This is a genomic window from Deinococcus cellulosilyticus NBRC 106333 = KACC 11606 (genome assembly GCF_007990775.1).
In the GTDB taxonomy this organism is placed as follows: domain Bacteria; phylum Deinococcota; class Deinococci; order Deinococcales; family Deinococcaceae; genus Deinococcus_C; species Deinococcus_C cellulosilyticus.
Genome location: NZ_BJXB01000032.1, coordinates 1 through 56,614, shown reverse-complemented (window position 1 = coordinate 56,614; position 56,614 = coordinate 1). Strand labels below are relative to the sequence as shown.

50 protein-coding genes are annotated in these 56,614 nt (G+C 56.1%); 22 read left to right on the top strand and 28 right to left on the bottom strand.

Annotation, left to right across the window (positions count from 1 at the left end; translation table 11 throughout):
- From DC3_RS24480 to DC3_RS24440, 9 genes are all read left to right on the top strand, one after another.
- Positions 1-624, top strand: a 624-nt coding sequence (locus DC3_RS24480) for an LLM class flavin-dependent oxidoreductase (RefSeq protein ID WP_146889744.1), incomplete at its 5' end; no start/stop codon positions are given.
- A gap of 193 nt (positions 625-817) precedes the next feature.
- Positions 818-1,789, top strand: a complete 972-nt coding sequence (locus DC3_RS24475) for an aliphatic sulfonate ABC transporter substrate-binding protein (RefSeq protein WP_186816239.1) — start codon at positions 818-820, stop codon at positions 1,787-1,789.
- On the top strand, positions 1,786-2,598 hold the full coding sequence (locus DC3_RS24470) for an ABC transporter permease subunit (protein WP_146889739.1): 813 nt from the start codon (positions 1,786-1,788) through the stop codon (positions 2,596-2,598). The genes DC3_RS24475 and DC3_RS24470 overlap by 4 nt, the downstream gene beginning before the upstream one ends.
- Entirely contained in the window at positions 2,577-3,329 is a 753-nt protein-coding gene (locus tag DC3_RS24465; protein WP_186816238.1) for an ABC transporter ATP-binding protein, read from the top strand. Before DC3_RS24470 ends, DC3_RS24465 begins: the two co-directional genes overlap by 22 nt.
- 103 nt (positions 3,330-3,432) lie before the next feature.
- Complete coding sequence (locus DC3_RS24460; RefSeq protein ID WP_146889732.1) at positions 3,433-5,031, top strand: MDR family MFS transporter; 1,599 nt, start codon at positions 3,433-3,435, stop codon at positions 5,029-5,031.
- 328 nt (positions 5,032-5,359) lie between these two features.
- Complete coding sequence (locus DC3_RS24455) at positions 5,360-8,191, top strand: PD40 domain-containing protein (protein WP_186816237.1); 2,832 nt, start codon at positions 5,360-5,362, stop codon at positions 8,189-8,191.
- A gap of 395 nt (positions 8,192-8,586) precedes the next feature.
- Positions 8,587-8,943 carry a hypothetical protein gene (locus DC3_RS24450; protein WP_146889726.1) on the top strand — a complete coding sequence of 119 codons (357 nt, stop codon included), beginning with the start codon at positions 8,587-8,589 and terminating at the stop codon, positions 8,941-8,943.
- A 21-nt stretch (positions 8,944-8,964) separates the two neighbouring features.
- Positions 8,965-9,297, top strand: coding sequence for a hypothetical protein (locus DC3_RS24445; protein WP_146889723.1), 333 nt, complete (start codon positions 8,965-8,967; stop codon positions 9,295-9,297).
- A 76-nt stretch (positions 9,298-9,373) separates the two neighbouring features.
- Positions 9,374-10,075, top strand: coding sequence for a phosphatase PAP2 family protein (locus DC3_RS24440; RefSeq protein WP_146889719.1), 702 nt, complete (start codon positions 9,374-9,376; stop codon positions 10,073-10,075).
- 16 nt (positions 10,076-10,091) lie between these two features.
- Here the strand turns inward: DC3_RS24440 and DC3_RS24435 are convergent, their stop codons facing one another.
- On the bottom strand, positions 10,092-10,913 hold the full coding sequence (locus tag DC3_RS24435; RefSeq protein WP_186816236.1) for a GNAT family N-acetyltransferase: 822 nt from the start codon (positions 10,911-10,913) through the stop codon (positions 10,092-10,094).
- 488 nt (positions 10,914-11,401) lie between these two features.
- On the opposite strand from DC3_RS24435, the gene DC3_RS24430 reads away from it, so the two are divergent.
- The 3 genes from DC3_RS24430 to DC3_RS29365 all read left to right on the top strand — a co-directional run bounded on the left by DC3_RS24430 (position 11,402) and on the right by DC3_RS29365 (position 15,002).
- On the top strand, positions 11,402-13,384 hold the full coding sequence (locus tag DC3_RS24430; RefSeq protein WP_146889713.1) for a carbohydrate binding domain-containing protein: 1,983 nt from the start codon (positions 11,402-11,404) through the stop codon (positions 13,382-13,384).
- Positions 13,385-13,689: 305 nt separating this feature from the next.
- Positions 13,690-14,715, top strand: coding sequence for a LacI family DNA-binding transcriptional regulator (locus DC3_RS24425; RefSeq protein ID WP_146889710.1), 1,026 nt, complete (start codon positions 13,690-13,692; stop codon positions 14,713-14,715).
- A gap of 119 nt (positions 14,716-14,834) precedes the next feature.
- Positions 14,835-15,002, top strand: a complete 168-nt coding sequence (locus tag DC3_RS29365) for a hypothetical protein (RefSeq protein ID WP_186816235.1) — start codon at positions 14,835-14,837, stop codon at positions 15,000-15,002.
- A gap of 45 nt (positions 15,003-15,047) precedes the next feature.
- Here DC3_RS29365 and DC3_RS24420 read toward each other — a convergent pair whose 3' ends face one another.
- The gene (locus DC3_RS24420) at positions 15,048-16,679 is read right to left on the bottom strand and encodes a GGDEF domain-containing protein (protein ID WP_146889706.1); all 1,632 of its coding nucleotides are present in this window, start codon (positions 16,677-16,679) and stop codon (positions 15,048-15,050) included.
- A 34-nt stretch (positions 16,680-16,713) separates the two neighbouring features.
- Complete coding sequence (locus tag DC3_RS29360; RefSeq protein WP_186816234.1) at positions 16,714-17,082, bottom strand: hypothetical protein; 369 nt, start codon at positions 17,080-17,082, stop codon at positions 16,714-16,716.
- On the opposite strand from DC3_RS29360, the gene DC3_RS24415 reads away from it, so the two are divergent.
- Positions 17,074-18,072, top strand: a complete 999-nt coding sequence (locus tag DC3_RS24415) for an endo-1,4-beta-xylanase (protein WP_186816233.1) — start codon at positions 17,074-17,076, stop codon at positions 18,070-18,072. The genes DC3_RS29360 and DC3_RS24415 overlap by 9 nt on opposite strands.
- 4 nt (positions 18,073-18,076) lie before the next feature.
- Here the strand turns inward: DC3_RS24415 and DC3_RS24410 are convergent, their stop codons facing one another.
- Positions 18,077-18,946: an alpha/beta fold hydrolase gene (locus tag DC3_RS24410; protein ID WP_146889700.1), complete on the bottom strand. Its 870-nt coding sequence runs from the start codon at positions 18,944-18,946 to the stop codon at positions 18,077-18,079.
- 325 nt (positions 18,947-19,271) lie between these two features.
- On the opposite strand from DC3_RS24410, the gene DC3_RS24405 reads away from it, so the two are divergent.
- Positions 19,272-19,532 carry a cold-shock protein gene (locus DC3_RS24405; protein ID WP_146889697.1) on the top strand — a complete coding sequence of 87 codons (261 nt, stop codon included), beginning with the start codon at positions 19,272-19,274 and terminating at the stop codon, positions 19,530-19,532.
- A gap of 57 nt (positions 19,533-19,589) precedes the next feature.
- On the opposite strand, the gene DC3_RS24400 is transcribed toward DC3_RS24405, so the two are convergent.
- Positions 19,590-21,173 carry a sensor histidine kinase gene (locus tag DC3_RS24400; protein ID WP_186816232.1) on the bottom strand — a complete coding sequence of 528 codons (1,584 nt, stop codon included), beginning with the start codon at positions 21,171-21,173 and terminating at the stop codon, positions 19,590-19,592.
- A 65-nt stretch (positions 21,174-21,238) separates the two neighbouring features.
- Here DC3_RS24400 and DC3_RS24395 point away from each other — a divergent pair, with 65 nt between their 5' ends.
- Positions 21,239-22,468: an alpha/beta hydrolase family protein gene (locus DC3_RS24395; RefSeq protein WP_146889690.1), complete on the top strand. Its 1,230-nt coding sequence runs from the start codon at positions 21,239-21,241 to the stop codon at positions 22,466-22,468.
- A 37-nt stretch (positions 22,469-22,505) separates the two neighbouring features.
- Here the strand turns inward: DC3_RS24395 and DC3_RS24390 are convergent, their stop codons facing one another.
- From DC3_RS24390 to DC3_RS24375, 4 genes are read right to left on the bottom strand one after another with little or no spacing between them, the layout of a single operon-like run.
- A complete protein-coding gene (locus DC3_RS24390; protein ID WP_146889687.1) occupies positions 22,506-24,014 on the bottom strand; it encodes an ATP-binding cassette domain-containing protein in 1,509 nt (502 codons plus the stop codon).
- A complete protein-coding gene (cydD, locus tag DC3_RS24385) occupies positions 24,007-25,623 on the bottom strand; it encodes a thiol reductant ABC exporter subunit CydD (RefSeq protein ID WP_146889684.1) in 1,617 nt (538 codons plus the stop codon). Before cydD ends, DC3_RS24390 begins: the two co-directional genes overlap by 8 nt.
- A gap of 3 nt (positions 25,624-25,626) precedes the next feature.
- Positions 25,627-26,646, bottom strand: coding sequence for a cytochrome d ubiquinol oxidase subunit II (cydB, locus tag DC3_RS24380; RefSeq protein WP_222594828.1), 1,020 nt, complete (start codon positions 26,644-26,646; stop codon positions 25,627-25,629).
- Positions 26,643-28,040 carry a cytochrome ubiquinol oxidase subunit I gene (locus DC3_RS24375; protein WP_146889681.1) on the bottom strand — a complete coding sequence of 466 codons (1,398 nt, stop codon included), beginning with the start codon at positions 28,038-28,040 and terminating at the stop codon, positions 26,643-26,645. Before DC3_RS24375 ends, cydB begins: the two co-directional genes overlap by 4 nt.
- Before the next feature lie 686 nt (positions 28,041-28,726).
- On the opposite strand from DC3_RS24375, the gene cphA reads away from it, so the two are divergent.
- Positions 28,727-31,546, top strand: coding sequence for a cyanophycin synthetase (gene cphA / locus DC3_RS24370; protein WP_146889678.1), 2,820 nt, complete (start codon positions 28,727-28,729; stop codon positions 31,544-31,546).
- Between the two features lie 89 nt (positions 31,547-31,635).
- Positions 31,636-31,875: a hypothetical protein gene (locus tag DC3_RS24365; protein ID WP_146889675.1), complete on the top strand. Its 240-nt coding sequence runs from the start codon at positions 31,636-31,638 to the stop codon at positions 31,873-31,875.
- A gap of 59 nt (positions 31,876-31,934) precedes the next feature.
- Here the strand turns inward: DC3_RS24365 and DC3_RS24360 are convergent, their stop codons facing one another.
- From DC3_RS24360 to DC3_RS24345, 4 genes are all read right to left on the bottom strand, one after another.
- Positions 31,935-32,402 carry an HPP family protein gene (locus tag DC3_RS24360; protein WP_146889672.1) on the bottom strand — a complete coding sequence of 156 codons (468 nt, stop codon included), beginning with the start codon at positions 32,400-32,402 and terminating at the stop codon, positions 31,935-31,937.
- A 108-nt stretch (positions 32,403-32,510) separates the two neighbouring features.
- Positions 32,511-32,825 (bottom strand): YbbN family protein, encoded by a 315-nt coding sequence (locus DC3_RS24355; RefSeq protein ID WP_146889670.1) that lies wholly within the window; start codon positions 32,823-32,825, stop codon positions 32,511-32,513.
- Positions 32,818-33,366, bottom strand: coding sequence for a CGNR zinc finger domain-containing protein (locus tag DC3_RS24350; protein WP_146889667.1), 549 nt, complete (start codon positions 33,364-33,366; stop codon positions 32,818-32,820). Before DC3_RS24350 ends, DC3_RS24355 begins: the two co-directional genes overlap by 8 nt.
- A 45-nt stretch (positions 33,367-33,411) precedes the next feature.
- Positions 33,412-33,885, bottom strand: coding sequence for an HPP family protein (locus tag DC3_RS24345; RefSeq protein WP_146889664.1), 474 nt, complete (start codon positions 33,883-33,885; stop codon positions 33,412-33,414).
- 175 nt (positions 33,886-34,060) lie between these two features.
- On the opposite strand from DC3_RS24345, the gene DC3_RS24340 reads away from it, so the two are divergent.
- From DC3_RS24340 to DC3_RS24330, 3 genes are all read left to right on the top strand, one after another.
- Positions 34,061-34,936 carry a pyridoxamine 5'-phosphate oxidase family protein gene (locus DC3_RS24340; RefSeq protein ID WP_146889661.1) on the top strand — a complete coding sequence of 292 codons (876 nt, stop codon included), beginning with the start codon at positions 34,061-34,063 and terminating at the stop codon, positions 34,934-34,936.
- Positions 34,933-35,367, top strand: a complete 435-nt coding sequence (locus tag DC3_RS24335) for a VOC family protein (RefSeq protein ID WP_146889659.1) — start codon at positions 34,933-34,935, stop codon at positions 35,365-35,367. Before DC3_RS24340 ends, DC3_RS24335 begins: the two co-directional genes overlap by 4 nt.
- 609 nt (positions 35,368-35,976) lie before the next feature.
- Entirely contained in the window at positions 35,977-36,315 is a 339-nt protein-coding gene (locus DC3_RS24330; RefSeq protein ID WP_146889656.1) for a L5-gp82 domain-containing phage-derived protein, read from the top strand.
- Positions 36,316-36,342: 27 nt separating this feature from the next.
- On the opposite strand, the gene DC3_RS24325 is transcribed toward DC3_RS24330, so the two are convergent.
- From DC3_RS24325 to DC3_RS24310, 4 genes are all read right to left on the bottom strand, one after another.
- On the bottom strand, positions 36,343-36,642 hold the full coding sequence (locus DC3_RS24325; RefSeq protein WP_146889653.1) for a hypothetical protein: 300 nt from the start codon (positions 36,640-36,642) through the stop codon (positions 36,343-36,345).
- A gap of 83 nt (positions 36,643-36,725) precedes the next feature.
- Positions 36,726-37,781: an endo alpha-1,4 polygalactosaminidase gene (locus DC3_RS24320; protein WP_146889650.1), complete on the bottom strand. Its 1,056-nt coding sequence runs from the start codon at positions 37,779-37,781 to the stop codon at positions 36,726-36,728.
- Between the two features lie 380 nt (positions 37,782-38,161).
- Positions 38,162-40,597, bottom strand: coding sequence for an NHL repeat-containing protein (locus tag DC3_RS24315; RefSeq protein WP_146889647.1), 2,436 nt, complete (start codon positions 40,595-40,597; stop codon positions 38,162-38,164).
- Positions 40,598-40,908: 311 nt separating this feature from the next.
- A complete protein-coding gene (locus DC3_RS24310; protein WP_146889644.1) occupies positions 40,909-41,484 on the bottom strand; it encodes a TetR/AcrR family transcriptional regulator in 576 nt (191 codons plus the stop codon).
- A gap of 182 nt (positions 41,485-41,666) precedes the next feature.
- Here DC3_RS24310 and DC3_RS24305 point away from each other — a divergent pair, with 182 nt between their 5' ends.
- Positions 41,667-42,023 carry a nuclear transport factor 2 family protein gene (locus tag DC3_RS24305; RefSeq protein ID WP_146889641.1) on the top strand — a complete coding sequence of 119 codons (357 nt, stop codon included), beginning with the start codon at positions 41,667-41,669 and terminating at the stop codon, positions 42,021-42,023.
- A 173-nt stretch (positions 42,024-42,196) separates the two neighbouring features.
- Here DC3_RS24305 and DC3_RS24300 read toward each other — a convergent pair whose 3' ends face one another.
- The 11 genes from DC3_RS24300 to thrS all read right to left on the bottom strand — a co-directional run bounded on the left by DC3_RS24300 (position 42,197) and on the right by thrS (position 55,648).
- Complete coding sequence (locus tag DC3_RS24300; RefSeq protein ID WP_146889637.1) at positions 42,197-43,492, bottom strand: Gfo/Idh/MocA family protein; 1,296 nt, start codon at positions 43,490-43,492, stop codon at positions 42,197-42,199.
- A 156-nt stretch (positions 43,493-43,648) separates the two neighbouring features.
- A complete protein-coding gene (gene melA, locus DC3_RS24295) occupies positions 43,649-44,986 on the bottom strand; it encodes an alpha-galactosidase (RefSeq protein WP_146889634.1) in 1,338 nt (445 codons plus the stop codon).
- A gap of 97 nt (positions 44,987-45,083) precedes the next feature.
- A complete protein-coding gene (locus DC3_RS24290) occupies positions 45,084-45,989 on the bottom strand; it encodes a 1-phosphofructokinase family hexose kinase (protein WP_146889631.1) in 906 nt (301 codons plus the stop codon).
- Positions 45,986-46,840, bottom strand: a complete 855-nt coding sequence (locus tag DC3_RS24285; RefSeq protein WP_146889628.1) for a class II fructose-bisphosphate aldolase — start codon at positions 46,838-46,840, stop codon at positions 45,986-45,988. The genes DC3_RS24290 and DC3_RS24285 overlap by 4 nt, the downstream gene beginning before the upstream one ends.
- Positions 46,837-47,790 (bottom strand): SIS domain-containing protein, encoded by a 954-nt coding sequence (locus DC3_RS24280; protein WP_146889625.1) that lies wholly within the window; start codon positions 47,788-47,790, stop codon positions 46,837-46,839. The genes DC3_RS24285 and DC3_RS24280 overlap by 4 nt, the downstream gene beginning before the upstream one ends.
- A gap of 84 nt (positions 47,791-47,874) precedes the next feature.
- Complete coding sequence (locus tag DC3_RS24275; protein ID WP_146889622.1) at positions 47,875-48,822, bottom strand: N-acetylglucosamine kinase; 948 nt, start codon at positions 48,820-48,822, stop codon at positions 47,875-47,877.
- Positions 48,822-50,087, bottom strand: a complete 1,266-nt coding sequence (locus DC3_RS24270) for an ABC transporter substrate-binding protein (protein ID WP_146889619.1) — start codon at positions 50,085-50,087, stop codon at positions 48,822-48,824. The genes DC3_RS24275 and DC3_RS24270 overlap by 1 nt, the downstream gene beginning before the upstream one ends.
- A gap of 117 nt (positions 50,088-50,204) precedes the next feature.
- Positions 50,205-51,083 (bottom strand): carbohydrate ABC transporter permease, encoded by an 879-nt coding sequence (locus DC3_RS24265; RefSeq protein ID WP_146889617.1) that lies wholly within the window; start codon positions 51,081-51,083, stop codon positions 50,205-50,207.
- Positions 51,070-52,014, bottom strand: coding sequence for a carbohydrate ABC transporter permease (locus DC3_RS24260; protein WP_146889614.1), 945 nt, complete (start codon positions 52,012-52,014; stop codon positions 51,070-51,072). Before DC3_RS24260 ends, DC3_RS24265 begins: the two co-directional genes overlap by 14 nt.
- A 28-nt stretch (positions 52,015-52,042) precedes the next feature.
- On the bottom strand, positions 52,043-53,494 hold the full coding sequence (locus tag DC3_RS24255; protein WP_146889611.1) for an endo alpha-1,4 polygalactosaminidase: 1,452 nt from the start codon (positions 53,492-53,494) through the stop codon (positions 52,043-52,045).
- A gap of 264 nt (positions 53,495-53,758) precedes the next feature.
- Complete coding sequence (gene thrS, locus DC3_RS24250; protein ID WP_146889608.1) at positions 53,759-55,648, bottom strand: threonine--tRNA ligase; 1,890 nt, start codon at positions 55,646-55,648, stop codon at positions 53,759-53,761.
- Between the two features lie 549 nt (positions 55,649-56,197).
- On the opposite strand from thrS, the gene DC3_RS24245 reads away from it, so the two are divergent.
- Positions 56,198-56,614 (top strand): LacI family DNA-binding transcriptional regulator (locus tag DC3_RS24245; protein ID WP_146889605.1); only part of this gene is annotated, 417 nt, incomplete at its 3' end.

Here is a 56,614-nt window from a genome sequence, read left to right as displayed (position 1 = left end):
TTTGGCCCAGTGCAACAACCCCTCCCTCCGGTGTACTTCGGGGGCAGCAGTGAACCCGCCATTCAGGTGGCGGCAGATTACACCGACGTGTACCTGACCTGGGGAGAGCCTCCGCACATTGCCAGAGAGAAGATCGAGCGGGTGGCCGAACAGGCGGCACTGGCGGGCAGAAAAGTCCGTTTCGGGGTCCGGGCACACATCATCGTCCGCGAAACCGAAGAGGAAGCCTGGAAAGAAGCAGACCGCCTGATTGAAAGGCTGGACGATGAAACCATCCGCAAAGCCCAGGCGCAGCTTTCTGCCAACGGTTCCACCGGACAGCAGAGAATGATTGCCCTGCACGGTGGCAACAAAGACAACCTCAAAGTCTACAAGAACCTCTGGGCGGGCGTGGGCCTCACCCGTGCGGGTGCAGGAACCGCCTTCGTGGGCAACCCCGAAAACATCGCAGCCCTGATTGAAGAATACAAACAGATCGGAGTGGACACCTTCATCCTCTCTGGCTACCCCCACCTCGAAGAGGCCTACCGCACCGCAGAACTGCTGTTTCCTGCCATTGGCAAGACCCAGACCGGCGTTCTGCAGGTCAAAGAAAACGAACGCAGACTCGCCGTTTCGTTTTGAACAACACCCAGACCCTCACAAATCATCGTTCTCCTTCCACGTCAGAAATCGTCGGACCAATCACGGAAACCCAGCAAAAAACCGGGGTTTGCGTGGGGAGGTGTGATCTGTCACAGGCATCGCCTCTGGGCCTGCGCCCTCGTCAAGTGCAGGCCTCTTTTTCAAGACCACCATGACGAAAGGAACCCCTCACATGAAGAAAAGATTCCTCACTGCAATTGCACTGCTGTCCATCGGAAACCTCGCCCAGGCCGAAGACATTGTGTTCCGAATTGGTTACCAGAAGGGGGGCATTTTCACCGCCCTCAAGTCCCTCGGATGGCTGGATGAAGCCGCCAAATACGGCATCAAGTACGAGTGGTACCTGTTCCCCGCAGGCCCCCAGCTGCTCGAAGCCCAGCGGGCCAACGCTGTGGACTTCGGTTCCACCGGAGATACCCCCAGCATCTTTGCCCTCGCAGCAGGGACCCCACTCAAGTACGTGGGCATCACCAAAAATCCCAACCCCCGCACCAGTGCCATTCTGGTCACCAGAGATTCTCCCATCAAGAGCGTCAAGGAGTTGAAAGGCAAGAAAGTGGCCCTGCAGCGTGGATCAAGTGCACACTACTTCACGCAACTGGCGTTGCAGGAGGTGGGCCTGGACCTCAATGACATTGAAATCATCAACCTGCCTCCGGCAGAGGCCCGTGGTGCGCTGGAAAGTGGTGCCGTGCAGGCCTGGGTGATCTGGGACCCCTTCTACGCCATTGCGCAGGCCGGAAACAACGTCAAGGTCATCCGGGACAACAAGGGTCTGACCGATGGGGTGGGGTACTGGATCACTGTGGATCGGGTGCTCAAAGATCCCGGCAAGAAGAAAGCCCTCTCCTACCTGCTCGCTGAACTCAAGCGCACTGCCGACTGGGCCAACAACAACCCCGACAAACTGGTGGACCTCTGGAACGAAGAGCTCGGCATTCCCAAGGACATCCTGAAGGTGGTGGTGAAGCGTGCCCTGCCTTACCGCATCCAGCCCTTCCCGGAAAAACAGCTGGCGTACCTGCAAAAAGAATCTGATGCGTTTTTTGAACTGGGTGTGATTCCCGTCAAAACCAAATTCGTCACGGATTTCATCGGCAAAGTGCCCTTTTCCAAAGCAGGCTTACAGGTGGTGAAGAAATGACCATTACCCGCAGCATTCCCCAGACAGCGACCCGCAAAAAGCGTTCCTTTCGTTTCAATGCCACTGAACTGTGGCGCTGGGTGCTCCCTGCAGCACTGCTGATCATCTGGCAGATCAGTGCCCAGACGGGCCTTCTGAGCAAGCAAATCCTTCCTGCACCCACTGCCGTTTTTGGCGCTCTGGCTGAACTCATTCAGAACGGCAAACTCTGGGAGCACTTTGCCATCAGCATCCAGCGTGCCCTGACAGGGGTCGCCCTGGGCTTCGCCACCGGATTCACCCTGGGCTTGCTGGTCGGTGTGAACCGCTTCCTGTCGGTGCTGCTGGACAGCACCCTGCAGATGGTTCGCAACATTCCCCACCTTGCGCTGGTTCCGCTGGTGATCCTGTGGTTCGGGATTGGCGAAACCGGCAAGATCTTCCTGATCGCCCTGGGCACCTTCTTCCCGATCTACCTGAACACCGTCCACGGCATCCGTGGCATTGATCCCAGGCTGCTGGAGATGGCCAAAGTGTACGGCCTGACCGGACAGCAGACCTTCTGGCGCGTGATTCTCCCTGGTGCACTCCCAGGCATTCTGGTGGGCTTGCGCTACTCCCTCGGGATTGCCTGGCTTTCCCTGGTGGTCAGTGAGTCCATCGCTGCGAACGCTGGAATTGGACACCTTGCGATGGACGCCCGTGAATTCATGCGCACCGACATTGTGGTGCTGGTGATCCTGATCTACGCCGGACTGGGCAAATGGGCCGACAGCACCGTGCGCCTGCTCGAAAGGAGGCTCCTGCCATGGCATCCGAATCTCAAGTGACCCTGACTTTGGAGCACATCGGCAAGCGTTTCGGCACCCGTGAAGTCCTCAGGAACATCAACCTGACCGTGAAACCCGGTGAACTCGTCGCCCTGATCGGGGCAAGTGGAGGAGGGAAGACCACCCTGCTGAGAGTGGTGGCCGGACTCGAAGAGATCACCAGTGGCAAACTGACCCTGAGCACCGAAAACGGTCAGCCCTCCAGAACCCGCGTGGTGTTTCAGGAAGACCGCCTGCTCCCCTGGCTGAACGTGATCAACAACGTGACCCTCGGTCTCCCAAAGAACACCCACCCTTATGCCTACCACATCCTGGAAAGCGTGGGACTCGCAGAGAGAACAGGCGACTGGCCCAGCCAGCTTTCCGGAGGACAGAGACAGCGGGTTTCGCTGGCAAGGGCCCTCACCCACAAGCCCCACCTGCTGCTGCTGGACGAACCTTTCGGGGCCCTGGACGCCCTGACGAGGGGGGAGATGCAGAAATTGCTGGAAAACCTGTGGAACACCCACAAATTCACAGCGATCCTGGTCACCCACGACATCGAAGAGGCCCTGCAACTCGCAGACCGCGTGATTGTCCTCAGAGACGGTGAAATTGCCCGCGAAGTGGTCGTGGACCTGCCCCGCCCCAGAAAGCGCAGCGACGCCCACCTCTGGGAACTCGCAGAAAGCCTGGAAAAGGATCTACACCAGCCCGAGCTGAACCTCTCCGGCGAAGTTGCCGCAAGTTAAAAACCATCCACTCCGTGGCGAAGACTCTGTTCTTCGCCCTTTTTTTGCCTCTGCGGGACTTTGCTGGCAACAAAAGGCCTCTGGTCCCCCATTGAAAGGCCCCATGACTGATCGAATTTCCTCTTCACCTGAACCTGCCCTGTCCCGTGCTGCCTCCCTGAGCCTCTCCCAGAAACGCTGGTCTTTTGCTGGAGTGCTGATGGCGCTTTTCCTGGCCTCGCTGAACCTCACTGTGGTCGGGACTGCTCTTCCAAGGGTGGTTTCTGAGCTCGGGGGCATTCACCTGTATTCCTGGGCGTTCACCGGATATTTTCTGACCAGCACCCTGGTGATTGCCATCAGTGGAAAGATCAGTGACATTTATGGCCGCAAGCCCCTGATGTTGCTGGGAATCATCATTTTCTCGGCAGGAAGCACCCTGCTGTCTCTCTCTCCAGACATCCTCACCCTCATCGTGTTGCGCGGCGTGCAGGGCATTGGAGGAGGGCTGCTGATCTCGATGTCCTTTGCCACCATCGCGGACATCTTCACCCCTCAGGAAAGGGGGAGGTACCAGGGTTTCACCACCTCTGCTTTCGGGTTTTCCAGCATTGTGGGTCCCCTGATTGGAGGCCTGATCACCGACCATTTTGGCTGGAGGTGTGTGTTCCTGATCAATCTGCCGTTTGGCCTGCTGGCGTTCCTGTTCATTCAAAAGCACCTGCAGGGGGTCCAGGTGCGCCAGAAAGCGGTCATTGATTACGTGGGGATTTTGCTGCTGGGAAGCACCACCATCAGTTTGCTGCTGGGCCTGACATTTGCAGGTTTGCGCGGATCATGGCTGCATGCTCAGGTTCTGACCTGCCTGAGCATCACCGTGCTGTCTGTGGGCTCGTTTCTGGTCTGGGAAAGGCGTTTCCCCAGTCCGGTGATGGACCTCAAACTGTTCAGGAACCGCACCATCACCCTGTCCAATCTGGCGGGATTTCTCACCATTGCTGCCATGCATGCCTGCATCAACTACCTTCCTTTGTACCTTCAGGGCGTGAAAAGCACAGGCGCGACCCTCTCAGGACTCCTCCTCACTCCGCTGATGCTGGGTCAGGTGAGCACCAGTGCCATTTCAGGAATTCTGGCTTCCAGAACAGGAAAATATAAACCCTTTGTGGTGGTGGGTGGCTGCCTGATCGCGGTTGCTCTGGCCTTCACTGCGACCCTCGGGCAGGACACTCCTGTGTGGTACACCCTCTTTTTCATGGTGCTTCTTGGCATGGGGATGGGACCTGTGATGTCTCTTTTGACCCTGGCGGTGCAGAATGCGGCTCCGAAAGAGCAGATCGGCATGGCGACCAGCCTGAACCAGTTCTTCCGACAACTTGGAGGAACCATTTTTGTGACCATTCTTGGGATTTTCCTGAACCAGTACCTTGCTTTGCATGTGTCAGAGCACCTGCCTGCGGTGGTGCAGACCCTGCCCCCTGATCTGGTGGCATCCATTCACAATCCCAATGCCCTGAGCAATCCCGTGATGATGGGGGAGATCCGGCAGGACCTTCTGCAGTTTGGAGGGTCAGAACTGGCTCACAGGGTGCTGGATGGTTTGCGGGCGATGCTGTCTGGAGCGATTCAGAACATTTTTCTGACCACCTGTGGGGTGGGCTTTCTGGTGGTTCTGGTGCTGCTGGGATTGCCTTCTGATGGTCGAAAGCAGCAGAGAAATTAAAAAGAGGGTCTGTCAACAGAGATGTTGTGGTCACCCACAACAGGGTGAGCTGATTCCAGAATGCTCTGGACTTCATCTCTGGCTTCAGATGCCTGAATTGTCCGTAAGACACAGTAAAGAGGGTGTCCATTTGTGATTCGGTGACTCATCTGTAAATCGCACCAGATCCTTATAATGGTGATTTGTGAAACATCATACGATTTTGATCCGCAATGGAATGGTTTTGCTGTTGAGTTCAGCTTTGTGGGTTTCCTGCAATCAGACACCCCCTCCCAGCAACACAACACAGATCCCCAGTGGGTGGGAGGTTCAGTTCAAGGTGGGCAATGTGGTTTTTGGACAGACCACCACCTTTGACCCACAGGGCAAAAGCCGGGTGTCTGAAACCCCCAGCTTTCTCAAACAGCTTGTTCTGAATGCCCAGCCTCAGGCCCAGAACAGCAATGCACTGAATTATTTCATTCAAATGAAAATCAATGGACAGCCCGTCCAGAAGGAGTTGAAATTTCAACCTTCTGGTCCCGCAGGAAAAGGAACAGCCTTCAACCTGCTTCCCAGCGCAGACAAAAAACGCATTTTCTGGCTGGTGTCCTACCAGGATTTTCTTGGGACAGGAAAATACACAGCAGAATTGACTTATGAAGGCAAAACGGCCCGTGTGTCTGCTGATTTGCAACCCGTCCAGGATCTGACTCCACCAAAAATCAATGTGCTGACGCTCACTGAGCATCAACTCAAGATCAACTGGTCTCCAGTGAAAGGTGCAAAAAGCTACACCATCTATCTGCTTGCTGCCAACCAGCCGTTCATTGGAAAGGGCACAGTCATCAAGGCTTTTGTGGCCACTCCAGATGAAACCACCCTGGATCACAAAGATTCAGAGCTTCTGGGTTCCCTGAACCAGAATCATTATGTGGCGGTGATTGCCAACGGCTGGGATGAGACAGCTTCTGACCATGTTCCTCCGAGTGCAGACAGCAATTTTGATGCTGCTGTGGGCTTTGCGGTGGTCAAAACCCGTCATGACCCGGAAGTGAACCGTCAGATTCTGCCCTCCCAGCTTTACCTCACTTCAGTGGCAAATGGGTCAGGCACCACGGTCCTTCCCCTCAGGCAGACGAGCACGGATGCGCCTGACCTGCTCTACACCGCAAAAATTGAAGGGAATGCCCAGGTGACCCTGACCGATCCAGGACAGGGCCGCCTGAAATCTTCTGCCGGGCACAACCTGAGCCTGACCGTGAACTGTGCGGAAGAAAGCCAGGGAGAGGTGACGCTGGTGCTGGATTACCTCAACGATCGGAATCAGGGTGGCACCCGCATTCCTGTGAAGTACCACTGCACACGGAATTTCTCGTTCCAGGAAAAATTTCGTGGTCTGGGGGTGGACGAGAAGATTTCCACCGTGAAGGCTTCTGCGCAAAAAGGACGCCTGATGGTGGCCCGTCAAGATGCCCTGTATGTGTATGACCAGAACGATGTCCTGTTGAAAAAAATTCAGTACCCGGTGGCAGGCAAGGGGGCCACCGGACTGAGCTTCAATGCAGACGAAAGCCAGTTGCTGATGCTCCACAACGGAGATGTGTACACCTTTGATGTGACCACAGAGCAATTCACCCGTCGGTTTGCCCTCTCCAATGTGGTGACCGGAACTGTGGTGGATCATGGTTTCACTGCAGATCAGAAACTGTGGACCATCATGCGTGATGCTGCCCTGGGAGAGCTTGCTCCATACCGCATTCGGGTGACCACCCTTGCGGGTCAGGTGACCTTCGAGGATGCTGGATTCTACTATGTTGGGCGTGAGAACAGCTCACAGGCCTACCGCATCAAGGTGGGGGGCACCCCCCAGTTCATAGAGGCTCTTGAAATCCAGACCCTGGATCTGAAGACCGGCAATGTGGGCACTCCCATTGCCATGCCTGCAAGTTATTTGCCTGTTCGACCCAATGTGGGCAATCTGGAGATCAGCCCTTCTGGAAGATGGATTGTCTGGGCCAGAGATGACCTTGGAACGGAAGTCAACTTTTATGATGTTGAAAAGAACACCATCAAACAACTGAACTTGCCTGCTCCAGAAATCACCTACAACCAGGACCTGGAGTTCTTTTCAGACAACGTGGTGCTGGATCAGCTGGGAAATGGATCCATCTACCGTCTCGATGCCAGCACGGGTCAGGTGCTGGGCAGTTCCGTTTATGTGGAGGGGCCAGGAGCCACTGGCCTGGAAGTGCTGAACGGTCAGGTTTATGTGTTTGGCAAAGGGCTGTACCGACTGTCCAGTGACCTGCAACATGTGGAGACCCAGGAATGGATCACCCAGCCTTACATTGGACTGAAAAAATCAGGGGCAGACCTGCAAATTGCTCAGGGTGGAGCCTTTGCCTGGATGAATGCCCAGGGCAAAGTGCAGGAATATCTGCACACCTCCACCTTTCTTCCACCTGTGATTCAGGACGGATACATCATGGATTTCTCAGCGGATCGCAGCAAAATCCTGCACACCAACATCAGCATGGGGATCACCGGTGTGTTGAACCGCACACCAGGAGGCACCCCTGATGATTTGCCCCAGATGCTGCTGGACTGGGAAATGCATCCCTCCAGAAACCTGCTGGCTTATGCGGCATGGGAACCCGGCAATCCGGAAAACTCTTTGCTGGTGGTGCGAGATCTGGACAGCCACACTGATGTTCTCAAAGTGAAGATTCCGGGTTCTGGTGGAGACACCATGCTCGCCTGGAGCCCCAATGGGCAGCAACTGGCTTATTACTCCACCACACCCACACACAGCCTGCAGGTGTATGACCTGGACCTCAAAAAAGTGGTCCAGACGGTTCCTCTGACCGAGATGCTGCTCAGCAAATTGTTGTGGGGTGGGAATGAGAAGTTGTATTTCAGCAGCCATGATGTCCCTCCCACCGTTCTGGATCTGAAGTCTGGAAAAACCAGTCGTGTGGCTGGAGCAGATCAACTGATCGCACTGGATTCCACAGGGGCTTATGGCCTCCTGAGGAACCACAGCCTGATTTCGGTGATCACTGGAGCGGTGCTGGGCTCCCCAGTTCAGGGCTGTCCCAATGACTCAGCAAGTGTGTGGTCTGGCGATGTGATTTCCACCACCTGCAATCTGAATGTGGTGCAGGTCCATGTGAAGTGATTTCCATCCAAAGTGGCAAAAAAGGATCGACTTGTTCGGTCCTTTTTACATGTGATCCATTGGTTTGTTGTTCAGGCTCTGATTTGACCCATCCAGAAGTTGTCTGACTTCTGGATGCAGTTTGTTCTGACTCCAACAAAAGATGTCTAAAAAAACAAAGCCCATCTTCAGTTGAGAAAAATCTTCCACACTGTTTCAGGGGATGCTTTTCATTTGCATGGGTTATGCTCAAAATACCCTACTGTACTTGTGTGACGCACAACTTTTTCGGGCCTCTCAGGGACACTTCCCACACTGCCTGATCGTGTCTTCACGCCTTTGCCCATCCCCTGTTCAGTTCACCTCACCATCTCAAACGCTGTCCCAGGTGTCCCCTGAAGGAGGTGCAGGTCAGAATGGAAAACATTTATTCCAGTCCCCGTTTCACCAACCATCCCAGAGAGGGTTCACCTGAAAGTTGTGGTGTGCAGGTGTTCTCCGATCCTCAACGGCATCAGGTGACGGTGGTGTTTCATGTCCGCAACCACCGCACCCTCAGGACCGAGCCTCACCGTCTGGTGAATGCCTTTTACCGGGAGGTCCTGTTCAGGTTGCTGAGTCCGGCCAGTGTGATCCGCTGGTACTGCTGTCAGGATGGATTCACCCACCAGACCATTCACCTTGCGGGTCTGCCCGGTGGTTACACCAGTGGTCAGGTCGCCTACAGCCTCTCCCTTGCTGCCCCTGGCCGTGCCCGGGTTGCCACAGGCTGAACAGGAACACTGGGGAAGCGCATGCTTGAGACCTTCAATCCCAGAAACTGGCGTCAACTGGTAGAGCCAGAAGACCATGTCCGCCTGAAGTTCTTCGATGACCGGGGCGTTGTTTTCCAGTGGCTGGATGTGCTGGATGAAGTGGTGTATTCGGAAAGCCCCCGGAATGCTTCCCAGAGGCTCCTCTCCCGGTTCCCTCCACACACGTTTCAGGCTGTTTTGAAAGCAGGGGTGGTGGCGGAGCAGGAGATCCATCCACTGGGACCTTACTGCACCATCCACATGCTGCTGGATCAGGTGGCAGACCTGCTCACCCTGGCAGGTCTGCGTGTCCCACAATTGCCTTATGATTGACCGTTATGCTTAAGGCAGGTTTAACCCAGAGGTCTTTCTGACAGTGTTGAAAGGACACGGAGGCCACACTGCACTCATGCTCAACTGGATTTCACAGGCTTTGAAACTTCACTGGAAAACCCTGATCTTCTGGTTGCTGGGCATCCTGCTTCCTTTGCTGGCAGTGGGAGCCATTGCGGAAGATCTGCTGGACAAAGAGCCCTTCACGTTCGAAGAGCCCTTCATGCGCTGGCTTCACAGCCACTCCACCCCTTTTCTGGATGCCCTTGCCATCACCCTGGGTGTTGTGGGCAGCATCAAAATCATTGGCCCGATCAGTGTGCTGATCTGCATTTTCGCCCTGCGGCACCGTCGGGCTTACGGGATCTACTTCCTGCTGGCAACGCTGGGGGCGGGCTTGCTCAATGTGATCACCAAATTGATTTTTGACCGGGAAAGACCCAACCTGTGGGAAAAACTGGTCAATGAACCTGCGGCCAGTTTCCCCAGTGGGCACTCCATGTATTCTGCTGCTCTGGCTGCCTCGCTGATCGCGCTTTTGTGGCACACCCGTTATCGCAGTTCCATGCTCATTGTCGGGGTGCTCTTTGCCCTTTCGGTGGGCATCAGTCGCATCTATCTGGGCGTGCACTATCCAACCGATGTGGTTTCTGGCTGGGCTGCAGGAATGGCCTGGGCTCTGGCCCTGTGGAAGGTCTTGCGCAGCCGCAAACGCACCAATCCAGAAGGGGCCGTGCAGCCCGCTGCGGTGCAGAGCACTTCAGGCCAGAGCCAGTAAACCGGCACGCTGGAATTCAGGAACGGTACACCAGCTCATACTGGCAGAGGTCACTTCTCTGCCAGCCCAGTTTCTCAGCCAGTGGACGGATCAGGTCTTCTGGGAAGACAGGAATGGCCTGAAAACTGGAGATGCCTGTGGCAGCAGCAATGGCTTTCAGGAGTCTGGTGGCCTGACCCTGGTTGCGGTCTTCAGGAGCTGTGACCAGAGAGCGGACATACAGGTGTTCTCCTGCCTGAGAAAGGATGGCCACACTGTTGTCCAGTCGGTAGGCCTGTGCGGTGGGAAGCAGGCTGATCAGTGTGTCGGCTGAGATCTGCCAGGGAAGATCAGGAGCCGCATGCTCCCGGACAAAGGCAACAGCTTCCAAGAGCGAGATTTTCTGGAGTCCTGGATCTGCACCCGCTGCCACCTGACCTGAGTATCCCAGGAGGTTGCGTCTGATTTCAAAGCCATTCTTCTGGTAGAGCTGCAGGGCTCCGATGTTGGCCTGGAAGCACTCCAGCAAAACTTCGTCCTGGCGTTCCAGGGCCGGTTGCATGAAGGCTGAGGTGAGCTTTTGCCCAATGCCAAGTTTGCGGTATTCAGGATAAACGCCAAGACCAGCAAGCCGGGTTTTTCCCAGCCTGCGTGCTGTCAGAGAGATCCCAGCGTGTTGTCCATCCACTTCTGCCACCAGACTTTCGGTCAGGTCGATGTGTTCTGACCTCAGGCGGTAGGCGAACATCCTCAGGTCATTGGGAATGGGAACAAAGTAACCCTGAAAGGACCCCACAAAGATGTCATTGAGGGTGGCCAGAGAATAAGAGGTTGCAGGGTGCAGGATGATGGACGTCATATGGCCAGATTCTGACATTCTGCTGCTCAGGTTTCTCTAGGCCAAATGCGGGATGGTCCAGTCTCAGGGTCTGGTGTAAGGGAAATCTCTTAGTGATTGATTGTTTTGATTGTTTTTTAGGGTGAAAGGTTTCCAGAGCAGGCATGTACCGTTACATATGATGAAAACGCCTGTCACATTTCCTGGTCATATTTTACCGGTAAACGGACAATTCTTGCCCTGCAACGGGATTTTCTGGTTTTTGAATTTGCCTGCATTGGTGAAGCTTTTTGTAAAGGCCAGGGATGCAAATCGGGGGGATTGAAAACGCTGTCAGTTGTGTTTACCATGTGCCCATAGCCAAAACAACTTTACCGCTAAAGGCAAATGCCATTGGCGATTCTCTCTTCGGTGATAAAAAGCTGGCCTGAGAATTTTACCGGTAAAGTCGTGCTGCGGTCAGGAAAACAGACCAGCGTGTCTGCATTCCTGCTTCATGGGAGGATGAAGTGAAAGTACAGTATCGAGCAGTTCTTGGACTCGGGATCACCCTGTCCCTCATGGCCTGTAACCCCAACACCCCAACACCTGACGGAACCGTGTGGAAAGACGAGTTCAATGGAACTGCTCTGGACACCACCAAATGGGGATACCAGATTGGCAACGGTTTTGGTGGAGGAGAGTCCCCTTACGTTGCTGGATGGGGAAACAACGAACTGGAATACTACACGGACCGCCCACAAAACGTGTCGCTCAAGGATGGCAAACTGGTGATCACCGCCATCAAGGAAGATTACAAAGGTCTGGCAAATGGGGTCGAGCAGACGTTTGGCTGGACCTCTGGACGCATCCGCACTGCAGGAAAATTCAGCCGCACTTACGGAAAATTTGAGATCCGGGCCAAGTTGCCCACAGGCCGTGGATTGTGGCCTGCCATCTGGATGCTCCCCGAGGACCAGCCTGGCAATCCTTACGGCACCTGGGCAGCCAACGGAGAAATCGACATCATGGAGGCCTGGGGCAGCAAACCCGGCAAGGTGGCCCACACCATCCATTACGGCGGTATGTGGCCCAACAACACCTCTTCCGGCAAGGAATTCCTGTTCCCTGAAGGGCAGACCATTGCAGACTGGCACACCTACACCCTGGAGTGGCGTTCCAATGAAATGAAATGGTACGTCGATGGTGTCTTGACCGCCACCAAAACCCAGTGGTGGAGCTCCAAGGCCAATCCTCCCAGCAAAAACGAGGACCTTGCAGCCTGGCCCGCTCCGTTTGACAAACCCTTCTATTTGCTTCTCAACCTGGCTGTCGGTGGAAACTTTGACGGGAACCCCGATGCCACCACCCCAACCAAAGCCCAGATGGAAATCGATTACGTCAAGGTCTGGGGCCTGCAGGATGAAAACCGTGATCCAGGTGCCCGTCCCGACATGATGTACCCCTGGACCCCCCGTCCCCAGCGTCCACCCCTCGATGACGGCAACCTGATCTACAACAATTCTTTTGACTGGGCAGACAACGACCCCTGTGTCAAAGAAGACACCTCAACCCTCCCGGATGTGGCCAAATCTTACTTCTGGACCAACTTCACCGAAGGGGCCACCTACACCATGTCCAATGATGCCGCCAACGGCAACAGTCTGAAGGTGGACATCACCAATGACGCTGGGCCCAACTACGGGGTGCAGATCCGTCAGGACGGCATCACCATCAAGAACCTCAAGAAGTATGAAGTCAGCTTTGATGTGTGGTCCAGTGCAGACCGCAACATCATGGTCAAAGTCGGTGGCGGTCAGAGCCGTGGCTGGGCTGCCTACTCTGGTGAACAGACCATTGGGATTGGCAAGACCAAGCAGCGCAAAACCTTCACCTTTGACATGAACCAGCTCACCGATGCTGAAGCGCGCCTGGAGTTCAACCTGGGTGCAGGAGGCAAGAACACCGTCTGGATTGACAATGTGGTGGTCAAAGAAGTCGGTGATGTGAATGTTGACATGCGGCCCCCAACTGCAGACGGCAACCTGATCTACAACGGTGGTTTCTCTGAAGAGGCTCCCACTGTAGATGGCATTCCCGGAGTGGACAAAACCGATTACTGGTCTTTCTATCAGGAGAAAAACAACGTCACAACAAGCGTGGTCAATGGTGAAGTGAAACTGGCGGTCAGCAATGTGAATTCTGCAGAATTCTGGTACATCCAGCTCAACCAGAAGAACGTACCCATCGTGAAAGACCAGAAGTACCGCCTGACCTTTAAGGCTCATGCTTCTGATGCCCGCAAGGTTGAAGTGGTGATTGGAGATGATGGTGCCCCTTACGGTCGCTATCTGAACCAGCAGGTGGACATCACTGCCGACACCAAAACCTACTCCTATGAGTTCACTGGCCCCCAGACCAACAACAAGGCCATTTTGCAGATTCTGGGTGCCACCGGGGCAGGCAGTTATGATCTATTCTTCGATGATTTCCGCCTCGAAAAAATCAACTAAACTCCTCTAGTGCTCAGCCCGAGACCTGCAGGTCTCGGGTTTTTCATTGAAAAGCAGGACACTGCCAATGTAACGTGTTACAGGAAAGCACTGGACATCGGAAATGAAGTCTGTATCAAGAGCAAAGGCACCTGGTGTTTTGAGCCCGCCACAGGCCTTGACTGCCCGATGATGGAATTACACCTTTTCCTCACTTTAGACAGGTAAAGTAACAAATGATGCTGTATCGCTAAAATTACACCTCGATTACAATTGAGGGACCCCCATCCCCAACGTCAGAATCGCCCCATCTGCAGAGGACCCACATGACCAAACCTGGAATGACACTGAGTGAAATTGCCCGCATCGCTGGCGTATCGAAAATGACCGTTTCCAATGTGATCAATGGCAAAAAAGGGGTTGCCGAGGAGACCCGCAAGCGCATCATGGAGGTGATCCAGGAGACCGGATACATCGCCAACCGCTCTGCGCGTAATCTGGCTTCCGGGCGCACCCGCACCATTGGTCTGGTGGTGCCGAAGCTCAACTCCAATTACACCCTATACATTGGAGAGATCCTGCGTGGTGCAGGAGACGCCGCAGACCAGCAGCACTGGGACCTCCTGGTCTGCACCACCAGTGACGACGAGGAGCGTGAGTTCAGACGCATCCAGTCCCTGGCTTCTGGACTTGCAGATGGCATTCTGGTGCTGCTTCCCAGGGCAGAGCAAACCTACCTTTCGCTCTTGCAGGACACCCACATTCCGGTCATCACCCTGGACCACGGTCTGATTGAGACGCCCCTGCCTTCCATTGATGTGGACAACCACACCGGAGGCAGGCTCGCCACCCAGCACCTGATTGATCTGGGACACCGCAGAATCGGGTTCATTGGTGGGACCTACTCCCGCGCCCATCTGGAGCGTCTGGCAGGGTACAAAGAGGTGTTGCAGGAAAATGGCATTCCTGCCGATGACAGCCTGATTGTGCAGGGAGATTACAGCCAGCCCAGTGGATTCAGGGCAGCAGAACAGCTCTTGAGCCTCGCTGATCCTCCCACGGCCATCTTTGCCCTCAGCGACGCCATGGCTTTTGGGGTGATGGAGTCTGCAGGACGCAGAGGCCTGCGCATCCCCGATGACCTTTCGGTGGTGGGCTTCGATGACATCCCAATGGCTGGATGGGTGCATCCCCAGCTCACCACCATCAGACAGCCGCTCTACACGCTTGGAGAGACCGCCATCAACCTGATCATTTCGATGACCGACGGAGACATCCTTCCCGGGCAACGCATGATGCTTCCGGTGGAACTGATTCAGCGGGCCTCCACAGCAAGGCCTCCTGCCAGATGAGCACAGAAGACCAGTTGAAACCCTGGATCTGGATGGTCTCCAGCTGTCTTTGGGTTTGAATGACACCATCTGAGCTGAAGACAACCTGAAGACAACCCCCACCGTGCTACGGTAAAGGCATGGATTGGATCATACTCTCCCTGATCATGCTGATCGTTCTGGTCGGCATCTACCTGCTTCACCGAATCACCAATCCTCCCGAGATCCATGAGCGCCCAATGGTGCAACACCTCAGTCAAGAGCATCTGCGCACGGATCAGCACAAGCCTCACAACCCTCACAACTGAAACACGAAATCTGGCTGATGATGTTCTCAAGCATTTCTGGCGGGGTCACCCGCCAGAAATCGTCTGGTTTCTGCCCCGCACCTTTGCGTCCAGCAGGTGCAAATCTGCACTCAGCATCCACTTGCCCAGGTCTCCGGGCAGAGACACCACCCCTCCTGCGATGCCCACCGAGAAACTGACCGTGAAGCCCAGGCGGTCCTGGCTGAAAAGCTTCAACTTCTGCCGGATGCGGGTCAGGGTTCCTGCCGCCTGTTCCGGGGTGCAGTTGTACAGAAAGATCATGAATTCATCGCTGCCCCAGCGCACCATGTCATCTTCACCCCTGAGCTGTTTGCGGATCAGGGTGGCGGTGAGTTTGAGGGCTTTGTCTCCCACTTCATGACCATGCTGATCGTTGATTTTTTTGAAATGGTCGAGGTCCAGCAGGCAAAGGGTCACAGGAGAGCCCTGTCTGCTGGAAAGACCTTCAAAGCGCTGGGTGATGCCAGGAAGTGCCCGCTGGTTGGACACGCCCGTGAGGGGGTCCACGAAGAGCTGGGCCTGCATGGCATGCTGTCTGGCTGCATACTGGATCACGTATTTGGCGGCATTGATGGTGGCTTCCAGGGCGTGTTTCTGGGCAGGCATCTCGCTGAAGTAGAAGGTGACGTGGGTGCTGGGCCGGCCTTCCATGTACACCTTCTCCTCACGGAGCAGAGGGGTGGGGTTTCCCATCAGCACGGTGTCTGTGCCCTCCAGCTGAAGCCCTTTCAACTCTGGGAGGATGTGCCGCAGGTTTTCAAAAAGGTTCACAGCCAGTTCATCCATGCGCAGCTCACGGTAGGAGGATTCGCGGGTGTCCAGCATGGTGAGCAGGGCCGTGTTGAAGGTCTGGAACTGCTTCTGGGTCAGCTTCTGGTGGTTCCTGAGGGCAAGCAGCAGCCCAAAAATTCCCATAAAAGCCAGATAGAAGTGCAGCAGGCCCACCTCATGGGGCAGCAGGGAATGTGAGACCAGTTGTGCCGTGCAAAGCAACACAAACGCAGATGCGGTGATGGGGGTCAGGCTCTCAGACTGTCTGGCTTCCTCCAGACGGATGCCGTAAGCGAAGGCCGTATAGATCAGGGCATACACCAGAAAGTGGTTGGGGGTGTTGGTGAAGGCCTCGCTGAGGTCGGTGGCCAGCAGGGCATACAGACCTGTGATCCAGATGGAGCGGCCCAGGGAGGTTCTTCCTTCCATGAACGCCTGCAGGGAAGGAAGGGCCAGCACCAGCAGAAACAGGTCCAGCAAGGGATAGACGGCCTGCAGTGAAGTGGGCTTCAGCAGAATGGCGGCCAGCACGCCAGCCATCAGAGGCAAAAACAGGGTGAGGGACATCCCGCTGCGGGTGCGGTCCTTGAGTTGCACCAGATTCCATGCCCACAGCAGGTATCCCAGCAGGATCAGGACATGTCCGGGGGGTTCAGCATCCAGTGCGAATGCCACCTTGCCCATGCTCCACAGGAGCACCCCCACTTTTGCCGCAGTCCAGTGGGCGCTGGTGCGCGTCCACAGGAAGGCCACCAGCACGCCCAGCAGGGGAAGCATCCACCAGTGGTTTTCTGTGCCCTGTGGAAACAGAAGCCCCAGGCTGCCAATCAGGAACAGACCAGACCATTTGATGAATTGCAGGCGGTCTTGTTGAATTTTCAGCACGGCACACCTCGGGGTCGCCACAACACGGCGGGTTTCAGATTGGCTTCAGCATAAGAGCCAGGGTGTTACCGCTTTCTGACAGGGAGCTCATGGCATTCTCAGACCTTGCTGCCAACAGGTTCCAGGGGCATGCCCATTGGATTTTTGTACCGGGTATTGAAATTGTTTTCAGATCAGGGTGCCTTTTGGCAAAAGACTGTGAGAACCGTCGATTTTCATGACACTTTTTTTCAGAACAAGCAAGGCTGACCTGCAGCTTGATTTCCCCTTCTGACCCAACCATACTGGGTTCAAATCGCTGAAAATTCTCCTGCCCCAGACGTTTTCCCTGGAGGCTGCACTTGCCTGATGCTTCAGGATGTACCTCGGCATCTGGTTTCTGAAAGGAAATGCCATGAAACACACTGCTCTCCTGGTTTCTCTGCTGCTGGGCATGGCCCAGGCCCAGGGCCTCAAGGACCTTGCCCAGAAACACGACCTCCTGATTGGTGGGGCCATCGACCTGCGCTACCTGCTTGATGACCCGGATTACACAGACATCCTGGAAAAAGATTTCAATGTGCTGGTTGCAGAGAATGCCATGAAAATGGATGCCACCGAGCCCCAGCAGAACGAGTTCAATTTTGCCCTAGGAGACCTGCTGGCCACCTACGCCAGCAAGCACAACATGAAACTGCGGGGACACACCCTGCTCTGGCATCAGCAGGTTCCAAAGTGGATCACCAGTGGAACCTGGAACAAAGATGAACTGGAAGCCATCATGAAAAACCACATTCAGACGGTGGCTGCCCATTACCAGGGCAAAGTCTTCGCCTGGGATGTGGTCAATGAGGCCATCTCAGATTCCGGGGGCATGCGAGACACGCTCTGGCAGAAGACCCTGGGAGACGACTACATCGCCCGGGCCTTCCGGTATGCCCGTGAAGCAGACCCGGAAGCCAAACTCTTTTACAACGACTACTCCAGTGAAGGCATGAACCAGAAATCCAACGATGTGTACGCACTGGTCAAGAAACTCAAAGAACAGGGGGTCCCGATCGATGGTGTGGGCATGCAGATGCACCTGAGTGTTCTGAATCCCCCGAGCATGGAAGAGGTGGCTGCAAACATGAAACGCCTCGCGGATCTGGGACTGGAGGTGCACATCACCGAGTTTGATGTGCGTTCCGCAGGGTACCCTGGCACCCCTGCCGAGCGTCATGCCGCAGTGGGAAAACTGTATGGGGACGTGGTCAAAGTGTGTGTTCAGGCCAGCAATTGCACGGCGTTCATGACCTGGGGGGTCGCGGACAACCACACCTGGTTGCCCGGAGACAGTCCCCTCATGTATGACGGGTTTTACAACCCCAAACCTGCCTACTTCGCTGTGCAAGAAGCCCTGAAAGGACAGTAACGCTTCATTTTCTGGTGTTCAGCCAGGCCAGCAGCACAGCATCAAAGTGTTCGGGTTCTTCCAGTTGCGGGGTGTGGCCGCTGTGGTCCATCACCTTCAGGGTCACATCCGCAAATTCGGGAAGCACAGGTTCCCAGGTGAAATAAGGGGCCACCAGATAATCTTCTTTGCCCATCACGATCAGGGTGGGCTTCTGAAACCGATCCAGACCCCTGGTGGTCTGGATGTCCCGGAAGGTAGCTCCCCACAGGAGATCCATGACATCCATGTTCACAGGGAGGTCCTGCCACAACCATGCAGCGTCGTAATGGGGGTCCATCCAGCTTCTCGGCCCCATGGCCAGACAGTAGGTGACAAAACGGCGTTCTGGATGGGCAGCAATGGCCTCCTCAATGCCTTCGAAAGCCTTTTGCTGCAGCATTTTGCGTTCTTCAGAAGCGTGTTCCTGAAAGTACCGTTCCTTGATGGGCTCAAATTCAGGGCTCTGGCTGGGACCTGCTGCAATGAGCACCAGATGGCTCACGCGTTCCGGGTGTTTTTTGGCGTATTCCAGGGCCATGTAGGCATGACCAGAGTGTCCCACCAGCACCATGTCTTTCCAGCCCAGGGCCTGCCTGAACGCTTCCATGTCTTCCAGAACTCTGGAAAGTTCCAGATGCTCAGGTGGATGCTGGTCATGGGTCTCTGCGTAACCCCGATGGTCCACAAAAGCCAGATGCAAATGCTCGCGCAGGTGGCTGGAAAAGGTTCTGGGGTAGTAGATGTGACTGCCAATCACAAAGGTGGGCGTGCCCTGTCCTTCCAGCAGACAGCGCAGATGGTAGCCATCACGGACAAGTTCAAGGGTGTTGTAGAAGACAGAATCGGTATGCATGAGGACCTCTGGATCGGAGTTTTCGGTTCATGCTACCGGATGGGCCAAGCCAATCCCATCCCTTTTTCGGCCCATTTTCAGTAGGCAGAATGACGGATCTGTAAGGGCAGGATGTGCCTCATTGCGGCAAGCCCCACTGGGAGGCCACTGCCGCACTGCTGCAATCATGGTGGGTGAGCTTCTTCTGAGGCTGCTTTGTAAGCAATGGTTCATTTCACCAGCGGGCTTTCAGTGATAATGACTGTACTTCCAAGTACGCAACAACGAAGGGCGCACAAGGTTTAGGTTGTGCGTCGCTTTTTCTTGGAAGGTAGAGGAGCAAAGTATGCCTGTAGGTCGAGTCAAGTGGTTTAACGCAGAAAAAGGATTTGGATTCATCGAGCACCCCGGTCACCCCGACGTGTTCGCTCATTACAGTGCTATTAAGAGCCAGGGCTTCCGCAAACTGAACGAAGGCGACGAAGTCGAATTCGAAGTGGAAGAAGGTCAACGTGGCAAAGGCCCACAAGCCAAAAACATTGTGGTGACCAAAGCTGCACCCGAAGGCGGCAACAACAGCCGTCCCCAGCGTCAAAGCCGCTGGTAAGCGACTTCAATGACACACCCGGACCTTCAAGGTCCGGGTTTTTGTTTGTTCAGACCTCTACCCGGTGTTTTCTTTGATGGGGAAATGCACGGTAAACGTGCTGCCCACACCCAGCACACTGCGGACAGAGATGTGCCCATCCATCTTTTCCACAAGCTGTCTGCAGATGGTGAGCCCCAGACCGGAATGCCGTTCTGCAGAGGGCCCCTCTGCCCTGTAAAAGCGCTGGAACAGATGCGGCAGGTGTTCTGGAGCGATGCCCGTCCCGGTGTCCCTGACCTGGATTTGAAGGTCTTCAGGGGTGAAATCCAGATCAAGCTCGATGGTGCCTCCGGGTGGGGTGTGCCGCAGTGCATTGCTGAGAAGGTTCCCCAGCACCTGACCCAGACGCTCCGGGTCGGCCATCACCTGCACCGGGTGCGGCACTGGAACGCACCTGAGGTGAACGTTTCTAGACTGGGCCATGGGTTGAAACCTTTCCACCTGATGCTCCAGCAGATCCGAGAGCAAAACAGGCCTGAACTGCAGGCGGAATTCAGGCTGATCAAAGCGCAGGACATCAAAAACATCACTGACCATGTGGTTCAGGGCCAGGGCCTCCCGGTGAATGATGTGGGCTTTTCTCTGCAGAGGGCTTTCCTGCAGGCGGTATTGCAAATCCTCACTGAACGCCAGAATGTGGCTGAGGGGCGTTCTGAGGTCATGCGAGATGCTGTGCATGAAATCCTGTTGCTGCCCCATCTGCTGCTGCAGACCTTTCAGGGTCTCATGAAACTGCTGTCCGATCTGGTTGAGTTCCAGTTCCAGGTGGCCCAATTCCTGAACCCCTTCTTGCGCCACCGCACCAGACGAGTGGAAATCCGGTGTCTGCTGGAACCTGCTGGAGATTCGCTTCAGTTCGGTGTTCAGCCGCTTCGAATCCCGGCCTGCCAGCCAGCTGGAGACCAGCACCGATCCAGCCAGAGCGGGCAGCAGCACCCACAGGGTCCAGGCCAGCAGCATGGAGACAGAGAGCAGCAGCAGAGGTCCCCACAGGGCTTCTTCTTTCAATTGCAGGACCGTGACCGCAAGAACCTGCCTGGAGTTCAGGGGCACCATCCAGGTGGCCGCATTCAAATCACGGGTGCTCCATTCCTTGAGGTGGCGGGCAAGGCTTGCAGGTTGCTCGGTCACGAAGTGCTCTGTGGTCAGGGGCAACAGGGACCGCCACGTTTCAGGGATGGGGCCTTTTTCGAAAGCCTGACTCCACACCACCTCTCCTGCCTGGATGAGGGTCACCTGATCGTCCAGGGTGAAGACCTCCAGATCAAATGGCCCGAAAGAGATGGCCCCGGGGCCAGACCTTTCCGCAGCGAGCAACTGGACCTGACCGCTGTTCAGTCCTTCCAGCATGTTGATCTGTTGATTCATGGGCAATGCCCCGAGCACAGAGACCAGTTTACGGGCATCCCTGGAGACCTCATGAAGGTGGTCATTCAGGTCCCTGTATTGAAACAGCGAAATCAGGGGTGGCAGGGCCATCAGCAGAAAAACCAGACCCAGAACAGCACCAAGCCCCACCATGTGGGACCGTCTGAGCACCCTGAAGAGCACCGGTCTGGAAGGGTTTTTGTGGTGGGCTTTCCCATGGGGTTGGTTCATGGTGTCACGCGTTTGACACTGTCCTGCCATCACAGCGTCACTGCCGTACTCTAAACTCCACAGGCATGAGAAACCGGGTTCTGATTTTTTCACTGATGTCCCTGTTCGCCCTCTCTCCGGTGATGGAAGCTTCAGCACGGGTTTTGCAGCAGACCCCTGCCCCCAGAAGTGAGCAGCTGCACTTTCCTCAGCCCACAGGTCCATTTGGGGTGGGAAAACGCTCCCAGCTTTTTACCGATCCCAGCCGACCTGAAACCTTCACCGATGATCCTGCAGATGTCAGACAGTTGCCTGTCACGTTTTACTACCCCAGTCGAACATTGAAATCCCCTCAACCCTGGTTGCAGGGAAAAACCCTGGAAGCTCTGGCGCAGAGCAGCGGTCTGCCTCTGGCTGTGCTGTCGCAGCTGCAGGGTTATTCACAGGATGGAACCCCCATGGCTCCTGGCCGTTTCCCACTGGTGATCCTCTCGCATGGGATGGCTTCAACACCTTTTGTCAACACCACCCTTGCGGAAGAGCTTGCCAGTCAGGGTTTCGTGGTCGCTGCAGTGACCCACCCCTACAGTGCCCTCTTTGCTGTGCTGGGAGATCAGGTGGTCTTTCGCACGGACGGGGCAGACCTGTACCCTGACCCCACCCTCACCGATCCTGTCGAGCAATTTCTGGACCGACAGCAGCAGTATGAAAGGGTGCAGGAGGTGTGGATCAAGGATTTGCGATTCCTGATTCAGAAACTGCCCGTGGCTTCTGCCGTGCGCAACCATGTGGATGCCAGAAGCATTGCCGTGGTGGGCCACTCTTTCGGGGGGGTTGCTGCCCTGAGGGTCGCCTCGGAAGTGCAGGCAGCCATCAACATGGATGGGGGATTTGGCGGGGGTCCTCTGCAGGACACCCTCTCCCACACGCCAACCCTCACCACGGTCTCTGAAAGCACCCCCCGTGAACCTGAGGCCATCCCACCCGAAATGGAACCGGTCAGGGCCCAGCTGGAGAACATGCGAATTGGCAGATGGTTGAGGATCAGCCAGAGTCCAGGTTACGCCGCCTATCTTGAATTCAAGGGGGCAAACCACAACAGTTTTACGGATCTTGCTGTGCTCAATGCCCTCATTCCACCCCTGGCAAAACATCCAGCCTATGCCACAGGCTCTGCCGATCCGCTGAGAACCACCGCGACCCTGAACCGTGCGGTTCTGGCCTTTCTGAAATCTGCCCTGAAGGGACAACAACCTGACCTGAAGTCCCTCAACCTTGAGGGTGTGGAGGTGGTCGAACACCTGCCACAGAAATAAAAATCTGATCCCTGGCAGGTCTTGAACCTTCAGACCATCATTTGGCCACAGGTGATGGTCTGCCTCTGGTTTCTGTCCAGCTCACTGTTCTCCAGTCTTTTCCAAAAGGCCCTGTGTCATGGCTGATCACCACCACGGCACGTTCTCCGGCTTCCTGATGCAGGGTCTGGATGGTCTTTCTGGCTGTGGCTTCATCCAGATGGGCAATGGGTTCATCCAGAAGCAGGAAAGGGGAGGGGCGCAGCAAGGCCCTGAGCACCTGCATCCGTGCCATTTCACCGCCTGAAAGGTGCCTTCCAGCCTCTCCCAGCAGGGTTTCGGGCTGCAGATCAGTGAGGCCCATCTCCTTCACCAGTCTGTCGTTCCAGCCGTTCAGGTTTTCCTGTGCAGTGGCATCCAGAAGATAAGGTTCCTGTGGAGCCCAGGCGAAGAGGTTTTCCCGCGCTGGAGCATCACACAGGTCTCTTCCCTCCAGCAGGGCTTCACCTGATTCAAGTTCACGAAAGCCCAGCAGTTTCTCAAAGAGGGTGCTCTTGCCGATGCCGCTTGGCCCAGTGATCAGGATGCGGTCTCCGGGGCGCACAGTCACTTTCTGGCCTGTGGGCAGGGCAAAAATCAGCACCTCTCCAGATGGACATTCAGATGCAGCAGCAGGCATGTGGTCTGGCAGTGCAATGCTCTGGACCTTCAGTTGCTCTGGGATGCGGTTCAAATAGGCCACCTGCACTTCTGAAGCGGCAACCACCCCCAGCCAGATCCCAGAAATCCATGCCAGAGGCAGGGCGGACTGAACCAGCAGGAACAGGACAGCAACCAGCGTAAGGGCCAGCACCAGTTCACGGGCCAGCATCAGAGCAGTCTGAAGGTGCTTCAACTGCACTTCCACGGTGCGGATCTGCTCGTCCAGCACAGCAGCATTCTGTGCGGTGGGGAGGTGCAGGAAACGCAGTTCAAGGCTGTGTTTCAGCTGGGTGCGGTACCGGGCACTGCGGGCATGCCTCAGCTGGATCAGGTGCTCCGTCCGCTGCATCATGGGCCTGCGTGTGAGCACCGGAACAAACACCAGGATCAGGATTGAGGCAGCCATCCACAGCAGGGCTGCAGCAGGCAGCAGCTTGAACAGAATGACAGAGGTCAAAGTGGTCACAGTCCAGGTGGTGAGTGCTGGCAGGTCCACCGTCAGAAAGCGGTTCTGCAGGGTTTCGGTGTCTTTGCGGATGCTCTCCAGTGCGTCTTGCCTCTGGTCTCCCATCAGGCGGTAGGTGAAACGGTCAAGAAAGCCCTGCATCACCTTCAGTCGGGTGGTTTCCACGCGGCGCAGGGTGACCTCGTGGGAGGTGAGGCGCTCCGCGTAACGCAGGGCAGCCCGTCCCAGGCCAAAAAAGCGCACAGTGGTCACAATGGGCATCAGGAGCAGGATGCTTTCCGGGTGCTGGGCTGCCCGGGAAAGCAGGTGCCCACTGCTGGTCATCAGTCCCACCCCAAAAAGGGCCATCAGGACACTGCACAGCACAGCAAGCAGGGGCATCCAGCGGGACTCAGGCATGGGTGGTTTCTCCAGAAAGGGCAAGCACTTTTGCGCCGGGAAACCGCAAAGCCCTGCGGTGGGTGATCAGGACCGAGGTTTTGTCTGTCATCAGGTCTTTCAGGATGGGGATCAAACGTTCCTCGGTTTGGGGGTCCAGGTGGGCGGTGGGTTCATCGAGCACCACCAGGGGGGCGTCTTTCAGGAAAGCACGGGACAGGGCCAGACGGGCACGCTCTCCCGCAGAGAGGTTGAGGGCCCCCTCGCTGAGGGGCAGGTCCAGACCACCCCGATGCTGAAGGGCTTCCCAGAGGTGGGTTCTTTTCAGGCTTTCCACCATTTCTGGGTCTGTGGCGTCAGGCCGTCCTGCTTGCAGGTTGTCCCGGATGGTTCCTGACACAAAAACCGGAAACTGTGAAACGTAGGCCACCCGTGCTTTCCATTCATCGGGGTGAATCAACTGCACAGAATGCCCTGCCAGCAGAATTTCACCCTCCGCCACATCTCGCATGCCCAGCAGGGCAGACACCAGGGTGGTTTTTCCCGATCCACTGGGTCCTGCAATGTTGAGGAGGCCACCAGAGGGCACGGAGACATTCAGGCCCTGCAGCAGCATCCCGGTTCCTCGTGCAATGCTCACATTTCGCAACAGAATTTCTGGAGGCCGCTGCAAAATTTCTGTTCTTTCGGGTGCCTGCTTCCGGGGCTGATCCAGCCTAAGAACTTCAGGAAGCACAGCACGCGCTTCCATGAAAGCATGGTGCTCACTGCCCAGGTTGCGCAGGCTCAGGAAGTACTCCGGGGTCAGCAGGAGCACGTACAGCGCAGGCAAATACTCCATCTTGCCTTCAAACACCCGAACCCCAATGGCAACAGCAACCAGAGCGGTGCTCAGGGTGGCCCCGAGCTCCAGCACAAAGCCAGAAAGAAAAGCCACCCTGAGCACCTGCATGGTTTTCACCCGCAGGCTGGAGTTGGCAGATTTCAACTCTGAAAGTGCCTTGTGCTGCCAGCCATAAGCCCGGATGATGGGCAGGTTGCGCATGGTCCGCACAAAGTGGGTGCTCAGCAGGCCCAGACTGCTGAATTGTTCCTCCTGATAGGCCTGCGCAGCGTAGCCGATCAGCACCATGAACAGGATGATCAGGGGACCGGTCACCATCACCAGCAGGGCAGAAACCCAGTCCTGGGTGAACATCACCACCAGAACCAGACCTGCCAGAACCGGACTGCTGGCAGCAACAGGCAGGAACCGCTCATGGAATTTGCTCACCTGCTCGATGCCTTCATCCAGCACACTGAGGGTTCTGCCCAGCACCTGCTGTTCATGGTGCTCGGTATTCTGTTGCATCTGGGACTGAAAAAGCTGCTGTCTCCAGTCGGTTTTGATGCGCTGGGCCTGCTGGAAGACCACCCGATCCCTCAGCACCTGCAAAGTCCCACGCAGAGCCCAGCACACCCCGATCCACAGGAGCAGGGTCCAGTCCTGGCGAAGCTCCAGCAGAACCGCATTCAGCACCCGGGCAGCGCAGAACCACATCACCAGGGTGAGCGCAGTCGTCAGCACCGCGAACAGTGCGCTGGTGACAGCAATCTGGTGGGTTCCTGCCCGGGTGAGAAAGGGTTTCACCGTTCAGTACCCTCCGTCCAGGGTTTGTGGGGTGACCCGTTTGCGGAACACCCAGTAGGTGTAAATCTGGTACCCAAGCACGAAAGGCAGCAAGGTGAGGGCCACCACCGTCATCACCTTGAGGGTGTAATCGCTGCTCGAAGCGTTGCGGATGGTCAGGCTCAGGGCCTCTCCCAGGGTGCTTGGCATGACGTTGGGATACAGACCTTCAAAGGCCACGACCGTTGCAAAGAGAATCATGGCACTGCCCGAAATGAACGCCAGAGCGTCGTTTTTGATCCGCAGGGCAATGGGAATGAAAAGGAAACACAGAATGGCAAGCAAGGGCAGGGTTCCGGGAACGAGGCCCATGCCATCGAACAGGTGGGTCTGGGAACGTCCGAGCCACGCAAAAACGGCCAGCAGGAGGCCTGCGGGCAGCCAGAACCTTTCGGCGGCCTTGTGGGCGCGGAGCCTGAGGGGATCGGTGGTTCTCAGGGACAGGAACAGGGCTCCGTGCAGGATGAAGACCACCACAGCAACCAGACCCCCGAGCAGGGCGTAGGGATGGAAAATCACATCCAGACCTCCCACCATGTTCTTGCTGGCGTCAATGGGCAGACCCCGCACAATGTTGGTGATGATCAGGCCCCACATGAAGGCAGGCAGGAACGACCCCAGGAAGATCATCAGGTCACACAGGTCGCGTTTGGCCGGACTGTGCACCTTGCCCCGGAACTCGATCCCGGCAATCCGCACGATGAGTCCGACCAGAATCAGGAACATGGGCAGGTAAAAACCGCTGAAGAGGGTGGCGTACCAGTCCGGGAAGGCTGCAAACATCGCTCCAGCCGCCGTGATGATCCAGACTTCATTGGCATCCCAGAAGGGGCCAATGCTGTTCAGGATCACCCGTTTTTCAGTGTCGTTTCTGCCCAGGATGGGGAGCAGCATCCCCACCCCGAAATCAAAACCTTCTAAAAAGAAATACCCGATGAACAGCACTGCGATCAGGATGAACCACAGAGATTGCAGATCCATCATTTCACCTCCACCAGTCGGCCTGTACCACTGCCGGAATTCTGGGGTCTGTCGTCGTTCTCTGCTTCAGCAGGGAAGGCGAGGGCGTAACGCCTGAGCATCACCACATCCACCACGGCAAGGACACCATAGATCACCGTGAAGCCAATCATGCTGATCCACACGTAGGTGCTGCTGATGGTCGGGGAAACGGCCTCCACGGTTTTCAGCAGGCCATACACCACCCAGGGCTGTCTGCCCATCTCCGTGACAATCCATCCTGCACTGTTGGCCACATAAGGCATGAAAAGCATCACCAGACTGAGGGTGAGGAGCAGGCGGTTGTTCTGCAGATTTCCCCTCCACCAGGACCACAGGCCCCACAGGCTCAGCAGAATGAAAGCCATGCCCAGACCCACCATGATGCGGAAGGCCCAGTACAGCACGGTCACCGGAGGAATGTAGTTTCCAGGGCCATATTTCGCTTCCAGCGTCTTCTGGAGTTCTTCAATGCCTTTGACTTCTCCTGTGGTGTTGTTGTGGGCCAGCACACTCAGCAGCAGCGGAAGTTTGATTTCACGCAGGGATTCCCCTTTTGCCTGGTCGATGATGGCAAAAAGGGAGAAACTGGCTGGCTGTTCGGTTTTCCACAGGGCCTCCATGGCGGCAAGCTTCATGGGCTGGTTTTCCGCCACGTGCTGGGCCTGTTTGTGGCCGGTGGTGGCGGCCATCAGGGAAAAGACCGCAGTGAAGATCAGGGCGATCTGGAAGGACTTCTGGAAGAACTCTGGACGGTTCTTTTTCAGCATGTGGTAGGCACTGATGCCCAGCACAAAAAGGCCTCCGGTGATGTACCCGCCCACCAGGGTGTGGGGCACCTGGCTTTGCACCTGTTCGCTCATGATCACGGCGAAGATGTCACTGAGCATGGGTTTGCCGTCCGTAAGGGTGTAGCCCACGGGCATCTGCATCCAGGCATTGGCGACCAGAATCCAGATCGCAGAGAGGGTTGAGCCGAGGGCGACAAGCCAGATGCTGGCCAGGTGCACCCATTTCGGGAGCCTGCCCCACCCGAATAGCCACAGGCCCAGGAAGGTGGATTCCAGAAAGAAGGCCATCAGGGCCTCAATGGCCAGAGGCACCCCGAAGATGTCTCCCACGAAGCGGGAGTACTCGCTCCAGTTCATGCCGAACTGGAATTCCTGAACGATCCCGGTGGCGACACCGAGGGCGAAATTGATCACGAAGAGTTTCCCAAAGAATTTTGCGAGGTCTTTGTACTGGGAATTGTCGGTGCGGTAATAAATGGTGTGAAAAATTGCGACCATGAAAGAGAGGCCAAGGGTGAGCGGGACAAACAGGAAGTGGTAGAGCGTGGTGATCCCGAATTGCCAGCGTGAAAGCAGGAGAGCATCCATGTGTCCATTTAATAATGTTGAGTTCATTTGTTGTAGGGTCGCCTGTCCCTTTTTAAACAGGACATGTCATTAGGACATTTGTCCTGATATTTAATAAATGTGAGTGGTAAACTCTGTTTTTCCGTAATTTGCCCGTAATGGCCCTATTGATCTGCGCCAAAGGAACTGTAGGTTTCTCAGGTGTCCTGACCGTTCCATTCGCGTTGCTCAGCAAAAAGCACTCTCAAGCTTTTTGCGAACATCAATAACTGTGGCCTTTCACGCTATCTCTGCAATGGTGGAAGAAAACCATTAATGAAGGTTCAAGTTTCTGGTGCCAGCTTACAGTGCTGCTACAGGTGCCTATCACATTTCTGTCACTGCCTGAGACTATTCTGACCTTGTCCATCTTTCGAAATGGTACAGCCCCAATTCAGTGGCCGGGCGTACAGTAGGGAAAAAACCAGAGGGGCCTGCAGGTCTGTGCTGGGCAACCCTGTCTTTCGTCAGATTTGTAAGGTTTTGCCAGAGCAACCATGAAAGGAGCGTGTTTGAACGGACCATTCATCTGGACCCCTGCAGGACCCCCAGGGTCTCACCCCAACATGGCTCCTGCTCCCTGAATTGGCATCCGATTCCCCAAAGTTTTGCAGATGTTTGGAAGACGCACCGAACATCTCTTTTCCCACCTCTGTGAAAGGACTCCCATGACGTCTTCATCCAGCAAATCCAGCAAAAAAAGCAACCCCAGACCCATGAAGGTGCTGGAAAAACGCATTTACCGGGGACCCAACATCCACGGTTATGAGCCCATGATCCGCATCAAAATCGACCTCGGGACCCTGGAGGAATTTCCCAGCAATGCCATCCCCAACTTCACGGACCAGCTTCTGCAACTGGTTCCCACCCTGGAGGAACACACCTGCAGTTATGGTGAACGCGGTGGTTTTGTGCGCAGGCTCAGGGAAGGCACCTGGATGGGGCACATTGTGGAGCATGTCGCTCTGGAACTGCAGAATCTGGCAGGGACACCTGTGACCTACGGCAAAACCCGCAGTTACGGTGAACCTGTCGGTGTTTACAACATCATGTACAGCTACCGGGATGAGCGGGTGGGCCTGCTTGCCGGATACCTCGCCCTCAGAACGGTCAACTCCCTGCTGCCCAGACACCTCCAGGGTGTGCAGGACATTGAACTTCTGATCCCTGAGCAGGAACGCCTGCCTTTCAATCCCAAATCCTCGGTGAATTTCGAGGCAGAGCTTGAGGTGCTGTGTGATGTGGCCGCCCGCTATGCCCTGGGCCCCACCACCCGTTCTCTGGTGGAAGAAGCAAGACGCAGAGGCATCCCGACCATCCGTCTGGATGATTTCAGTCTGGTGCAGCTCGGGTACGGCAAGTACCAGCAGCGCATCCGGTCCAGCGTCACCTCCAGAACCTCCAATCTGGCGGTGGAAGCCGCCGGAGACAAGGACCTGACCCGTCAACTCCTGCAGCAGGTGAACCTTCCTGTGCCCGAAGGCAAGGTTGTTTACACCGACGATGAGGCAGTGGAAGTTGCCGAGGACATGGGATATCCCGTGGTCACCAAGCCCCTTGATGGCAACCACGGCAGAGGGGTCAACCTGGGACTGGACACGCCTGAAAAGGTGCGCTGGGGTTTCAAGGAGGCTTTCCAGCACTCCCGCCATGTGGTGGTGGAACAGCAGTTCAGGGGAAAAGACTACCGGGTCCTGATCATTGATGGCAAGCTGATCGCAGCTGCAGAACGGGTGCCCGCCCATGTGGTCGGCAATGGGCGGGACACCATCAAACAGCTGATCAAGCACGTGAACCGGGACCCCAGACGGGGCGAGGGCCACGAGAAGGTGATGACCAGAATCACCGTGGACAACCATGTGACCGCCCTGCTCGAACGCCTGGGCTATACCGTGGACTCCGTGCCGAAAAAAGGGGAGATGGTCTTCCTGCGGGAAACCGCCAACATGTCCACCGGAGGCACGGCCATCGATGTGACCGACGACGTGCACCCCGACAACAAACGCATCTGCGAATGCGCTGCACGCACCCTGGGGCTGGACATTGCTGGCATCGATCTGGTGGTGCCCGACATCCGCCATTCCATCCTGCAGACCGGAGGGGGCATTGTGGAGGTGAATGCCGGGCCAGGATTCCGCATGCACCTGGAGCCCAGCGAAGGCAAACCCCGCAACATTGCGGCACCTGTGCTGGACATGCTGTTCCCGAGTGGGGTTCCCTGCCGCATGCCCGTCGCAGCCATCACCGGAACGAACGGCAAAACCACCACCTCCCGCATGTTCTCCCGCATCCTCAAGTATGCCGGGTACACCGTGGGCCTCACCACCACCACCGGAATCTATGTGGATGGCAACCTCGTGGTTTCCGGGGACACCACTGGACCCAAAAGTGCCCGTGCTGTGCTGATGGACCCCACTGTGGACTTTGCCGTTCTGGAAACCGCCCGTGGGGGCATCCTCAGGGAAGGTCTGGCCTTTGAAGAGTGTGACATCGGCGCTGTGCTGAACGTGCAGGAAGACCATCTGGGCCTCAAAGGCATTGACACCATTGAAGACCTCGCCTGGGTCAAATCGCTGGTGGTGGAAGTGGTTTCAAAACACGGTCACAGCATCCTGAATGCCGATGATCCGCTGGTGCTGGGAATGAAGGAAAAAGCCGGAGGCAAGAAGATCTTCTTCACCATGAACCCGGAAAATGAAGCCGTGCAGGAGCACCTGCAGTCGGGTGGCACGGCCATCATCTGTGAGCCTCACCTCCAGCCTGGCCTGGAAACCGCCAGTCAGGCCCAGAATGGTGCAGAGTGGATTGTGATTCACAGAGGGCAGCACATCACCCCGGTGATGCCTGTTCACGAAATTCCGGCCACCATGGAAGGTCTGGCCCGCATGAACATCGAAAACGCCCTGGCTGCAGTGGGCATGGCAACGGCTGCGGGTGTGTCCACCGAGACCATCCGCAATGCCCTCTCCACCTTCCAGACCAGCTATGAACAGAGCCCTGGTCGCCTGAACTTCTATCACGGCCATCCTTTCACGGTGATGATGGACTACGCCCACAACCCGGCAGGCCTCACCCACCTGAAAAACCTGATCACTGGCCTCAAGAAGAACCACAACCGCATCATCGGGGTGCTGAGTGCCTCTGGAGACAGGCGCGACCAGGACATCCTGAAGATGGGCCGTCTGGCAGGCGAGATGTTCGACGAACTGATCCTCAAGGATGACGATCTGCGGGGCAGAAAAGCAGGAGAGGCCCAGAAACTGCTGGAACAGGGGGCGCGGGAGGCAGGCATGAAGGGGGCTTGCATCCACCACATCACCCCGGAAACGGAAGCCGTGGCCACCGCACTGCGCATTGCCCAGCCCGGAGATCTGGTGGTGGTGCTTGCCACCGAGATTGACCCGGTCTGGAACCAGATCCGCAACTTCAACAGTCAGAAGTGGGCCAGACTTGTGGGTGAAGACACACCATCGGTCCAGAATTCCTGAACGCGGTTCATGCAGGGCCCCTGCTCTGCATGAAACCTTGCTGTCTGAGGGGATGTCGCTCTTTACCCTGAGGTCGGTAGGAGGCTCAAATGACATCTGCAACCGACAATCAGAATGTGCAGGAATTCAAAAACCTGATCCGTTACCGCCTGCAGGAAAACATCATGGACCGTGGAGAATTCGGGGTGGAAGAAACCCTCGATGAGGTCACCCACCTGTTCGGTCTGTTTTACCGCAAGTTCAAAGAGCGCCTGGGAGAAGACCAGGTGGAAGAGCTCGCTTCAGAAGTCCTGAAAGAGATGAAACAGGAAACCCACCAGATGACCTGACCCCGGGGATCTGAGGGCCGCACTGGCTTCGAGTGCGGCCCTCTTTTTGTGGTCGGCTTTCACCACAGGGATTTCGGGTAGTGTTGTCTCGCCCCAAAACGGTGGTAGATCATGCCCACCATGACCAGCAGTGCTGTTCCCGGAAGCAACGAAGAGAGCAGGAATCCCATGTGGGGTGCCGCCTGCACAATCACCAGGGATGTGGCCCCCGCAGGTGGATGAAGGGTGCGGGTCAGCATCATCAGTGCAATGGACAGACCCACCGCCGTCCCCTGAGAAACCGGTGTGTCTCCCAGCAGGTGCAGCACGCCAAAACCCACCAGTGCGGCCAGCAGGTGCCCACCAATGATGGCCCTGGGCTGGGCCAGTGGGCTTTCGTGCAATGCAAAGAGGATCACTGCACTGGCAGCGAGAGGGGCAAAAAGAACGGTGAAATGGGTCAGGTTGGTGATGAGGCTCAGGGACAGAATGCCCAGAAATGCACCTGCAAAAGCCAGCAATGAAGGACGAAATCGAGGACGGGACATCGGGCCACCTCCATGAAGCAAGACGCCGTTTCAAGATAGTGGACCCGCAGAGGGAATTCAAGCGAGGTCAAGGGCAAAACGGAAATTCGTTTAGACACCTGGGCCTGTTCAGCTTTCAGCCTGAAGCCCTCCTGAGGAAATGGCCTCCAGGCGCTGAAGCAGCAGGGGAGCAGGGTGCAGACCCCTGAGCCTGAAGCGCAGTTCACCCAAATGGTAGAAGAACAACTGGGGTGCACTGTAAACGCCCAGGCCATCACAGAAATCCAGGTGTCGCTCGACGCTCAGGACATGAAAGGAGAGGCCCAGGGACTCCAGCAGGTTGTGCATTTGCCTGCTTTCTGCGGACCACTCTTTGTGGAACAGCACCAGAGTCGTGTGGTGCTGGATGTGCGCAGCGTAGGTTTCAGGGGTCAGGTCAGCCATGGGGTTCTCCTGATCTGCGTTGTTTCTGCACAAAACGGGTGGCCTTGGCCCGGTTGCCACAGGTGGCCATGCTGCACCACCTGCGGGAATTGTTTTTGCTGGTGTCAAAGAAATGCAGGATGCACTGGTGGTTCGAGCAGGCCTTGATGCGCTCTGGACTTTCTCGCAGGAGTTCGGTGTAATTCTGTGCGGCAAGCCATGCGGGTTTCCAGGCGGCATCCACCACCACCTGTTCCGAGACGCCAGTGGGATCAAGGGCTGTGCGGAGGTGTCCACGGGCGAGCACCTGACTGAGGGCCAGATAGGCGACCGGATTTTCAGGGTCTCTGAGCAGGGTTCGGAGGGCAGAGCGTGTGGCGATCAGGTTGCTGCGCACCGCCTGAAGGTCCTGTTCGGCGACCTTCAGACCATGGTCTGCAAGCCAGGAAAGGGTGCCTTCCAGATCTGCAAGTTGGTCCTGCCGGACCCCACTGGACATGAATTCACAGTTCACCAGATCCAGTGAGAGGGGTTCGGAAGTGACAGGGCGCAGCAAGGTCATGGTCACATGGTAAACGATTTAGCCGGTTAGATTGTGGCGAATGCATCACCACCAGAATTTTGGATAGCTGCGTCTGGCAGCAAAGCGGTGGTACAGCACACCAAGGAGCACCAGCAACACCGTTCCTGGGAGCAGGGGAGACAGCAGAAACTCCACAGGTGGTGCCGTTTGCAGGATCACCAGTGGGGTGGCTCCAGCAGGTGGGTGCAGCGTACGGGTGAGCATCATCAGGGCAATGGAAAGACCCACGGCCGTCCCCTGGGCCAGTGGCGTGTTCCCCATCAGGTGCAGCAGACCAAAGCCGACCAGGGCACTGACCAGATGTCCTCCAATGATGGCTCTGGGTTGGGCCAGTGGACTCTCATGCACCGCAAAGAGCAGAACGGCACTGGCTCCCAGAGGTGCAAAGAGCACAGACAGGTGGCTGAAACGGGTGATGAGAGCCAGAGAAAAGATGACCAGAAAGGCTCCGGAAAAGGCCAGCAGTGGTGGCAGGGTGCGCTGGATCAGGGTGTTCATTTAACCTCCTAAACTATTCTTGAAGGTTAATCCTATGGGCATTTCCCTGGAATGTCAAGTTCAAGGTGTGGGAATCGTACAAAATATAACCACGTAAATCCTCTTGACAGGTTAAAGGTAGACCGCTATCCTGACCTTAACCAGCTAAATCAATTTGACTGGTTGAAAGGTGAACATGGAAACAGGCTACCATCCAGGTGAAAAGCACCTCCAGGGCCGCATGGGAGAACTTGCTGTGGCTGCAAAAGTCGGACAGATGATCACCCCGGTCATCCCTCCAGCAGCGATTCAGTTTCTGCGTGAACAGTTCTTTGTGGTCACCGCGACCCTGCAAGAAGACCAGATCCCATGGCCTGACCTTTTGCTGGGCCATCCTGGTTTTCTTCAGGCCACAGGACCCTCCACCCTGCACATCTCAGGAATAGGGCAGGACCGTGGATTTCAGCTGGGACAGGAAATCGGGACGCTCACCCTGCAACCCCACACCCGCAGAAGGATGCGTCTGAACGGGACCGTCACCTCACTGGAGGCAGGACTGACCATCGAGGCCCACCAGGTGTATTCCAACTGCCCGAAGTACATCCAGGCCCGCACTTTTGAGCCCCGGACCCGCCCTGAACCACAGACCCTGCACCTGACAGCCCTGGACCCCACGACCCTGAGGATCATTGAGCAGGCAGACACCTTTTTTGTGGCATCAGGGGCAAGAGGATACGGAGCAGACGCCTCCCACAGGGGTGGACATCCAGGGGTCATCAAAGTGCAAGACGCCCAGACCCTGAGCTTCCCGGATTTCTCCGGGAACCGCATGTACAACACCCTCGGGAACCTGCACCTCAACCCAAAGGTTGGCCTGCTGTTTGTGGACTTTGCAGATGGACATGTCCTGAGGCTTCTGGGAAAAGCAGAAGTGCTGATTGGCGAGGACCTGTCCCGAACGGTGGAGGTTCACCTGGAGGCTGCAGATTTGACGCAGCATGCCTTTCCATACCATCAGAGGTTTCTGGGTTACAGCCCACACATTCCCAGATCAGAAGGAGAACACCCATGAAATTTGCACACATTGGACTGAGCGTGACCGAACTGAACAGAGCCGTGTCTTTCTACCAGCAGGTGTTCAACCTGAACCCCACCCGCATCCACGACGAAGGAAACCAGAAGTACGCTTTCCTGATCAACGACCAGGGTGTGATGATCACCCTGTGGCAGCAAAGCGATCAGGGATTCAACCCCCAGCATGCAGGACTCCACCATCTGGCTTTAACCGTGGGATCTGAACAGGAACTGCTGGACGTGGAACAGCGTGCAAAAGCAGCAGGAGCAGAATTCGTGTATGACGGTCCAGTGGCCCATGCAGAAGGGGGGGCTTCTGCAGCGATATTCTTCAGGGACCCGGATGGCACCCGTCTGGAAGTCATGACTCCACAGGCTCCTGGCTACAAAGCGGCCAGAACCGATGCTCCGAGTTGTGGATTCTTCTGACCCAAAATGAACCCACCCGTGGGCCTGGGTGGGTCAGGAGGAATGAGGAGAAAGATGTCTTGACCACAACATCTTTTTGTTGACTCAGATTAGTGGAAAAGGTCTGACAGAAGTCTTAATGTCAGGGTGAATGGTGCAACAGGAGCATCATGAAATAGAAGTGATGTTTTCTGCGAACTGCCAGAGAAAATCAATCATGGCTTGTGAACAGAAAACTTTACCAGGAACCTGAAGAAAATTGCAAAAAATCCTACACTTCAATTGTTTTCCAGGTCACCAGGATTTCTCTATGTTCATCTGGGGACCGCAATGAACATTCAAAGCAACTACCTTGAATGCAGGTCCACCAGGACCAGATCAGGAGGTCTCACATGAAAAAGAAAATTCTGCCCGTGCTTTTCCTCGCCGCCCTGTATGGAAGTCAGGCCCTTGCCAGTTACCAGTCCTGGGCTGGCGGCGTTCCCGGACACTGAACCCATTCAAACCCATCCGGAAGGCTCCTGTGAATGCAGGAGCCTTTCTCCAATGGACAGACCAGCAACAGCAATCATCCCCACTGCCACATTCCTGCTCACCCTGATACGCTGGGGGTAAAGGACAGGAACCAGCATGATCCGGGTCGCCCGCAACCTGCACAAAAAACAGTACAGCCTGCGAGAGGGCAAAAAGGTGGTCGGATATGCCACCAACCTTACGCTGCAAAACTGCACCTTCGAGGTCAATGAAACCACCAGGCAGCGCATTCTGCGCACCCGCCAGAAAGAAGTCCATGCCTTTGTGGTGGGAGAGCCCATCGAGGACCAGACCATGCCTGAAGGGACCATCCAGATCAGCTACAACCCTTTCAAACAGGGAAAGTTTTACCGCAAGGACAATGGAGAAACCATTTCCAGAGCCAGTGTGATTTACTTCACTCCAGAAGGGGTTTTTGGACTGGAAGTGTCGTGATCAGCAAGGCTGTCCAGGTTGAATTCTTCACTTCATCATGCTGCCTGCAAAAGCGATGAACAACTGGTTCATCACCGTGAAGGCCTGAAGCATGATGACATCTGATCCATTGGTGAAAAGGGTGATGGTGCTGTTGTCCTGTTGTTTCGCATCTAAGATGCTGTAGCCTTTTTTCTTCAAATAACTGATCCCATTGGTGGCAAAGGTGGCTGCCCCATCATGATTGTGCAACTCGAACAATTCCAGATACTTCACTTTTGTGGTCATGTTGGCCATGAAATTGGATTTGTAGGTCCGGTAGAAGATGCCGCATTTGAGATGCCGCATTTGAAAAGACGCTCTGAGTATCTCCAGAGCGTCATTGAAAAACAAGATTCAGAACCAGCAGGAACTGCACAGAGAGGCTTTCTTTACCAGGTGCCAAAACCACATGTTGTGGGGTTGGCATTGGCATCTGGAGAACCTCCATTGTCGTACTGGGAACCCGAGACATTCAGATGCAAAGCGCTTGCCACCTGCTGGCGGCTTCGGGAATCGGTGCTGCTGTATTTTCCACTTTTGAAGGTGCTGCAGCTCTGGACCAGATATTCTCGAACAAAAATCGGCTTGTTCAGGTCCTTGAAGGGCTTCATTTCGCCGCATTCCTGGTATTTGAAGCACTCCTCATTGATGATTCCATCGTAAATTCGGGCCAGGCCAGGCTTCCCTGCGGGCACATCCTCTGCACCATCGGAAATCTGCCCAAGGTCGTTTTTCAGCAGGATTTTCAGGCCCAGATTGTGCGCAGTGCTGGCCAGCCACACGTTGTAGTTGTACTGGTCGGTGGCAGAAATCCCAGAAACGTTGGCATATGCATCAATGTTGTCTGGCTCGATGGCATCACACCCCAGGGTTTTCATGCGCTGCATGTGTTCGTTCATGATGCGGCGCAAGAGGACATGCTCAGCGGTGCTGCTGGACGCTGTGAATCCACCAATCCTGTAAACATACTCATCCCAGCCGGGAAGCTGACTGCCTGCGAGGTTCCTGAAGGTGATCTGGTCTCCGGTCAGCTGTCGGGTCTGGCCACCAAAGGTGTAACTGGTTTTGCCATTTTGAATGGCTGTGGAAACCGCCTGAGCTTCCGACACATTGCCTGACCCATTGGTGAGCACCTTGTTGATGTTGAGGCGGCTGAAGTTGTCATATTCCCATGTGCCTGCACTGAAGTAACACAGCACAGGTTTTCCCAGGTTGTGCAGGCTGGTGACACTGACTGAAGTGGCATTCCAGGCGTCCTGACTGACCACCTGAGAGGCGGAAGATGTGAGGACTTTTGCGATGCGGTAATCCCAGGATCTGGGCACCTGTGGGGATGCAAAGATGTTCGGAACAGCCTGTTTTGCAGAAGTTTCGGACGTCTGGGAGTGGGTCTGGGAGCAGGCAACAAGGGCAAGGGTGAAAATCAGGGTGGGAATTTTTCTCATATGGACTCCTTTTCAGGCCGAGACCTGGGGTTTAAAGCCGAAGGCAAAAAGCAAAGGTGAAGGCAGAAAGCAGAAGGCATTTGTAGGGGCGAGGCGTGCCTCGCCCTGTTGCCAGAAATCCTGAACGACCTCTTCATCGTAAGCTGCATCTTCTTCTGCGATCGAAAGAACACCCGCCTGTGTGTTTTTGCTCTATTGATGTTCGCAAAAAGCACTGCAGTGCTTTTTGCTGAGCAACGCGAATGGAACGGTCAGGACACTTGAGAAACGTACAGTTCTTTTGGGGTAGATCCATAGGCCCTTGGCCCTCGGCACGGCACAACGACATTTCACGAGAAAAGCCCAGAGGAGCATGTCATCCTCTGGACCATTGTGCCCTCTTACAGGGGGTTGGACACTGCAATGCCCACGGTGTACTGGGTGGACTGGTTCAGGATGAGGTTGGGGGTGGTGGAGGGTGTGCCAGAAACGGCGGGGAAGCGCACCACGCTGCCTGAGGTGGTGGTTGAGCCTGTGGAATTGACCACCCAGAGGTTTCCGAGGGCGTCCACATCCACATCAAAGGGGCTGTAGAGGTTGCTGGTGTAGGTGGCCAGAATTCTGGAGTCTGCGTTTGCAGAGAATTGGCTCAGGGTGAGATTGGTGGTGTCCAGTCGGACGGCCTTGCTGCTGGTGCCTTCGTTCCCCACCACGTACAGGTTGCCCTGAGCATCAAAGGTCAGGCCTTTGGGGTTCAGTCCAGTCACACTCCAGACCAGATCGGGAGCCTGGTTGCTTGTGGCGGTCAGAGGGCTGGTGTACATGGTGATCAGGCCATAACTGGTGGTGACCCACAGGCGGTTCTGACTGTCGATGGCCGCACGGAAAGGATAACCATAGCTGCTGGCCGGGAAATCAAAGCCCGAGGTGGGAGTGGTGGCATTCGGTGCAAAGCGGTTGATTCTGGGGGTTCCGCGCACGGTGCCTGTCCAGTCCAGCGCGCTGCTGACCACCCACAGGTTGTTCGAGCTGTCCAGTGCGGCACTGGTGGGATAGTTCAGCCCGGTCAGGGTCTGCAGAGGTTCACTGAGGCTGAAGGGGGCGTACTTGAGGATTCGACCTGCAGGCTGAGGTGCAGCGGGGTTGCCCACGTTTTCCACCACGAACTGGGTGCCATCTGCAGCCACCGCGATGTCGTAAGGCTGGGAGATGCCGCTGGCTTTTCGGTTCTCTGTGCTGGTGCCCGTCAGGTTTCCCTGCGTGTCGTAGGCTGCAACGGTGCCATTTCCAGCGTTGGCAATCCACACGGTTTCGCCATTGACATTCACCACGTTCAGGCGAAGATCGTAGCGCATGCTCTCTCCAGCGCTGGTGGCAATCACAGGAACGATGTAGGTTTTCAGGGCAGTGGTGGATGCAATGTTGAGGGTCAAGCTGACCTGGGTCGTGGGGCCAGGGGTCACCTGGGTGCTGCTGAAACTGCCGGTCACACCCGCTGGAAGTTTGCCAAAGCGCAGTTTTACCGGACTGGTGTAGCCGTTGACCGCTCCCACGTTCAGGGTGGTGCTGGTGCTGGTTCCGGGTCTGGCGCTGACGGTTCTGGGCTGGAAGGTCACAGAGAAATCAGAGGCAACGGTATATGTGTAATTTGCACATCCGGTGTAACTGCGGATCTGTGCGGTGCTGTCCGGGAAGGTGTAAAGCTTCTGGAAGTGGGCATCGGAATAGGCAGGAATCCATCCATGGGAACGGGAAACCTCATAAGACAGGCAGGAGAGATCGGTGCGGTCCGGGGTGGCGAAATCCTGGGCGAATACCACCCCTCCACGGGCAAGGTAGGCATCTGCATGCTGGTCCCGGTTGATGCGGTAGTTCTGGTCGGCAGTGCGCTGGGGCTCAGGGGTCTGGGCGTAATAAGAGGTCCAGCTCAGGTAGTTGGCCCCATTCAGGGTGGGGTGCGCCTCGGAGGTGGTTGGGGGCAGGTAACGGGTGGTGGCGACTTCGTGCATCACTGCGTCGATGTAACCCTCAGTGCCATCTCCACTGTTCTCACTGTCCAGCACCAGATCAAATCCGCCGTTTTGCACCAGAATCCCTGATGCATATGCAGCCCTGAGGGCTTTGATGGTCGCAATGTAGCCTGCCCGCATCTGGGCGTAAGTGGGGCGGTTTGCATACAGGATCAGGTTCTCGTTCTCGAAAACGGTTCCTGGCGTGCCTGCCCCGAAGAATTCAGCATCGTCTGCAGTGTCCAGAAAGAGGCCATCAAACTGTCTTGCCCACAGGGCCTGGGCCTGCTGTACCAGAAAGGCCCTTGCGTCTGCGTTGGTGAGGTCCAGCATCGGAGCCTGAAAATTCTTGTTCATGCCCACCACCCAGGACTGGGGAATCACGGGCGTTCCGGTGATGGTGTGGTTGTTGGGGTCTCCATTGCTCCACCCGAGCAGTTCCCAGCCCAGTTTGGGCACACCATTCACGTAGTAGGTGTTGTAAATGCCAATCTCACCGATGGAGAGGTAGGAGATGGCATAACCGATGGTTTGCAGGGCCTGGATCTGTTCATTGCTGACCGCATTGGGCTGCACGAAAGAGATGTCTCTTTTTTGCAGTTCATCCAGGTCTGCAGTGGTCGGGGTGGCATAAAAAGTGGCGTAGTTCAGCACTTTCAGGTTTCCCTGACTGTCCCTCAGGCGCGAAGGGGCTTTGTTCACCTGCTTTTGAACCTCCACCTGTGCCGTGTCAGAGAAAGCAGGGTCAGAGGAAACCCGGGGTGCAGATCCACAGGCGGCAAGCAGGCCAAGGCTGATGATGAGGGTCAGGGTTTTGATGGACTTCACGAGACAATACCTCCAGATGCCTGTCCCTGTCCGGGCAGGCGTGGTCGTTGATGCAGTTCTGATGGGCAGGAAAACGCAGGAGAGAATGCAGGTGTAATGGGAACTGCATTGAGAGTAGCATCCTTTATCGTCATAGTCAATCATATTGGTGATTTTTTTTGATCGAATATGACGGCAAGAGTGAACGCATATGAGTAGAACCACCTCTGGTCAGAAGGTGGTTCTGCTGGAGAAGGTGAGCTCACCTTGCCTGTCAATTGATGGAGGTCAGAGCAGCACTTTTCGTGAACTTCATGCCCTCTGTACAAGGCTTATGGTGCCTCTTCGAAAGACCCCAGCAGTGAAGGAAAGGCAGCAAACCGGGTTGCGAGAAGCTGAATTCGAGACTCAAGCACAGCCGTGCTGGGCCGATCTGCAAGCAGACCATCGACTGCAAGCAAGAAGACCTCGGTGCTCAGGGCATCCTCCAGGATGTAGAGGACGCATTCGTGCATGGCCTCGCGGTAAAGCTTTCCGGTTTCGGCATCCATCCGCTCACAGGTCTCAATGAATTCATGTCCCATGGGGGTGCCGAACATCTCGGACCAGGGCTCCAGCACCATCAAACGGCACACGATGAGCAGGCGTTTAAGGGGACTGCCTGGTCCCTGTGCGGCCTCTCTGGCTGCAGGATGACGGGAAACCATCAGGTCCACAAAGACGGCCTTATAGATGTCCTCCTTGTCCCTGAAGGTTCGATAAAGCAGGGTTCTGGACAGCCCTGACTGTCTGGCAATGTCTTCAAAGGATGTTTTTGCAAAACCGAAGTTCAGAAAGCACCAGCGTGCGGCATTCAAGATTCTGGAGCGCCGGGCTGCTGCTTCGCTGTCTGTGAGGGAGGGTGGCATAAAGACATATTGACAAAAAGTACATAAAATGTCTATATGTAATAACGCGGTTCAGGGGTGTTGCGTGACACAACCTGAACGGCAGTGGCTTGCTGGGCGTCTTCGGTTGTTCAGATCGGTGGCAACAGCCAGACAGGGCAAGTGCAGTGGTGTGACCCCAATTCATTTCAGGAGCGTTCTCAATGTCACAGACCCAGAAGATGAAAATGGTTCTGGAAGAGGCCAATCAGGCCATCACCAGAGGAGATTTTGAAGGCTTTTTGAAGTTCTGCACCGAAGACACCGAGTGGAACTTCGTGGGCGACAGGACCCTCAGAGGCAAAGAAGCTGTGCGCGAGTACATGGAAACCGCCTACAGGGTGATCCCCACCTTCAGCATCCATCACATGATCGCAGAGGGTGACTTTCTGACAGCCATCGGCGAGATCACTTTGACCGACGAACAGGGAAAGGCCACACACTACAGGGCCTGTGATGTCTGGCGCTTCAGGGACGGCAAAATGGCTGAATTGCAGGCTTATGTGATTGAGGCTCCCTGAGCATTGGCCTTAGAGCACTGAGGCTGAAGTTCCCCTGCTTCTCGCTATGGCTCGAAGCTGTCCCCCTTGACGAAGGGGGATTGTAAGCCGTCTGGGATGGTTTGCATCTGAAACAACCAACAACCCCCCTTTGTTAAGGGGGGACCACCAGGCGAAGCGAGGTGCAGGGGGACCTAAACCAGTGCCCCCACTGAAGCCCGTCCACGGAAGTCTTCCATGTCCACTTTTGTGTTCTGGTGTCGGGCTTCCTCGATGGCGAAGGCCAGATACTGGCTTTCGAGGTACTGACTGGTGGGTTCTATGGTGCCATTTCGGACCGACTGAACGAAGGCCTGACACACCCCATCATCCCCTCCACCGTGACCCATCCCTGCCGTGCCACTCGGGGCCTGAATGGGAATCTGGTGGCCTCCGGTGAGGTAAGAGGTCTCGAAGGTGTGGGGTTCCAGCCAGATCTCCTGCTTGCGGTCGGTGAAGGCTGCTGTGAGGGTGGCTTTCGTGCCATCAATGCGCACGTAACGGCCTTCCTCGCCAGAGTGACCGTGCATGGCCAGGGTGCCTGAACCTCCACCAACGAGTTCGAACATCACCACCTGATTGTCCACCACGTCATTGTCGGACTGGTACACACAGACGCCATAAGGACCTTCCTGCAAGGCCTGAATGCGACCTTCCAGACTCATGTCGGTGCTGATGACATTCACAGGCCAGCTCACATAATCGGTCAAGTAGATCTTTGCCGCATGGAAAGAGCATGTTTCAGCCACAGGGCATCCGTCCAGACAGCGTTTTGGGGCTCCAGCAGGTTTGTTTTCTTCCCGGTAATGGAGCAGGGAGCCAAAACTGGACAGCTGCTTGATGCGTTTTGGAAGAATCCAGGCCAGCTGATCCAGATCGTGCGAGCACTTCGCCAGAATCATCGGGCTGGATTTGGCCGTGTTGGACCAGTTCCCACGCACAAAAGAGTGTGAGTAGTGAATGGCCGACACGTTCTCAGACCACTCGAAGTGCACGACCTCGCCCAGTTGACCGGACTGCACCACATCATGAATGGTTGAGAAAAACGGGGTGTAACGCAGCACGTAAGCAAGCATCAACACTTTGCCAGAAGCCTCTGCGGCCTCGGCAATGCGCACTGCACCAGACAGATTGTTGGTGATGGGTTTCTCCAGAAGCTGGTGGTAACCCTTCTGCATCACTTTTGTGGCGCTTTCCTCGTGGAGGTGATCTGGGAGCGCATTCACAACGGCCTGAATGGGAAGGTTTGCATTTAAAGCATCCTGCCAGTTTGCAAAAGCCTGACTTGCAGGAATGCCATGCTCCTCCATCATCCTTTGCCGTTTGGCAGGATCAGGATCGGCCACCGCGACAAACTTCAGCTGGTCGGGATGTTGTAAAGCCCAGCGGGCAAACACATCATACCCCCGGCTGCCTGCGCCTAGAAGAAGTGCCTGAATGGGTTCGGTCATGGAAAGTACCTCTGGGGGTTGGGGGAGTGGATGGGGGAGAGCAGAGCCTTGAAGAAGTGCACTGCAAGCTTCAAAACGGGATGGTCCCTGAAAGGGTTTGACAACTGTTGAAGTCCAGAATACCTTACGCCCGGCTCTCGGCTCTGGGCTCTCGGTTTAGTCCCCGATTGCAGCCCTTGCACCACTCGCCATGTATCTGGGCAGATAGGCCTTCTGAGCTTCTGCCAGTTCATCAAACAGGCTGCGGGCTTCCTGCAAAGAGCAAACTGCGGCGGTGAGAGGGTCGAGCATCAGCGCGTGGACTGCAGCTTCACGGTCCTGCTCCAGAATGGAGGTGACAGCCAGATCATGGAAGGTCATGTGCTGTCGATCCAGGGCGGCAAGGTGCTCTGGGAGGCATCCGAAGTGGGTGGGCTGGATTCCGTTGTGATCCAGTAGGCACGCCACTTCCACACAGCCATCCTGAGACAGGTTGTCGATCAGGCCCGTGTTTCTCACGTTGCCGTGAATCACCTGAGGGCGATTGAAGGTCAGTGCCTCCACAATCTGGGAACCAAATTCGTGGCTGCGTTCCAGTTCCATGGCCTCAACCCCTCTGGCGATGGTTTCCCTGGCATGGCGGTCATGGTCGGACCTCCAGGTGGGCCAGTTGTGGGCGTAGTAGCCACTTTCGCCCCGGTAGCCTGCGCGGGTGTGCTTCTGGATCAGGTCTGGTCGCTTGCGGAAATACGGGGTGTACTCAGAGACATGTCCGCTGGATTCGGTGGTAAATGCCCCCAGGTGCAGCAGCATCTCAAAACGCACAGGGTCTCTTTCGTAAATGTCTTTCTGCTTTGCAACCCGGATGAGTTCGGGGTACACGTCCTGCCCGTCCACTTCCAGTTTGGTGAACCAGCTCAGGTGGTTGATGCCTGCGCACTGGTACCTGAGTTTCTGGTACGGCACCCCGATGTATTCCGCGATCTGCTGTGCGGTGCCCTGCACGCTGTGGCACAGGCCAATCACCTGCAGACTGGTGGCACGGGTGGCCAATAAAACCAGGGCGCTCATGGGGTTGGTGTAGTTCATCACCACGGCTTTCGGGCAGATGCGCTCGATGTCCCTGAGGATGGAGAGCCAGCTTGGGGCGGTTCTCAGGAATTTGAAGAGGCCTCCTGGCCCGATGGTGTCCCCAATGCACTGGTCCACCCCATATTTGAGGGGGATGTCGTAGTCGTACTGCACGTTCTCTAGACCGGAAACCTCAATGCAGGAGATCACGAAATCTGTGCCTGGAAGGGCCTGCAAGCGGTTGGTGGTCGCGGTCACCCGGAAGTTCTTTCCAGATTTCTGCACGGCCAGTTCTGCCAGCTGATGGGCCAGCTCCAGACGGATGGGGTCGATGTCGACCAGGGCAAATTCACCTGTCTCCAGCCCCTCAATGCACAGCACATCGGTGACCATCTGTTGTGCAAACACTGCGCTTCCCGCGCCCAGAATGACGATCTTGGTCATGGTTCTTCCTCTCTGAACAGGGTGTCTGCCTGCCAATCTCTCGGATGGTCCGGACACCTCGGGCCTCCGTGTGTCTCATGTTGTCGAAAGGCAAAAATCAGGAGGGTTGCAAAGACCGGGTCTGCTGGTACAGCTCGGTGACCCCTTCTCGGGTCACGAAAGCAGGTCCCCCTTTGCGGGCACACTCTGCCCCTGCCGCCACACCCCAGCGCAGCGCTTCTTCAGGGGCGTAACCCTGATCTGTGGCCCACAGGTAGGCACCCAGCAGGCTGTCTCCGGCCCCGATGGGGTTTTTGACCATGATGGACGGAGAACGCACATGATGCACTTTTTCATTCACCAGAGCTGCCCCCTGGGCACCGAGTGTCAACAGAATCGGGGTTCTGTGGGTCTGGTACAGCTGAGAGGCAGCTTCAAAAGCCTCTTCCATGCTGTTCAGTTTGCTGCCCACAATGCCTGCCAGTTCATGCTCGTTGGGCTTGCACAGCAGCACCCCCTGAGAGATGGCGCTGGTGAGGGCTGGACCACTGGTGTCCACCACGGGTTTTGCAGGGAGTCTCTGCAGCAGGTCCTGAAAGTGGCCCAGGGTGTCCCCCGGAGGGAGGCTCCCACAGATGGCCAGTTTCCCTTCAGGCAATTTCTCCATCAGGGTTTGCCAGTCCTGATGGTTCACGGTCAGGCCTTTTTCGTTGATCTCGGTGGGGTGATCACTGCCATCCAGCAGAATCTGGCACTCGCGGGTCTCTCCAGGAAGCTCCAGAAACACACCCTCCAGACCTTCCTGCTGCATCAGATGGCGGAACTTCAGGCCATTGAATCCTCCCAGAAACCCTGCCAGCAGCACCTCTCCACCCAGGGCACGCACCACACGGGCCAGATTCACCCCTTTGCCTCCCGCGTATTCCACACTGTGATTCACACGGTGCAGGTTGTTCGGGGTGACCTTGCGGTCCAGGTGCAGCACCCGGTCAATGCAGGAGTTGGGCGTCAGGGCGATGATCATAGGACCTGCCCACTGCTCCCGAAGTTCTGGATCAGGGTGCGCACCCGCTGGGTCATCACTTCACGGGCGTAACCCAGGTACTTGCGGGCATCGTACAGTTTGGGGTCTGAAAGCTGTTCTCGCACCCCACGGGTGAATTCCAGCATCAGTTCGGTGGCGACATTCACCTTGGAAATGCCCTCATGGATGGCAATGCGCAGGTCTTCGGGGGTGGCTCCGCTTGATCCGTGCAGCACCAGTGGGGCGGCGGTCTGGTGGGCCAGATCCCGCAGGTGGGGGATGTTAAGCATCGCGGTTTTTTCGGTCTGTTTGTGGCTGGTGCCGATGTCCACGGCGACGGCATCCACACCCGAGACCTTCATGAAGTCCTCCAGGGCACTGGCAGACAGGTGGGTGGCTTCCCGTTCCCCTTTCTGGGTGACCTCGAATTCTCCTTCCACAGCCACACCGAGGGCATGGGCGGTCTTGGAGAGCAGTTTCAGACGTTTGGCGTTGCCGTCCAGATCGAGGTCGCCCCCTTCCAGCATCACCATGTCGTAACCCAGGGCCACAGCGGTCAGAGCACTCTCCAGGGTTTCTGCATGATCGAAGTGCAGGATCACCGGAATAGAAGCATGTTCCCTGAGGCTCTGGCACACGGCAGTCAGGTGTTCCAGGCCAGCGTATCTTGCAGCGTTTTCTGAAACCTGCAGGATCACCGGAGCATTTTCCAGTTCCGCAGCCTGCACGATGGCCTCTGCAGTTTCCAGGTTCACGGCATTGAATGCACCAATGGCGTAACGGTGCTCGCGGGCGTGGGCCAGCAGTGCTGCTGCACGGTTTTTGGGTTTCAGTCTCAGGGCTGCGGTCATGACAGCACCACCACTTTGGTCAGGTGACGGGGTTTTGTGGTGTCCAGATTTTTCAGCTGGGCCAGACGCTCACCGATCAGTTGCAGCACGGGCAGGGCCAGCAAAGCTGCCAGTTCGTTGTTTTCGGTGGGGTAGGGCAGAGACACGTCTCCAGGACCACCAACACCGAGCACACGGGCTCCTTTGCTCTGCAGGTCTCCGGTCAGCCTGGCTTCCAGGGCATGGGTTTCATCGTTGTACAGCAGCACAGCCAGGGTTCTTTCGTCCACCAGGGTGATGGGGCCGTGACGGTACTCCATGGGGTGGTAGGCCTGGGTGTAACTGAGGCTCATCTCCTGCAGTTTCAGGGCACCCTCGTTGGCCATGCCGTACAGGTGGCCTCCGCCCAGGTAGACGAAGTGTGAGCGTCCCACCAGCAGACTGTCAATTTCAGAGGCAGAGCGGTGCAGGAACTCTTCAGCACGGTCCACATCAATCTCGGAGATCTCAATCCCCATCAAACGCATGCTGACCAGCAGCATCAGGCTTGCAGAGGAGGTCATCACGATGCCTTCACGGGCGTGGGTCTCGGCGTAGATCGGCAGGTCGCTGTTGCGCTCCAGGGTGCTGCCCTTCTCACAGGTGATCCCGATGACCAGATATCCCTGCTGTTTGCTGTACTCCACAGCCTCGATGGTCTCCGTGGATTCTCCGCTTCTGGAAAGGGCAATCACCTGCACCTGCTCAGGGGTGTAACTGCTGGCATGGTGGGTCCACTCGCTGCCTGCAACCGGCTGGGAACGGAACCCGTGACGGTTGAGGAGGGCGCTGACGGTCTGGGCCAGATAAAACGAGGTGCCGCATCCAACGACAATGGTCAGTTTTTCGGGATCAAGACGGGGAAGCTCGAGTTGAAGCGCGGATTTCCAGAAGGAAAACTGTTCAAAAATGCTCTGTTCGGTGACGTTCATTGGGACTTCCTTTCTGAGAGTGAAACGATGAGAGAGGAACTCTCAGTGGGTGAAGGGGAGAGGGTACGGGGGTTGGGGAGGGAATTATCCCTGATACCCCACGGCGGACATGGCATCCTTTACGCGGTCCAGCGGTCTGTCCCAGCCTGCAAGTTTTGCTGCGTGCCAGACAGCTCCTGAGAGGGGACGAAGCAGGGGTTCCTGAAGCTGGCTGTCTGGTAAGCGGTCTTTGACCCCATCCAGCACCAGCTGGCTTTTGAACAGGGACCCGGCGTAGCTCCAGGTCAGGGGCTGATTCTGCAGGCCCAGTTTCTTCCAGGCCGCTTCGATGTGGTGGGCCAGATGCTGACTGGACCCAGAAAGAATGTCCAGTGCAGTTCTGTTCCCTGCGCGGGCCATGCGGTCCACCAGCTGTGAGAGCGCAGCGATCTGGGATCTGGGGTGGTCCAGCGTGTAATACCAGGAGAGCAGGTCTCTGGATGGGTCTACACTGTGAATGCTGAGGTGTTCCAGCAGGCTGGATTTAAAAACATCGTCCTGCAGCCTTCCGTCCAGGGTGTGGGTCAGCAGAGAGAGGGCCTGCTCTCCAATCCAGTAGCCACTGCCTTCATCTCCAAGCTTTTCACCCCAGCCTCCGACCCGGATGTGCTGTGTGCCGTCGCTGCCCCAGGCCATCGAGCCTGTTCCGGCGAGCATCAGGACCCCTGCGGACCCGCAGAAAGCCCCTTCAAAAGCCACCTGCACATCGTTCACCACGTCATACCGGATGTTGGAGACCCAGTTCTCGATGGTCTGGTCCTGCATTCGGGAGTAAGCATCCACTTCTCCGTATCCAGGGAGTCCAAAGCAGGCTGCGGTGAGGTTCACCTGGGGCAGGGAATTCAGGAAGCTGATCAGGGTGTCCTGCCACTTCGGGTTGTCGAAGGGATTCACGCCCGTGGTGTAAAAAGGCCCCAGGGTGGTGCCTGACTCGCTGAGCAGGAGGGCAGCGGTTTTGCTGCCACCCCCGTCCAGTCCGAGAACGAAGTTCATCAGTTGCTCCCGATCACTTTCCCCTGATTGAGCAGGTTCTGCATGTCCTTGGTGGCATTCTTCACGGCGTCTGCCACTTTGGCATTGCCGGTCCACACCAGGTTCATGCTGGTGTTCAGGGCGGTCAGGACTTCAGGCAGGTTCGAGAGGTTCCTCACATCGCTGTTGATGATCACCGAGTTTTTCAACTGGTCAAACACCACACCAGCGTTGCGGCCAGGGAGGGCCTGCAGGTACTGGGTTCTGTACTCGTCGGCCAGGGTGGGGAGGAGTCCCTTCTGGGCGATCATGCGCTGGGCCTGGGTGCTGGTGTTCAGCCATTCGATCAGTTTGTTGGCGGCTTCCTTGTTCTTGCTTCCGGCAGGAACCACCAGGGCGTGGGCACTGAAGACCGGACGGGCGGCCTTGCCTTTCTGGAGGCTGGGGAAAGGAGCATAAGCCCAGTCCAGATCGGGGTTCTGGGACCACACGGGCACCATCCAGGAGCCTTCCACGAAGATGCCCACCTGACCGGCGAGGAACTGCTGGTAGCCCTGCTGGCCCACATCGGCGGGTCCTGCGCTGACCTTGTGCTTGTAGATCAGGTCGCTGAGTTTCTGGGCGGTGTCACTGAAGGTGCGATCCAGGTTGGCCTTGAAGGTCTTGCCGGACTTGCGGATCACCCCTTTGCCCCCGTTGGAGTAATAAAAGCTCATGCCGTATTCGAGGTCGATTTGCAGGTCCTGGGCGTTGATGCCCCAGATCTTCTTGCCGTCTTTCTCAAAGGTGAGTTTCTTGGCGGCGTCCAGCATCTGGTCCCAGGTCCACTCTTTGGTGGGAATGGCCACGCCACGCTCTTTAAACAGGGCACGGTTCACGAAAACCGTCACGGCCTGGGGTCCGAGGGGCACCCCGTAAAGCTTGCCTCCCACACGGTAGGGATCGAGCATGTTCTTGTTGATTGCAGAGAGGGATTTTTCAGGAACAGAAAGGGGAGCGAGGGCACCCTGGGACTGGTAGAAGGGGAAGTTGTCCAGGTTCATCCACATCACGTCGAAGGTGCTTCCACCTGCGGTCATGGCTGCGGCTTTCTGCCAGTACACGCCCCAGGGCACCAGGTTGTATTTCACGTCGATGGTGGGGTTGGCCTTCTCGAAGGCGGCAATCAGGGCCTCGTCGGTTTTCTGGCGGGTGGCGTCCCAGGTGGCGTAGTCGATGGTCACTTTCTGGGCGGAAGCAATGCCGAGGGCCAGCAGGGAAAGGGTCAGACCAAAAGCTTTTTTCATATGGGTACTCCTTGTGCACTTTCGGGAAAACTGAGCTTTGCTCAGTTTTGCCTGAGGGAAGCGAATGGAAATCTTGGCCAGGGGGAAGAGATCAGGCTTTCAGTGCCAGATCTGGGGTTATCCCTTGATTCCGCTGGTGATCGCGGAATCGGTGAGGTATCTCTGAACGAACAGGTAAGCGATGATGGTGGGCAGGCTTGCCAGGGTGGCTCCGGCCATCAGGACCGGCACATTGACCGAGAACTGGTTCTGCAGGCTGAGGAGTCCCACGGGAAGCACCATCTTGTCCTGGGACTGCAGCACGATCAGGGGCCACAGGAAGTTCTGCCAGTTGCCCAGGAAGGCGAAGAGCCACGCGGCAGCAATTGCGCCTCTGGAAGCGGGAATCCCGATGTGCCACAGGGCGGTGAACCAGGTGCCCCCATCGACCAGAATGCTTTCTTCGAGGCTTTTGGGCAGGTTTCTGAAGAACTGAAACAAGAGAAACACCGTGAAAGCGTTGGAGATGCTGGGGATGATCAGGGCGGCGTAAGAGTCGTACCAGCCAAACTGTTTGACCATCAAGAAGGTCGGAATCAGGGTGACCTGCCAGGGCACGATCATGGACAGCAGGTGGGAGCTGAAGAAAAGGTCGTTTCCGGGGAAACGCAATCTTGCAAAAGCATAGGCTGCAGGGGCTGCAGTCAGGATGTTCAGGGAGGCGATGGCCACAGAAGTCCAGACGCTGTTCACGAACATCTTCAAAAAGGGAATGGTGTCAAAGAGCTGCTGGAAGTTTTTGAGGTTCCATTCCTTCGGGAGCCAGACCGGAGGCCAGGCGTAAGCTTCGGTGGGGGTCTTGAAACTGGTGAAGATCATCCACAGAAAGGGCAGGAAGATCATCAATGCGCCGAGAGACAGCACGAACACAATCAGGTACTGGTTTAAGGGGGCTTTCACGGTTTTGCGGGCCTTTTCGTGGGTGACAGGCAGGTTCTGGGGTTTACTGTTGGTCATAATTCACCCACTGTCTCTGCACGCGCCATTGAATCAGGGTCAGCACGATCAGGAAGATGGCCAGAATCCAGGCGAGGGCTGCAGAGTAGCCGTACTTGAAGTACTGGAAGGCGGTCTTGTAGATGTACACGGCGATGGTGGTGCTGGAGTCTCCAGGTCCCCCGTTGGTCATCACCAGCACGGCATCGAACACCTGGATGCTGGAGATCAGGGAGAGCACCATCACCAGAAAGATGGTCGGGCTGATCATGGGGAGGGTGATCTTCAAAAAAGCATTCCATCCGGTGGCCCCGTCCAGTTGTGCCGCTTCGTAAAGCTCCTTTCGAACGTTGCTGAGCGCCGTCAGGAACAGGATCACACTGGTTCCCGAGCCCTGCCAAACCGAGAAGAGGGCAATGGCGGGAAGCACCCATTCAGGCGAGGCCAGCCATGCAGGGCCTTTGATGCCAAACCAGCTGAGCATCAGATTGATCAGGCCCTGCGGGTTGAGCAGCAGTTGCCAGAGGAGGGCGACAGCAACACCAATGGTGACCATGGGGAGGTAATAGGTGGTGCGGAAGAAGGTCCGAAGCCAGCCTGCTTTCAGGTTGTGGATCAAAGTGGCAATTGCCAGGGACACGGCAATGCCGATGGGGACAGAGAGGAGCACGTAAGTGAGGGTGTGCTGAATGGAGCGCACCACCCGGTCATCGCTGAGCGCCGTCTGGTAATTCTCAATGCCGTTGAACTGGCTCCTGAAGTTTTCCAGGCTGGGCTGGGTGAGTCCTCCCCAGCTGGTCATGGAGATCCCCATGGAGGCCAGGATCGGAAACACGGCGAACACCAGAATCCCGATGGTGGAAGGCAGAATCAGCAGGTAGGCGAGCAGGGCTTCCTGCTGCCTCAGGTTGCTGAGTTTCTCTTTGGGTTTGCGGGTTGGCTGAATCAGCATGGCTCCTCCTGTCTCTTACCTTCAATCATCACAATTCAGGGATGTAGAGCTGGTCCAGCATCAGGTTGGCAACGTAGGGAATGAAGCCGTACTCTCTGGCACGCACGTAATCGTTGGTGATGGTGGCGGTATCGTCTGGGTTGGCGTAATCCTGGGCCAGCACAACCAGGCCCCGCTTGGCGTAAGAGGCCACAAAGTTGGGATCGCCCTGCACAGCGTGATATTCCTTCTTGTTGAAATCCCAGGCGCTGGAGAACCCTTCGAACATCACGGCATCCACCAGTTCGGCGGTCTGTTTGAGGAGGGAGAAGCCTCTGTTCTGCACGATCACAGCATCAGGGTAGGTTTTGCGCAGCTTCTCAACGGTGGCCACCAGTCCAGGAGCGGCCTGAGGATAAACATCTGCGGTGTCAAGGGTGTCCAGGAAAACCCCGTCGTAACCCTGGGCAATCAGTTTTCCAGTTTCACGGACCATGATGTCCTGCCATCCGACTTCGCTGGCGTTCACGAACTTGGAGCCCCAGTTGGCATTGGTGCCCAGCACCCAGCTGTCTTTCACTTCGCCGGCCCATGCGCTTCCGGGATCAAGTTCCCCGATGCTCAGGTAGGCCACCACGCGGGTGCCGTTTTCATGCAGGGCATCAAGCTGCTCTTTTGAAAGCCCGGGCTGGGTGATCGCCAGATCAAAGTTGCTCAGTTTGCTGATGGTTGCTGCATCTTTTCCGTAATAGGTTGCAAAAGAAGAGATGTCAGACACCCGGCTGATGATCGGGGTTGCGCTTTCCTGTGCCACCTGATACTTGCCGACCAGGGATTGCGCATCTTGCAGGGTCTTGTTGAAGCTCAGGATGCCGTAGTTGGTTTCGGCGTTGAAATCACCACCCATGGGCCACAAAGGGTATTCTCCAGCTTTCTGGTGCTCGCGGCCCACCTTCAGGTTCCAGGCGCTGCCGTCTCCTGCTGCAGCAAAAACACCCTTGCCTAGAGGGAAAGCCACTTCCACGATCCAGCGGTTGTCCTCAATTTTGGAAGCCGTCTGGTACTCGGTGGTGGCGGTGTAGTTCTTGAAGCGCACGCCTGCGGGGTTGATGGCAAAGTGCTGGCTGGTGGGCACTTTGTCGGTGCGGTTGGGCTGGAAGTAGATTTCCAGCACGTCATCGTTCCACCATTCGGGTGCGTCCTGAGCAAGCTTGGCCAGCACTGTATCTTTGGCCTGATTGAACACACCCACCAGATAGAGGTTGTCCTTGTCATAAGCCACCTGGAAATAACCTTTGGAACTGACTGGAACAGAGGGGAAGCCGTTGGACATCTCGATGGTGTACTGGGGGAGTCCAGCCCAGTCGCTGAGGTCCCCATCGAGGGTGATGGTGCGCTCGGTGGCCTGGGCGATGTACTCGGGTTTCAGGCTCTGGGCATGAGCAAGGGAAAGAAAGCAGGTGAGCATGAGTGAGCCGGTGATCAGGGTCTTTCTGTGCATGACTTCCTCCGGGAAATAAAACAAGACTGCGGCAAGGCCGCTGCAACATCAGGGAATTTCTGTACCCTCATCCTAGGGGATCATGTGATCAAAGTCAATCATTCTGGTAAGCGAATGTGATCATCTGGTGATTCGACTTGGAGATATATGACTGAACATGCCATCATCCTGGGATCGGTAAAGGGTCAGACGTTTCTCTCGCGTCTGTCCTGAAAACAAAAACCGGCCATCTGGCCGGTCTCAATGCAAAGTGGTCAAACAGAATCAAAAAGACGGATTGCCATGGAGCAACTGGTCCACCGAGGCTCCTCTCAGTTTCTCCAGCAAACCCTCAACAGACATCACCTGCTGTTCCTTCACCCCACGTTCCCTCACGCTGACCTGATTTTCCTGCGCCTCCCGATCTCCCACCACCAGAACCAGGGGGATTTTTTGCAGTTCTGCATCCCGGATTTTGGCCTGCATGCGTTCGTTTCTCAGGTCCACCTCTGCACGGCCCTGATGTGCCCGAATCTGAGAAGCGACTTTCTGGGCGTACTCGATGTGCCTGTCTGCAATGGGAATGATTTTTGCCTGCACCGGAGCAAGCCACAGGGGGAACTCGCCTGCGTGATGCTCCAGCAGCACCCCGAAGAAGCGTTCCATGCTGCCGAACAGTGCACGGTGGACCATGAAGGGGCGTTTTGCCTGCCCATCCTCGGCAATGTATTCCAGCCTGAAACGCTCTGCCAGATTGAAATCAAACTGGATAGTGCTGAGCTGCCACTGCCTGCCCAGGGCGTCTTTGACTTTCAGGTCAATTTTGGGACCGTAAAATGCCCCTCCACCCTCATCAATGTCATAAGGCAGATGGGCTTTTTCAAGAGCTCTGCGCAGGCTTTCCGTGGCAAGGTCCCAGTCTTTTGCCTCTCCCACAGACTCCTCTGGACGCGTGGACAGGTAGGCCGTGAAATCTGAGAGCCCAAAGCTTCTGAGCACAAACAGCGAGAACTCCAGGGCTCTTGAGATTTCTGCTTCCGCCTGATCTGCCGTGCAGAAGATGTGGGCATCGTCCTGGGTGAATCCACGCACCCGTGTCAGTCCGTGCAATGCACCCGAAAGCTCATAACGGTACACCGTGCCAAATTCAGCGTACCTGAGAGGGAGCTCGCGGTAAGAGCGCTTTTTGTTTTTGTAGATCTCGATGTGAAACGGGCAATTCATGGGTTTGGCGTAGTAAGCCTCACCATCAAGGTCCATCGGGGCGTACATGCTGTCTTTGTAGAAATCCAGGTGACCGGACGTTTCCCACAGCTGCGCCCTGCCAATGTGGGGAGAGATCACCCAGTCGTAGCCATGCATCAGGTGGGCTTTGCGGCTGAATTCCTCGATGAGGAGGCGCACCATCGCCCCTTTTGGCTGCCAGAGAATCAGGCCCTGACCGACCTCCTCGGAGACCATGAAGAGTTCGAGTTGCTGCCCCAGTCTGCGGTGGTCCCGTTTTCTGGCCTCTTCCTGCTGCCACAGGAAATGTTCCAGTTCTTCCCCCTCATGGAAGGCCACCCCATAAATCCGTTGCAGCATGGGCCTGCTGGAATCACCCTTCCAGTAGGCTCCCGAAACATGCGTCAATTTGAACGAAAAGGGAATCATGCCCGTTGCAGGCACATGAGGCCCTCTGCACAGGTCCACAAAGTCCCCTTGCCGGTACAGAGAAATCACGGCATCTTCAGGTAAATTTTCCAGCAATTCCAGTTTGTAAGGCTGATCTGCAAAATTGCTGGCGGCTTCCTCTCTGGACACTTCTGACCGCTGAAACGGCAGGTTTTGACGGATGATTTCCCGCATTTTTTCTTCTAGCAGCGGCAAGTCTTCTGCCCGGATGGGCACAGGCAGGTCAAAGTCATAATAAAAACCATTCTCAATGACCGGGCCCATGCCAAATTGGATGGGGTGCTCTGATCCAAAATGCTGTTTGACTGCCTTGGCCAGCACATGGGCCAGAGAGTGCCTGACAAGCTGTGCTGCCACTCGGTCCTGCAGTGCAATGGGCTGTGCTCCTTCTGGCTTTGAAGCAAACAGGTCATGAATGATTCCAGATGCAGACTGGAATCCGACCACTGGGTTTTGCTGGAGGTGGTCGGCTTGTTTGGATGGTTCAGGGTTCACTTTCATGATTTCAGACCTCTTTCGGGAACAAAAAAAACCGGCCTGTGCACCAAACGCAGGCCGGGGGATCACCGATGGAGCTTTTAAGCCCAGGTGTCCCCCTGCATGGTGGTGGTGAAGTTCCGGTTCATTGTCTGGAGTGTAAGGGCCAGCGAAGCAAAGCGTCAAGTAGGCCAACTGGCGATTGCCAGGGTTTTCTGCAGTCAGAGGTTTGAGGACAGCAGAGAGACTCTGAAAACGTTTTCAAATGTCCAGAGGGTCTGAATGCGACAAAAAGCGTTTAATGATCAGGCTTTTATGCCAGAAATCTTGAGGGAATGAGAGAAATACAGCCGGAAGCTGGATCTTCCTGTCCCCAGGACAGCTCATTGTTGCTCACGAAACCTGATCTCAGGACAAAACCATGGGTATTGACAATCGATATCGAATACCGATATCATCATGAAAACTTCACTCAAACACTGTTCCAAAAGCAGTTTCTCGGTCGTGCCTGTGTGCAGAAGTCGAGAAGTGCCTGGGGAAGCCAAAGTCTGAAAACGCTGTCAAGGAGGACATGTGCGTGAGACTGTGACCTTAAATCATGTTGCCCGGGAAGCTGGAGTTTCCCCCAGCACCGTCTCGCGGGTGATCAATGGCACCGCCCAGGTGGCCCCAGAAAAACATAAGGCCGTTCTGGAAGCCATTCAACGCCTGGGATACAACCATGGTGTGATGAACAGAAGTCCCTTTCAGGAGCCCTCTTTTACCATTGGCGTGGTGACCCAGGAGATTTCCAGTCCTTTTTACGGAGAAATTCTCAAGGGCATTGATCAAGGTCTGGAAGGGAGCCCCTACCACCCCATTTTTGCCAGTGGACAGGTCAGAAAGCCTGCGCTGAGAACTCCATTCGCCCGCCTGCTGGAAAAAAATGTGGATGCCATGATCGTCCTGGACGGTCTGGTGCCCGAGCGTGAACTGATCCTGCTGGCCAAA

Bases quoted from the DNA above. Each gene is read 5' to 3' on its own strand.
- DC3_RS24355 (WP_146889670.1), bottom strand. From the start codon at position 32,825: ATGGCTGACCTGACCCCTGAAACCTACGCTGCGCACATCCAGCACCAC.
- DC3_RS24290 (WP_146889631.1), bottom strand. From the start codon at position 45,989: ATGATCATCGCCCTGACGCCCAACTCCTGCATTGACCGGGTGCTGCAC.
- DC3_RS24310 (WP_146889644.1), bottom strand. From the start codon at position 41,484: ATGCCACCCTCCCTCACAGACAGCGAAGCAGCAGCCCGGCGCTCCAGA.
- DC3_RS24460 (WP_146889732.1), top strand. From the start codon at position 3,433: ATGACTGATCGAATTTCCTCTTCACCTGAACCTGCCCTGTCCCGTGCT.
- DC3_RS24435 (WP_186816236.1), bottom strand. From the start codon at position 10,913: ATGACGTCCATCATCCTGCACCCTGCAACCTCTTATTCTCTGGCCACC.
- DC3_RS24405 (WP_146889697.1), top strand. From the start codon at position 19,272: ATGCCTGTAGGTCGAGTCAAGTGGTTTAACGCAGAAAAAGGATTTGGA.
- DC3_RS24265 (WP_146889617.1), bottom strand. From the start codon at position 51,083: ATGACCAACAGTAAACCCCAGAACCTGCCTGTCACCCACGAAAAGGCC.
- DC3_RS24475 (WP_186816239.1), top strand. From the start codon at position 818: ATGAAGAAAAGATTCCTCACTGCAATTGCACTGCTGTCCATCGGAAAC.
- cydB (WP_222594828.1), bottom strand. From the start codon at position 26,646: ATGATGGATCTGCAATCTCTGTGGTTCATCCTGATCGCAGTGCTGTTC.
- DC3_RS24320 (WP_146889650.1), bottom strand. From the start codon at position 37,781: ATGAGAAAAATTCCCACCCTGATTTTCACCCTTGCCCTTGTTGCCTGC.
- DC3_RS24350 (WP_146889667.1), bottom strand. From the start codon at position 33,366: ATGACCTTGCTGCGCCCTGTCACTTCCGAACCCCTCTCACTGGATCTG.
- thrS (WP_146889608.1), bottom strand. From the start codon at position 55,648: ATGAAAGTGAACCCTGAACCATCCAAACAAGCCGACCACCTCCAGCAA.
- DC3_RS24275 (WP_146889622.1), bottom strand. From the start codon at position 48,822: ATGAACTTCGTTCTCGGACTGGACGGGGGTGGCAGCAAAACCGCTGCC.
- DC3_RS24340 (WP_146889661.1), top strand. From the start codon at position 34,061: ATGGAAACAGGCTACCATCCAGGTGAAAAGCACCTCCAGGGCCGCATG.
- DC3_RS24440 (WP_146889719.1), top strand. From the start codon at position 9,374: ATGCTCAACTGGATTTCACAGGCTTTGAAACTTCACTGGAAAACCCTG.
- DC3_RS24425 (WP_146889710.1), top strand. From the start codon at position 13,690: ATGACCAAACCTGGAATGACACTGAGTGAAATTGCCCGCATCGCTGGC.
- DC3_RS24300 (WP_146889637.1), bottom strand. From the start codon at position 43,492: ATGACCGAACCCATTCAGGCACTTCTTCTAGGCGCAGGCAGCCGGGGG.
- DC3_RS24305 (WP_146889641.1), top strand. From the start codon at position 41,667: ATGTCACAGACCCAGAAGATGAAAATGGTTCTGGAAGAGGCCAATCAG.
- DC3_RS24375 (WP_146889681.1), bottom strand. From the start codon at position 28,040: ATGGATGCTCTCCTGCTTTCACGCTGGCAATTCGGGATCACCACGCTC.
- DC3_RS24390 (WP_146889687.1), bottom strand. From the start codon at position 24,014: ATGCCTGAGTCCCGCTGGATGCCCCTGCTTGCTGTGCTGTGCAGTGTC.
- DC3_RS24365 (WP_146889675.1), top strand. From the start codon at position 31,636: ATGACATCTGCAACCGACAATCAGAATGTGCAGGAATTCAAAAACCTG.
- cphA (WP_146889678.1), top strand. From the start codon at position 28,727: ATGACGTCTTCATCCAGCAAATCCAGCAAAAAAAGCAACCCCAGACCC.
- DC3_RS24465 (WP_186816238.1), top strand. From the start codon at position 2,577: ATGGCATCCGAATCTCAAGTGACCCTGACTTTGGAGCACATCGGCAAG.
- DC3_RS24400 (WP_186816232.1), bottom strand. From the start codon at position 21,173: ATGAACCAACCCCATGGGAAAGCCCACCACAAAAACCCTTCCAGACCG.
- melA (WP_146889634.1), bottom strand. From the start codon at position 44,986: ATGACCAAGATCGTCATTCTGGGCGCGGGAAGCGCAGTGTTTGCACAA.
- DC3_RS24285 (WP_146889628.1), bottom strand. From the start codon at position 46,840: ATGACCGCAGCCCTGAGACTGAAACCCAAAAACCGTGCAGCAGCACTG.
- DC3_RS24395 (WP_146889690.1), top strand. From the start codon at position 21,239: ATGAGAAACCGGGTTCTGATTTTTTCACTGATGTCCCTGTTCGCCCTC.
- DC3_RS24335 (WP_146889659.1), top strand. From the start codon at position 34,933: ATGAAATTTGCACACATTGGACTGAGCGTGACCGAACTGAACAGAGCC.
- DC3_RS24255 (WP_146889611.1), bottom strand. From the start codon at position 53,494: ATGCACAGAAAGACCCTGATCACCGGCTCACTCATGCTCACCTGCTTT.
- DC3_RS24280 (WP_146889625.1), bottom strand. From the start codon at position 47,790: ATGAACGTCACCGAACAGAGCATTTTTGAACAGTTTTCCTTCTGGAAA.
- DC3_RS24345 (WP_146889664.1), bottom strand. From the start codon at position 33,885: ATGAACACCCTGATCCAGCGCACCCTGCCACCACTGCTGGCCTTTTCC.
- DC3_RS24270 (WP_146889619.1), bottom strand. From the start codon at position 50,087: ATGAAAAAAGCTTTTGGTCTGACCCTTTCCCTGCTGGCCCTCGGCATT.
- DC3_RS29365 (WP_186816235.1), top strand. From the start codon at position 14,835: ATGGATTGGATCATACTCTCCCTGATCATGCTGATCGTTCTGGTCGGC.
- DC3_RS24260 (WP_146889614.1), bottom strand. From the start codon at position 52,014: ATGCTGATTCAGCCAACCCGCAAACCCAAAGAGAAACTCAGCAACCTG.
- DC3_RS24415 (WP_186816233.1), top strand. From the start codon at position 17,074: ATGAAACACACTGCTCTCCTGGTTTCTCTGCTGCTGGGCATGGCCCAG.
- DC3_RS24410 (WP_146889700.1), bottom strand. From the start codon at position 18,946: ATGCATACCGATTCTGTCTTCTACAACACCCTTGAACTTGTCCGTGAT.
- DC3_RS24330 (WP_146889656.1), top strand. From the start codon at position 35,977: ATGATCCGGGTCGCCCGCAACCTGCACAAAAAACAGTACAGCCTGCGA.
- DC3_RS24325 (WP_146889653.1), bottom strand. From the start codon at position 36,642: ATGCGGCATCTCAAATGCGGCATCTTCTACCGGACCTACAAATCCAAT.
- DC3_RS24470 (WP_146889739.1), top strand. From the start codon at position 1,786: ATGACCATTACCCGCAGCATTCCCCAGACAGCGACCCGCAAAAAGCGT.
- DC3_RS24445 (WP_146889723.1), top strand. From the start codon at position 8,965: ATGCTTGAGACCTTCAATCCCAGAAACTGGCGTCAACTGGTAGAGCCA.
- DC3_RS24360 (WP_146889672.1), bottom strand. From the start codon at position 32,402: ATGTCCCGTCCTCGATTTCGTCCTTCATTGCTGGCTTTTGCAGGTGCA.
- DC3_RS24450 (WP_146889726.1), top strand. From the start codon at position 8,587: ATGGAAAACATTTATTCCAGTCCCCGTTTCACCAACCATCCCAGAGAG.